61 protein-coding genes (2 of these 61 running past the window's edge) are annotated in these 54,226 nt (G+C 62.0%); 39 read left to right on the top strand and 22 right to left on the bottom strand.

Going from position 1 to position 54,226, the window contains the following annotated elements:
* Positions 1–206, top strand: the 3' portion of a protein-coding gene (locus tag AC2A1F_RS16870; RefSeq protein WP_484209937.1) for an META domain-containing protein. It extends 199 nt beyond the left edge of the window; only the last 206 of its 405 coding nucleotides appear in the window; the start codon falls outside the window, past its left edge; it ends in the stop codon at positions 204–206.
* Positions 207–220: 14 nt separating this feature from the next.
* On the opposite strand, the gene AC2A1F_RS16865 is transcribed toward AC2A1F_RS16870, so the two are convergent.
* The 4 genes from AC2A1F_RS16865 to recR all read right to left on the bottom strand — a co-directional run bounded on the left by AC2A1F_RS16865 (position 221) and on the right by recR (position 3,975).
* Entirely contained in the window at positions 221–970 is a 750-nt protein-coding gene (locus AC2A1F_RS16865) for a hypothetical protein (RefSeq protein ID WP_484209936.1), read from the bottom strand.
* Positions 971–1,011: 41 nt separating this feature from the next.
* Positions 1,012–2,532 (bottom strand): DNA recombination protein RmuC, encoded by a 1,521-nt coding sequence (locus AC2A1F_RS16860; protein ID WP_484209935.1) that lies wholly within the window; start codon positions 2,530–2,532, stop codon positions 1,012–1,014.
* Positions 2,533–2,608: 76 nt separating this feature from the next.
* The gene (locus AC2A1F_RS16855; RefSeq protein WP_484209934.1) at positions 2,609–3,175 is read right to left on the bottom strand and encodes a peptide deformylase; all 567 of its coding nucleotides are present in this window, start codon (positions 3,173–3,175) and stop codon (positions 2,609–2,611) included.
* A gap of 206 nt (positions 3,176–3,381) precedes the next feature.
* Positions 3,382–3,975 (bottom strand): recombination mediator RecR, encoded by a 594-nt coding sequence (gene recR, locus AC2A1F_RS16850; protein WP_484209933.1) that lies wholly within the window; start codon positions 3,973–3,975, stop codon positions 3,382–3,384.
* A gap of 52 nt (positions 3,976–4,027) precedes the next feature.
* Here recR and fmt point away from each other — a divergent pair, with 52 nt between their 5' ends.
* The 3 genes from fmt to AC2A1F_RS16835 are packed head-to-tail and all read left to right on the top strand — an operon-like array spanning position 4,028 to position 6,858.
* Positions 4,028–4,990, top strand: coding sequence for a methionyl-tRNA formyltransferase (gene fmt, locus AC2A1F_RS16845; RefSeq protein WP_484209932.1), 963 nt, complete (start codon positions 4,028–4,030; stop codon positions 4,988–4,990).
* Positions 4,987–5,739, top strand: a complete 753-nt coding sequence (gene truA, locus AC2A1F_RS16840; protein WP_484209989.1) for a tRNA pseudouridine(38-40) synthase TruA — start codon at positions 4,987–4,989, stop codon at positions 5,737–5,739. Before fmt ends, truA begins: the two co-directional genes overlap by 4 nt.
* Before the next feature lie 3 nt (positions 5,740–5,742).
* Complete coding sequence (locus tag AC2A1F_RS16835) at positions 5,743–6,858, top strand: zinc-binding dehydrogenase (RefSeq protein WP_484209931.1); 1,116 nt, start codon at positions 5,743–5,745, stop codon at positions 6,856–6,858.
* A gap of 60 nt (positions 6,859–6,918) precedes the next feature.
* Here AC2A1F_RS16835 and cobS read toward each other — a convergent pair whose 3' ends face one another.
* Complete coding sequence (gene cobS / locus AC2A1F_RS16830; protein WP_484209930.1) at positions 6,919–7,899, bottom strand: cobaltochelatase subunit CobS; 981 nt, start codon at positions 7,897–7,899, stop codon at positions 6,919–6,921.
* 79 nt (positions 7,900–7,978) lie between these two features.
* On the opposite strand from cobS, the gene AC2A1F_RS16825 reads away from it, so the two are divergent.
* The 3 genes from AC2A1F_RS16825 (at position 7,979) to AC2A1F_RS16815 (ending at position 9,313) form a co-directional block, all read left to right on the top strand.
* Positions 7,979–8,626, top strand: a complete 648-nt coding sequence (locus AC2A1F_RS16825; protein WP_484209929.1) for a glutathione S-transferase family protein — start codon at positions 7,979–7,981, stop codon at positions 8,624–8,626.
* A 108-nt stretch (positions 8,627–8,734) separates the two neighbouring features.
* Positions 8,735–9,094: a hypothetical protein gene (locus tag AC2A1F_RS16820; protein ID WP_484209928.1), complete on the top strand. Its 360-nt coding sequence runs from the start codon at positions 8,735–8,737 to the stop codon at positions 9,092–9,094.
* A gap of 9 nt (positions 9,095–9,103) precedes the next feature.
* Positions 9,104–9,313 carry a hypothetical protein gene (locus AC2A1F_RS16815; RefSeq protein WP_484209927.1) on the top strand — a complete coding sequence of 70 codons (210 nt, stop codon included), beginning with the start codon at positions 9,104–9,106 and terminating at the stop codon, positions 9,311–9,313.
* A gap of 30 nt (positions 9,314–9,343) precedes the next feature.
* Here AC2A1F_RS16815 and AC2A1F_RS16810 read toward each other — a convergent pair whose 3' ends face one another.
* On the bottom strand, positions 9,344–9,796 hold the full coding sequence (locus tag AC2A1F_RS16810; protein ID WP_484209926.1) for a nuclear transport factor 2 family protein: 453 nt from the start codon (positions 9,794–9,796) through the stop codon (positions 9,344–9,346).
* Between the two features lie 88 nt (positions 9,797–9,884).
* Between AC2A1F_RS16810 and AC2A1F_RS16805 the strand changes: the two genes are divergently transcribed.
* From AC2A1F_RS16805 to AC2A1F_RS16730, 16 genes are all read left to right on the top strand, one after another.
* Positions 9,885–10,742 (top strand): DUF8021 domain-containing protein, encoded by an 858-nt coding sequence (locus tag AC2A1F_RS16805; RefSeq protein WP_484209925.1) that lies wholly within the window; start codon positions 9,885–9,887, stop codon positions 10,740–10,742.
* Between the two features lie 107 nt (positions 10,743–10,849).
* The gene (locus AC2A1F_RS16800) at positions 10,850–13,009 is read left to right on the top strand and encodes a PQQ-dependent dehydrogenase, methanol/ethanol family (RefSeq protein WP_484209924.1); all 2,160 of its coding nucleotides are present in this window, start codon (positions 10,850–10,852) and stop codon (positions 13,007–13,009) included.
* 126 nt (positions 13,010–13,135) lie between these two features.
* Complete coding sequence (locus AC2A1F_RS16795; RefSeq protein WP_484209923.1) at positions 13,136–13,633, top strand: DUF3237 domain-containing protein; 498 nt, start codon at positions 13,136–13,138, stop codon at positions 13,631–13,633.
* 73 nt (positions 13,634–13,706) lie between these two features.
* A complete protein-coding gene (locus AC2A1F_RS16790) occupies positions 13,707–15,293 on the top strand; it encodes an FAD-binding oxidoreductase (protein WP_484209922.1) in 1,587 nt (528 codons plus the stop codon).
* Between the two features lies 1 nt (position 15,294).
* The gene (locus AC2A1F_RS16785; protein WP_484209921.1) at positions 15,295–15,699 is read left to right on the top strand and encodes a c-type cytochrome; all 405 of its coding nucleotides are present in this window, start codon (positions 15,295–15,297) and stop codon (positions 15,697–15,699) included.
* Positions 15,699–16,067: a twin-arginine translocation signal domain-containing protein gene (locus AC2A1F_RS16780; protein ID WP_484209920.1), complete on the top strand. Its 369-nt coding sequence runs from the start codon at positions 15,699–15,701 to the stop codon at positions 16,065–16,067. The genes AC2A1F_RS16785 and AC2A1F_RS16780 overlap by 1 nt, the downstream gene beginning before the upstream one ends.
* Positions 16,068–16,316: 249 nt before the next feature.
* The gene (locus AC2A1F_RS16775; protein WP_484209919.1) at positions 16,317–17,099 is read left to right on the top strand and encodes a glutathione S-transferase family protein; all 783 of its coding nucleotides are present in this window, start codon (positions 16,317–16,319) and stop codon (positions 17,097–17,099) included.
* Positions 17,096–17,881 (top strand): glutathione S-transferase family protein, encoded by a 786-nt coding sequence (locus AC2A1F_RS16770; protein ID WP_484209918.1) that lies wholly within the window; start codon positions 17,096–17,098, stop codon positions 17,879–17,881. The genes AC2A1F_RS16775 and AC2A1F_RS16770 overlap by 4 nt, the downstream gene beginning before the upstream one ends.
* Before the next feature lie 3 nt (positions 17,882–17,884).
* Positions 17,885–19,450, top strand: a complete 1,566-nt coding sequence (locus AC2A1F_RS16765; protein ID WP_484209917.1) for a class I adenylate-forming enzyme family protein — start codon at positions 17,885–17,887, stop codon at positions 19,448–19,450.
* Positions 19,451–19,521: 71 nt separating this feature from the next.
* Positions 19,522–21,642 (top strand): PQQ-dependent dehydrogenase, methanol/ethanol family, encoded by a 2,121-nt coding sequence (locus tag AC2A1F_RS16760; protein ID WP_484209916.1) that lies wholly within the window; start codon positions 19,522–19,524, stop codon positions 21,640–21,642.
* Between the two features lie 45 nt (positions 21,643–21,687).
* Positions 21,688–23,112 carry an aldehyde dehydrogenase family protein gene (locus tag AC2A1F_RS16755; protein WP_484209915.1) on the top strand — a complete coding sequence of 475 codons (1,425 nt, stop codon included), beginning with the start codon at positions 21,688–21,690 and terminating at the stop codon, positions 23,110–23,112.
* A gap of 69 nt (positions 23,113–23,181) precedes the next feature.
* Positions 23,182–24,054, top strand: a complete 873-nt coding sequence (locus AC2A1F_RS16750) for an amidohydrolase family protein (protein ID WP_484209914.1) — start codon at positions 23,182–23,184, stop codon at positions 24,052–24,054.
* Positions 24,051–24,539, top strand: a complete 489-nt coding sequence (locus AC2A1F_RS16745; protein ID WP_484209913.1) for a protein tyrosine phosphatase family protein — start codon at positions 24,051–24,053, stop codon at positions 24,537–24,539. Before AC2A1F_RS16750 ends, AC2A1F_RS16745 begins: the two co-directional genes overlap by 4 nt.
* Positions 24,536–25,285, top strand: coding sequence for an SDR family NAD(P)-dependent oxidoreductase (locus tag AC2A1F_RS16740; RefSeq protein WP_484209912.1), 750 nt, complete (start codon positions 24,536–24,538; stop codon positions 25,283–25,285). Before AC2A1F_RS16745 ends, AC2A1F_RS16740 begins: the two co-directional genes overlap by 4 nt.
* 4 nt (positions 25,286–25,289) lie before the next feature.
* A complete protein-coding gene (locus AC2A1F_RS16735; protein ID WP_484209911.1) occupies positions 25,290–26,066 on the top strand; it encodes a glutathione S-transferase family protein in 777 nt (258 codons plus the stop codon).
* Complete coding sequence (locus tag AC2A1F_RS16730; protein WP_484209910.1) at positions 26,066–26,803, top strand: alpha/beta fold hydrolase; 738 nt, start codon at positions 26,066–26,068, stop codon at positions 26,801–26,803. The genes AC2A1F_RS16735 and AC2A1F_RS16730 overlap by 1 nt, the downstream gene beginning before the upstream one ends.
* A gap of 138 nt (positions 26,804–26,941) precedes the next feature.
* Here the strand turns inward: AC2A1F_RS16730 and AC2A1F_RS16725 are convergent, their stop codons facing one another.
* Both AC2A1F_RS16725 and purU read right to left on the bottom strand, forming a co-directional pair.
* Positions 26,942–27,343 carry a VOC family protein gene (locus tag AC2A1F_RS16725; RefSeq protein ID WP_484209909.1) on the bottom strand — a complete coding sequence of 134 codons (402 nt, stop codon included), beginning with the start codon at positions 27,341–27,343 and terminating at the stop codon, positions 26,942–26,944.
* A gap of 79 nt (positions 27,344–27,422) precedes the next feature.
* On the bottom strand, positions 27,423–28,277 hold the full coding sequence (purU, locus tag AC2A1F_RS16720) for a formyltetrahydrofolate deformylase (RefSeq protein WP_484209908.1): 855 nt from the start codon (positions 28,275–28,277) through the stop codon (positions 27,423–27,425).
* Positions 28,278–28,430: 153 nt separating this feature from the next.
* Here purU and ligM point away from each other — a divergent pair, with 153 nt between their 5' ends.
* The 3 genes from ligM to AC2A1F_RS16705 all read left to right on the top strand — a co-directional run bounded on the left by ligM (position 28,431) and on the right by AC2A1F_RS16705 (position 31,454).
* Positions 28,431–29,828, top strand: a complete 1,398-nt coding sequence (gene ligM / locus AC2A1F_RS16715) for a vanillate/3-O-methylgallate O-demethylase (RefSeq protein WP_484209907.1) — start codon at positions 28,431–28,433, stop codon at positions 29,826–29,828.
* 79 nt (positions 29,829–29,907) lie between these two features.
* Complete coding sequence (locus AC2A1F_RS16710; RefSeq protein ID WP_484209906.1) at positions 29,908–30,789, top strand: methylenetetrahydrofolate reductase; 882 nt, start codon at positions 29,908–29,910, stop codon at positions 30,787–30,789.
* Positions 30,786–31,454: an alpha/beta fold hydrolase gene (locus AC2A1F_RS16705; protein ID WP_484209905.1), complete on the top strand. Its 669-nt coding sequence runs from the start codon at positions 30,786–30,788 to the stop codon at positions 31,452–31,454. Before AC2A1F_RS16710 ends, AC2A1F_RS16705 begins: the two co-directional genes overlap by 4 nt.
* A gap of 76 nt (positions 31,455–31,530) precedes the next feature.
* On the opposite strand, the gene AC2A1F_RS16700 is transcribed toward AC2A1F_RS16705, so the two are convergent.
* Genes AC2A1F_RS16700 through AC2A1F_RS16675 form a run of 6 tightly spaced genes read right to left on the bottom strand, consistent with a single transcriptional unit; the run spans position 31,531 to position 35,516 of the window.
* On the bottom strand, positions 31,531–32,154 hold the full coding sequence (locus AC2A1F_RS16700; RefSeq protein ID WP_484209904.1) for a riboflavin synthase: 624 nt from the start codon (positions 32,152–32,154) through the stop codon (positions 31,531–31,533).
* A gap of 11 nt (positions 32,155–32,165) precedes the next feature.
* Positions 32,166–33,137, bottom strand: a complete 972-nt coding sequence (gene ribD, locus AC2A1F_RS16695; RefSeq protein ID WP_484209903.1) for a bifunctional diaminohydroxyphosphoribosylaminopyrimidine deaminase/5-amino-6-(5-phosphoribosylamino)uracil reductase RibD — start codon at positions 33,135–33,137, stop codon at positions 32,166–32,168.
* Positions 33,134–33,637, bottom strand: a complete 504-nt coding sequence (locus tag AC2A1F_RS16690) for a hypothetical protein (protein ID WP_484209902.1) — start codon at positions 33,635–33,637, stop codon at positions 33,134–33,136. The genes ribD and AC2A1F_RS16690 overlap by 4 nt, the downstream gene beginning before the upstream one ends.
* A 40-nt stretch (positions 33,638–33,677) precedes the next feature.
* Entirely contained in the window at positions 33,678–34,451 is a 774-nt protein-coding gene (locus tag AC2A1F_RS16685) for a M48 family metallopeptidase (RefSeq protein WP_484209988.1), read from the bottom strand.
* A gap of 10 nt (positions 34,452–34,461) precedes the next feature.
* Entirely contained in the window at positions 34,462–34,905 is a 444-nt protein-coding gene (locus AC2A1F_RS16680; RefSeq protein ID WP_484209901.1) for a YcgN family cysteine cluster protein, read from the bottom strand.
* Positions 34,902–35,516: an SCO family protein gene (locus AC2A1F_RS16675; protein WP_484209900.1), complete on the bottom strand. Its 615-nt coding sequence runs from the start codon at positions 35,514–35,516 to the stop codon at positions 34,902–34,904. The genes AC2A1F_RS16680 and AC2A1F_RS16675 overlap by 4 nt, the downstream gene beginning before the upstream one ends.
* 105 nt (positions 35,517–35,621) lie before the next feature.
* Here AC2A1F_RS16675 and AC2A1F_RS16670 point away from each other — a divergent pair, with 105 nt between their 5' ends.
* The 5 genes from AC2A1F_RS16670 (at position 35,622) to ssb (ending at position 39,963) form a co-directional block, all read left to right on the top strand.
* Positions 35,622–36,248 carry an ankyrin repeat domain-containing protein gene (locus AC2A1F_RS16670; protein WP_484209899.1) on the top strand — a complete coding sequence of 209 codons (627 nt, stop codon included), beginning with the start codon at positions 35,622–35,624 and terminating at the stop codon, positions 36,246–36,248.
* 18 nt (positions 36,249–36,266) lie between these two features.
* Entirely contained in the window at positions 36,267–36,935 is a 669-nt protein-coding gene (locus AC2A1F_RS16665) for a COQ9 family protein (protein WP_484209898.1), read from the top strand.
* A 300-nt stretch (positions 36,936–37,235) separates the two neighbouring features.
* On the top strand, positions 37,236–37,478 hold the full coding sequence (locus AC2A1F_RS16660) for a FeoA family protein (RefSeq protein ID WP_463160433.1): 243 nt from the start codon (positions 37,236–37,238) through the stop codon (positions 37,476–37,478).
* On the top strand, positions 37,475–39,331 hold the full coding sequence (gene feoB, locus AC2A1F_RS16655) for a ferrous iron transporter B (RefSeq protein ID WP_484209897.1): 1,857 nt from the start codon (positions 37,475–37,477) through the stop codon (positions 39,329–39,331). Before AC2A1F_RS16660 ends, feoB begins: the two co-directional genes overlap by 4 nt.
* A 98-nt stretch (positions 39,332–39,429) precedes the next feature.
* Positions 39,430–39,963 (top strand): single-stranded DNA-binding protein, encoded by a 534-nt coding sequence (gene ssb, locus AC2A1F_RS16650; RefSeq protein ID WP_484209896.1) that lies wholly within the window; start codon positions 39,430–39,432, stop codon positions 39,961–39,963.
* Between the two features lie 165 nt (positions 39,964–40,128).
* On the opposite strand, the gene AC2A1F_RS16645 is transcribed toward ssb, so the two are convergent.
* Together AC2A1F_RS16645 and AC2A1F_RS16640 are read right to left on the bottom strand one after the other, a co-directional pair.
* The gene (locus AC2A1F_RS16645; RefSeq protein WP_484209895.1) at positions 40,129–40,872 is read right to left on the bottom strand and encodes a 7-carboxy-7-deazaguanine synthase QueE; all 744 of its coding nucleotides are present in this window, start codon (positions 40,870–40,872) and stop codon (positions 40,129–40,131) included.
* Positions 40,873–40,990: 118 nt separating this feature from the next.
* Positions 40,991–43,840, bottom strand: coding sequence for a valine--tRNA ligase (locus AC2A1F_RS16640; protein ID WP_484209894.1), 2,850 nt, complete (start codon positions 43,838–43,840; stop codon positions 40,991–40,993).
* A 142-nt stretch (positions 43,841–43,982) separates the two neighbouring features.
* On the opposite strand from AC2A1F_RS16640, the gene AC2A1F_RS16635 reads away from it, so the two are divergent.
* From AC2A1F_RS16635 to AC2A1F_RS16620, 4 genes are read left to right on the top strand one after another with little or no spacing between them, the layout of a single operon-like run.
* Positions 43,983–45,101 carry an ABC transporter permease gene (locus AC2A1F_RS16635; RefSeq protein WP_484209987.1) on the top strand — a complete coding sequence of 373 codons (1,119 nt, stop codon included), beginning with the start codon at positions 43,983–43,985 and terminating at the stop codon, positions 45,099–45,101.
* Complete coding sequence (locus tag AC2A1F_RS16630) at positions 45,101–45,943, top strand: ABC transporter ATP-binding protein (protein ID WP_484209893.1); 843 nt, start codon at positions 45,101–45,103, stop codon at positions 45,941–45,943. Before AC2A1F_RS16635 ends, AC2A1F_RS16630 begins: the two co-directional genes overlap by 1 nt.
* Positions 45,944–45,952: 9 nt before the next feature.
* Positions 45,953–46,912: an MlaD family protein gene (locus tag AC2A1F_RS16625; RefSeq protein ID WP_484209892.1), complete on the top strand. Its 960-nt coding sequence runs from the start codon at positions 45,953–45,955 to the stop codon at positions 46,910–46,912.
* Between the two features lie 13 nt (positions 46,913–46,925).
* Positions 46,926–47,498, top strand: a complete 573-nt coding sequence (locus tag AC2A1F_RS16620; protein WP_484209891.1) for an ABC-type transport auxiliary lipoprotein family protein — start codon at positions 46,926–46,928, stop codon at positions 47,496–47,498.
* Between the two features lie 116 nt (positions 47,499–47,614).
* Here the strand turns inward: AC2A1F_RS16620 and AC2A1F_RS16615 are convergent, their stop codons facing one another.
* From AC2A1F_RS16615 to crcB, 6 genes are read right to left on the bottom strand one after another with little or no spacing between them, the layout of a single operon-like run.
* Positions 47,615–48,310: an ATP12 family chaperone protein gene (locus AC2A1F_RS16615; RefSeq protein ID WP_484209890.1), complete on the bottom strand. Its 696-nt coding sequence runs from the start codon at positions 48,308–48,310 to the stop codon at positions 47,615–47,617.
* Positions 48,307–48,531, bottom strand: coding sequence for a hypothetical protein (locus tag AC2A1F_RS16610; RefSeq protein ID WP_484209889.1), 225 nt, complete (start codon positions 48,529–48,531; stop codon positions 48,307–48,309). Before AC2A1F_RS16610 ends, AC2A1F_RS16615 begins: the two co-directional genes overlap by 4 nt.
* Positions 48,528–49,184 (bottom strand): HAD-IA family hydrolase, encoded by a 657-nt coding sequence (locus AC2A1F_RS16605; RefSeq protein WP_484209888.1) that lies wholly within the window; start codon positions 49,182–49,184, stop codon positions 48,528–48,530. The genes AC2A1F_RS16610 and AC2A1F_RS16605 overlap by 4 nt, the downstream gene beginning before the upstream one ends.
* A 10-nt stretch (positions 49,185–49,194) precedes the next feature.
* Complete coding sequence (locus tag AC2A1F_RS16600) at positions 49,195–49,797, bottom strand: FMN-binding negative transcriptional regulator (RefSeq protein WP_484209887.1); 603 nt, start codon at positions 49,795–49,797, stop codon at positions 49,195–49,197.
* Positions 49,797–51,221 carry an RluA family pseudouridine synthase gene (locus tag AC2A1F_RS16595; RefSeq protein ID WP_484209886.1) on the bottom strand — a complete coding sequence of 475 codons (1,425 nt, stop codon included), beginning with the start codon at positions 51,219–51,221 and terminating at the stop codon, positions 49,797–49,799. The genes AC2A1F_RS16600 and AC2A1F_RS16595 overlap by 1 nt, the downstream gene beginning before the upstream one ends.
* Complete coding sequence (gene crcB / locus AC2A1F_RS16590; protein WP_484209885.1) at positions 51,218–51,616, bottom strand: fluoride efflux transporter CrcB; 399 nt, start codon at positions 51,614–51,616, stop codon at positions 51,218–51,220. The genes AC2A1F_RS16595 and crcB overlap by 4 nt, the downstream gene beginning before the upstream one ends.
* Positions 51,617–51,802: 186 nt before the next feature.
* On the opposite strand from crcB, the gene rpsU reads away from it, so the two are divergent.
* The 4 genes from rpsU to gatA all read left to right on the top strand — a co-directional run.
* Positions 51,803–52,009 carry a 30S ribosomal protein S21 gene (rpsU, locus tag AC2A1F_RS16585; RefSeq protein WP_292622754.1) on the top strand — a complete coding sequence of 69 codons (207 nt, stop codon included), beginning with the start codon at positions 51,803–51,805 and terminating at the stop codon, positions 52,007–52,009.
* A gap of 176 nt (positions 52,010–52,185) precedes the next feature.
* The gene (locus tag AC2A1F_RS16580; protein ID WP_484209884.1) at positions 52,186–52,788 is read left to right on the top strand and encodes an FKBP-type peptidyl-prolyl cis-trans isomerase; all 603 of its coding nucleotides are present in this window, start codon (positions 52,186–52,188) and stop codon (positions 52,786–52,788) included.
* Positions 52,789–52,886: 98 nt separating this feature from the next.
* Complete coding sequence (gatC, locus tag AC2A1F_RS16575; RefSeq protein ID WP_484209883.1) at positions 52,887–53,189, top strand: Asp-tRNA(Asn)/Glu-tRNA(Gln) amidotransferase subunit GatC; 303 nt, start codon at positions 52,887–52,889, stop codon at positions 53,187–53,189.
* A gap of 115 nt (positions 53,190–53,304) precedes the next feature.
* Positions 53,305–54,226 carry the 5' portion of an Asp-tRNA(Asn)/Glu-tRNA(Gln) amidotransferase subunit GatA gene (gene gatA, locus AC2A1F_RS16570; protein ID WP_484209882.1) on the top strand. 563 nt of this gene lie beyond the right edge of the window, so 922 of the gene's 1,485 nt are visible here — the first part of the coding sequence; the start codon lies at positions 53,305–53,307; its stop codon lies off the right edge, out of view.

Below are 54,226 nucleotides of genomic sequence, written 5' to 3'. Positions count from 1 at the left end.
TTGGTGGCGAGTATCGCGTGGATGGTGGGCGGCTGGTGGCCGGGCCACTGATGGCCACGCGGATGTTCTGTGAAGGCCCGGTGTGGCAGCAGGAAGAGGCGGTCAACGCGTTGCTATCGGCCGCACCGGAAATTCAGCGGAGCGGGTCTACCATGCGGCTCGTCTCGGGCGGACATGCGCTTGATCTGGAATTGGTTGGCGGCTGATCGGGCGCCCACGGTTAATCCCCGGCGATGAATGCGGTGATCCGCCACGTGCCGTCCCGCGGCTCTGCGATCAGGCGATAATCCAGCAGGCTGCGCAGCTTGGCCGTTTCGATCCAGCCTTTCTGGCCGCCGTCGAGTGTGACCCGCGTTTCGCCTTTTTCAGGATCAAATTGCATCGGATCGATGCCGACGATGAACCAGCCGACCGGGCTGATGACCTTGCCGCCGGGCTTGTCACGCAAAGGGGTGTCATCGCCCAGCACCAGCATGGCGTTGTAGCTGTCTACTTCTTCGGGCACGTTCCAGAACACCCATGGCATAGCCGCAATCCCGCCCTCAACCGCGCAGCCCAGCGGCAGAATGGCGGCCAGTTCCTGCCACAGGCCTGTTTCCGGATCGGCGAGGCGCTTCTTCAGTTCCGCCGTGCCACTGCCGCCGCCGTAATCGAGCGCGATATCGGGCGCTGAAAGCGCGACGAGCGCATCGGCATTGCGCGCGCGGATGGCGCTGTTCAGGTTCTTGCGAAAAGCGGGCCAGCCCGGCTTGGCCGAGCAGTCGTCTCTGGGAGCATAGCTGATACCCGCGAGGGCAACTGGCTCTTCGGGTGCAACGCTAGCCAATGCGCTGGCAGAGGCATCGGGATCAGGTTCTGGCAGCGGCACCAGACTGGGAGCGGGCACAGGTGCGGCGGATACTTCAGCGGTAGGGGACGGGCGCGGTTGTGGCTCACTGTCACACCCCACCAGCGCCAACCCAAGTGCCAATTGGGCGGCAAGGGAGGCAAGACAAGGCCGCTGCCATCGCTTCATTCCGCCGCCACGTCTCCTTCATCATTGGCAACCGCTGCCAGTGCCGCCGGTTCGGCATCGGCATAGCGCGGTGCGGCTTCGACCAGCGGGACTTCTTCGATTTCGCGCTTGCCGATCTCGATGTGCTTGTCTTTCAGGCGGCGTCCGGCGGACAACACGTTGCGTTCAAAGCTGCCGACGAACTTGTTGTAGTTGCTGACCGCGCTGTCCAGCCCATTGCCCACGCGCTTCAGGTGTTCAGCGGCGACGGCGAGACGGTCATACAATTCACCGCCCATGCGCCCGATCTCGCGCGCTTCGCGCGCCAGCCCATCCTGCCGCCAGACTTGCGCTACGGTACGCGCAATGGCGACGAGGTTGGTCGGGCTGGCCAGCAGCACGCGGCGTTCGAACGCAAAATCCCACAGGCCCGGATCACGCTCCAGCGCGGCGGCGATGAAGTGTTCGCCGGGCACGAACATCAAGACGTAATCGGGCGCTTCTTCAAACTGGCTCTGGTAGGATTTTGCCCCTAGCGTCTGGATATGGTTGCGCATTGACTGTACGTGCGCATTCAGCGCGATCTTGCGGGCATCATCGTCTGTCGCCTCGAACGCATCCTGATAGGCGTTGAGCGAGACTTTGGCGTCGATCACCAGCAGCTTGTTGCCCGGCACGCGCACGATAGCATCGGGGCGCAACCGGCCCTCTTCGGTATCAACCGAATGTTCGGTGACGAAATCGGTGTGTTCGGCAAGGCCGCACTGTTCGAGCACATTGCGCAGCTGCAATTCGCCCCAGCGGCCGCGCGTTTTGGGGCCGTTCCGCAGACTGTTGCCCAATTGCGCGGCGGCGGCGCGTACGGCTTCCTGCCCATCGCGCATCGACTGGATCAGGCCGGTCAGGTTGCCGAACGCATCGACGCGCTCCTTCTCCAGCTTGCCGACTTGTTCCTCGTAGCTGCGCAGACGCTGATCGACCGGGGCTAGCAGCGACTTCAGCCGCTCTCCGCTCGACTTCTCGCTTTCTTCAAACCGTGCCTGCGCGCGGGCGAGGAAGGTTTCCTGTGCCTTTTCCAGCACCTTGTTGCCCGCGTTCTCGAACTCCTTGCGCAGCGCCTCCTGCGCCGCAATCAGAAGACGTTTCTGTTCGGCAAAGTTTTCGGCATCGGCCTTCATGCGTTCGACAGCCGTGCGGAAACCGTCGCGCTCATCACGCACGCGAACGAGTTCGGCGCGAACCACTTCGGCATCGGCGGCGCTTTGGCGCGCGGCGGCAAGGGCGGGGGCCAGCTCATCACGTTGGCGGCGCACGTCCTGCAATTCAGCAAGGCTGGCTTCGAGCGACTTCGTCCGCTCGCTCATGGCCGCAAGGTCAACCGTCATCGCCTTGACCGTGCCTTCGTGTGCCTTGGCCTCGGCATCGCGGCTGTCCGCCCGCGCGCGCCATTCGGCCACCGGACGCGAGCCGAGAAACCAGCCGACCCCAAGGCCGACCAAGAGGGCAAGGATCACGAAGAGAATCAGAACGGGGTCCACGCTTGCTCCAGCAAAGAACGAAGCATGAACTTAACTTAGGTCATCACCTATGGCAACCGGCCTGCGCAACCTTTCCTCAGGCGTATTTGCGCAGCTTTTCCAGCTTCTTGAGCGCAATGCCGCGCTTCAGGCGCGAGAGGTGATCGATGAACAGGATGCCTTCGAGGTGGTCCATCTCATGCTGGAGGCACGTGGCCATCAGGTCGTCCATCTCTTCTTCGTGGACATTGCCATCAAGGTCCTGCCAGCGCGCGCGTATGCGTGCCGGACGTTCGACCTCGGCATAGATCTCGGGGACCGACAGGCAGCCTTCTTGATAGAGGCGCAAATCGTCCGACGGATCAAGGATTTCGGGGTTGATGAAAACGCGCGGTTCGCGCTTGGTGGGCGTGTGGTGATGGTGGTGACCATCGTGATCGCAGGCCACCGGTTCTGCGTCCGGGTCTTCGGGTTGCAGATCGATCACCAGCACGCGCAGCGGCACGCCCACCTGAATGGCGGCAAGGCCAATGCCGGGGGCATCGTACATTGTTTCGAACATGTCAGACACAAGCGTGCGCAGTTCGTCGTCAAACTTTTCGACGGGGACGGAGACCTGCTTCAGGCGCGGGTCGGGGACTTCGATGATTTCGCGGATGGCCATGGGGGGCAGATAGGGAATGTGCGGGGGAGTCGCAAGGCTGTCACGTAATGGCTTAGCTCCCCCGCGCAGGCGGGGGCCTCAGGCGGTTGAAGGAAGGGTGGTGTAAAAGGCCTTGTGTTGCGCAAGGGGTGTGTGCGCGGCCTGAGGCCCCCGCCTGCGCGGGGGCGCGGTGTAATTTGTGGAAGCGTGGTGATGTAAGGGCTGTTTCAGACCGGCCTTCTTGCCCGGAGCGCCTGCGCCAGCGTGCCCTCGTCTAGGTAGTCCAACTCGCCGCCCACCGGCAACCCATGCGCCAACTGCGTGACGCGCACGGCGGCGTCTTCCAACCGTTCGGCGATGTAGTGCGCGGTGGTCTGGCCTTCCAGCGTGGCGTTCATAGCGAGGACCACTTCGTCGATCCCGCCCTGCGCCACCCGATCAAGCAATTGGCCAATGCTCAGGTCTTCGGGCCGCACCCCTTCCAGCGCGGAAAGCCTGCCGCCGAGTACGTGGTATTTGCCGGTGAACAGGTGTGCGCGGTCAAGCGCCCAGAGGTCTGCCACTTCCTCCACCACGCAGATCGCACGGGCATCGCGGCGGGGATCAGTGCAGATACTGCAGGGGTTGGTGGTGTCCACGTTGCCGCAGGTGTCGCATTCGACCAGCAAGTCCTGCACCTGGGTGAGCGCGGCCAGCAATTGCGGCAGCGCCGTTTCGCGCCGCTTGATCAGCCACAGCACCGCGCGCCTTGCCGACCTTGGCCCCAGCCCAGGAAGCCGCGCCAATGCGCCGGAAAGCGCCTCGATCTCTTGCGATGCCATGACAGCACAGATAGGGCCGGGGGCGACAAACGGAAGGCCTTGTTTACAGCTTATGCGCATCATCTTCATGGGAACGCCCCAATTTGCGGTGCCGACGTTGGAAGCGCTGGTGGCGGTGGGGCACGATGTAGTTGTGGTTTACAGCCAACCACCGCGTCCGGCGGGGCGGGGGAAAAAATTGCAACCATCGCCGGTGCATCTGGCGGCGCAGGCGCACGGCATTGAAGTGCGCACCCCGGTTTCGTTGAAAGGCGCGGACGAGCAAGCGGCGTTTGCGGCGTTGGAGGCCGACATTGCGGTGGTGGCAGCTTATGGCTTGATCCTGCCGCAGGCGGTGCTGGACGCGCCAAAGCTGGGTTGCCTGAACGTCCATGGCTCACTGCTGCCACGTTGGCGTGGGGCCGCGCCGGTGCAGCGCGCGATCCGCGCTGGCGATGCGCTGACGGGTGTGACGATCATGCAGATGGAGCGCGGGCTGGATACCGGGCCGATGCTGGCCAAGGTAGAGACGCCGGTCGATGGCAAGACGGCGGGAGACCTGACCACTGAACTGGCGGAGAAGGGCGCAGCGCTGATGGTTTCGGTTTTGGCCGACCTTGGCGCGCATCCGCCGGTGGTGCAGCCGGAGGAGGGCGTCACATACGCCCACAAAATCGACAAGGCCGAGAGTCGGCTGGATTTCACGCAAGATGCGGTAGACGTGGAGCGTCAGGTCCGCGCCTTTGCGCCTGCGCCGGGGGCGTTCTTCGAACTTGAGGGCGAGCGCTACCGCGTCTTGGCGGCCACAGTCCTGCGTCCCCGCGAAGGCGGGGACCTCGGTGAACCTGATGATGCGATTGATGGAAGTCCCCGCCTTCGCGGGCATGCAGGAATGGTTTTGGATGATGCGCTTACTATCGCCTGTGGAGCGGGTGCGATTCGGCCCACGCTGGTCCAGCGTGCGGGGCGTCCGGCGATGGATGCGGCGGCGCTGTTGCGTGGGCGGGCGATTGCGGCGGGGACCAGTATCAACTGATGCGTTTTGCCATCACTCTCGAATGGAATGGCGGGGCCTATATGGGCTACCAGCGCCAGTCGCACGGCCCCAGCGTGCAGCAGGCGCTGGAAGATGCGGTTCATTCGGTCACGGGGGAAACGGTTGCGGTCCATGCGGCTGGGCGCACCGATACCGGCGTTCACGCGCTGGGCATGCGGGCGCATTTCGATCTTGCGCGCAGTTTCGATCCGTTCCGTATGCTGGAGGCGCTGAATGCGCATTTGCGCAAAGCGAAGCACGCGGTGGCGGTGTTGGATTGCATTGAAGTGGCCAATGACTGGCACGCGCGGTTTTCTTGCACTGGCCGCGCCTATGAATACCGCATCATCAACCGCCGTGCGCCGTTGACGCTCGACCTTGGTCAGGCGTGGCGCATCGCCAAACCGCTGGACGAGCGCGTGATGCACGAGGCTGCGCAATTGCTGGTCGGGCTGCACGATTTTACCACGTTCCGCTCGGTCCATTGTCAGTCAGCCAGCCCGGTAAAAACGCTCGACCGGCTGGATGTGCGGCGTGAGGGTGATCGCGTGATTATCGAGGCAGCGGCGCGCAGCTTTCTGCATCATCAGGTGCGCTCAATGGTCGGCTGTCTGGCACTGGTTGGGCAGGGGCAATGGCGGGTGGAGCAGGTGGCCGAGGCGCTGGCGGCAAAAGACCGTAGCAAATTAGGACTTAACGCGCCGCCGGAAGGTCTATACTTCGTGGATGCCATATATCCCGGAGAGTAGAAAATGACCGACCTGAACGGCCAGCGCATTGTTTCCAAACTTGATTCTGACGGCACACTGACCGTTGCTGTTGAGGACTTCACGGTTCCGGCACCAACGGGCAGCCAGGTGGTGGTCCGGGTAGAGGCGACGCCCATCAATCCATCGGACCTTGGCCTGTTGTTCGGCCCGGCAGATCTGGAAAATGCCGTGTTTTCCCCCGGCAAGATCGTGGCGCAGATGCCTGAACCGGCGGCGCGCGCCATGGCGGGGCGGAACGGAGAGGCCATGCCGGTAGGCAACGAGGGTGCAGGCACGGTCGTGGCGGCGGGAGAGGCGCCCGAAGCACAAGCTCTGCTGGGCAAGTGCGTTACCAGTCTGGCAGGCAGCATGTATGCAACGCTGGCGGCTGCTGACGCCAGAATGTGCATAGAACTGGACGCGGGGATCAAGGCGGAACAGGGCGCTTCGGCCTTCGTCAACCCGTTGACAGCGTTGAGCTTTACCGAAACGATGCGGCACCTTGGCCACAGCGCGCTGGTACATACCGCGGCTGCATCGAATCTGGGGCAGATGCTGGTAAAGATCTGTCAGGCCGATGGTATTCCGCTGGTAAACGTGGTGCGCAATGATGCGCAAATGGCGATCCTGAAAGGGATCGGCGCAGAGCATGTGGTGGACAGTTCAAAAGAGACTTTCCTCGAAGATCTCACCGCTGCAGTTACGGCAACCAAGGCGACTATGGCGTTCGATGCGATCGGCGGCGGCAAGCTGGTCAGCCAGATCCTGACCGTGATCGAGCAGGTAGCCAATACAGGCGCTGCCTATAGCCGCTATGGCTCAAACAGCCCCAAGCATGCTTTCATTTACGGCATGCTGGATACGTCTCCGACGGTGCTGTCGCGCAACTTCGGCTTTTCATGGGACGTATCGGGATGGCTGCTGACGCCGTGGATGGCCAAGCTGGGCGCCGAAGTGGTCGACAAGATGCGCCGCCGCGTGATGGCAGAACTGAACACGACATTCGCCAGCCACTACAAGGCGCACGTCACGCTGGAACAGGCTCTGACTCGCGAAGCTGCGCTTGAATACAACGCGCGGCGTACCGGCGAGAAATACCTGATCGTGCCGAACGGGTGATCCCATGAAAAAAGGCCCTCGCAATCGCGGGGGCCTTTTCAATTTCAACACTGGAAGCAATCACCCCCGGTGCGCGATGCTTTCGGGCAGATCCTTGCCGAATACGCGCTGATAATATTCCGCCACCAGCACGCGTTCGGTCTCGTCGCACTTGTTGAGGAACGAGAGGCGGAACGCAAAGCCGACGTCGTTGAAGATGCCGCAGTTCTGCGCCCAAGAAATGACCGTGCGCGGGCTCATTACGGTGGATATGTCGCCGTTGATGAAGCCCTGCCGCGAAAGATTGGCCACGCGCACCATGTCCGCCACGGTCTGCGGGTTCAGATCGCGCACCTTTTTGCTCACGATCTCGACCTCGGTCTCCTGCGCCAGATAGTTGAGCGCGACGACGAGGTTCCAGCGGTCCATCTGACCTTGGTTGATCGCCTGCGTGCCATGGTACAGCCCGCTCGTATCGCCCAGACCCACCGTATTGGCCGTGGCGAACAGGCGGAAGTAGGGGTTGGGGCGGATCACGCGGTTCTGGTCGAGCAGCGTGAGCTTGCCTTCGGTTTCCAGCACGCGCTGGATCACGAACATCACGTCGGGCCGGCCCGCATCGTATTCGTCAAACACCAGCGCGGTCGGCGTCTGCAGTGCCCAGGGCAGCAGGCCTTCGCGGAATTCAGTGACCTGCAGGCCATCGCGCAGCACGATAGCATCGCGGCCGACCAGATCGATGCGGCTGATATGCGCATCAAGGTTGATGCGGATGCACGGCCAGTTCAATCGCGCGGCGACTTGTTCGATATGCGTCGATTTGCCCGTGCCGTGATAGCCCTGCACCATCACGCGGCGGTTGTAGGCAAAGCCTGCAAGGATCGCCAATGTGGTGTCCGGGTCGAACACGTAAGTCGCGTCAGCATCAGGCACGCGCTCGTCTGCGCGGCTGAATGCCGGGACCTTCATGTCGATGTCGATGCCGAAAGTCTCACGGACATCGATCTGGATATCGGGTGCGGCGAGCACGGTCGTCGCGTGGCTGTTCGGAAGTTCGCTCATCACCATGTCGCCTATACGCGCGGGCGCTGCGCTGCAATAAGGTTTCACAGGACCTGTCCGTTAGAATGGGAGAATTTCAATGAAGCTCTATGGCGCGCTGCTTTCCCCCTTTGTGCGAAAGGTGGCGGTTATCGCTACGGAAAAGGGCATTTCGTGGGATCTGGCACGCGGTGGGCCGGGCAGCACGGACCCCGAATTTCTGGCAGCCAGCCCTTTGGGCAAGATTCCGGCGATTGATGACGATGGCTTCACGCTCGCCGATTCGTCGGCCATCGCCTTCTATCTGGATGCCAAATATCCCGAACCCAAGCTTCTGCCAGAAGATGCGCAACTGCGCGGCAAGGCGGTTTTCTGGGACGAATTTGCCGATACCGTGCTGGGCGCTTCGGGCCTGAAGATCCTGTTCAACCGTCTCGTCGGGCCGAAGCTGCTCAAAGCCGGCGGTGATGAGGCAATTGCGCTGCAGGGCGAGGCTGAACTGCCACGCTGGATCGAGTGGCTGGAAAGCGAAGTGCCGGCCGAAGGTTGGTTGCTGGGGGATACCTTCAGCCTTGCCGATATCGCCGTTGCATCAACCTTCCGTACGTTAGCCTATGTCGGTCATGGCGTGAATGCCGAACTGCGGCCCAATACGGCTGCGTGGTATGTGCGCGTTACAGAACGGCCTGCGTGGGCCGCAGTGGCGACGCGCGAAGAGCCGATTGCGGCGCGCATCATGGCGATGTGAAGCGATTTTTGCGCGATCGGCCCAGTCTGGTCCCATTAGCGCCTATGGCGTTGGACCAGCCCGCCGCGCCTGCTACCTTAAGCACTCAATTCGTTTGGGGGACCCGTTATGAGCCTGTTTGATTCGATCCTTGGTCAAGTGACCCAGAATATCGATGTGAAGAACCTTGCCGCAAAGGTCGGCATTGATCCTGCGATGGCCGAAAACGCGATTGCCGCGCTTGCCGCCGGGCACCAGTCGCCGAATGACACGATCACCACCGCAGCGGCTAGCTCTGGCTTGGATGCTTCAAAGCTGCAGGAAATTGTCGGCCACATCGGTGGTGAAGGCTCGCTCGCCAGCTTTGCTTCGATGCTGGGCCAAAACCCCGATGCGCTGAACAAGGTCGCAGGCTTCCTCGACAAGGATGGCGATGGCAATCCGCTCAATGATCTGGCCGGTATGGCCAAGGGCCTGTTCGGCAGCTAACGCGGCCTGATGCTCGATACTGCGCTTTCCCTGCTGATGCTTGCCGCGATTGCCCTGCTTGCAGGCGCGGTGTTTCTGTTGCGGCGGGGGGAGCGCAAGCGGCCCGTCCTGATGCTCACGCTGGCAGGCGTTATGGTCATGAACCTGATCATCTGGACTCTGCCCGACAAGAGCGGGGGCACGCTGGCCGAAGCCGCCAAGCAGGGTGCGACGCAATAGCGCTGCACCCTGCGGCAAAGCATTGGCCGTTCAGAACATCGTGTTGGTGTTGGCAGCGGCTTCGGGCACCGGTGACAGCACGTCCCAGTGCTCCATCACTTTGCAGCCCTGAACGCGGAAGATATCGACAACCGCAAACCCGCGTTTTGCCGCAGCATCGCCACCTTCATTCCAGCCGTGGCTGTGAACAGCCACCAGATCGCCATCGGCAATGATCCGATGGATTTTTGTGCGCTGGCCCGGATTTTCCTGAACGAACTTTTCGAGGAAAGTGATCGCCGCATCGCGCCCGGTCGCGGCATAGGGGTTGTGCTGGATATAGCCCGGATCGACCCAGCGCTCGAAAGATGAGCGCACCTTCTTCTGCATGTAGAATTCATCCATGAACCGGCTGACCACCTCCTTTGGTGTCAGCTTGCAGTCCTGCGCCTGCACGGTTCCTGATGTCAGCGCAAAGGCGATTGCGGCAATGATCCAACGCATGACCTCTCCTCTTTATTTATAACATTTGGTAGAGTATGCCGTGTCATGAGAAGGCCGTCAAAGCCTCAATGCATCTTTGGGAGAAGTGATGACTCGCGCTGAGCTTTACGCCGTTCTTGACCGCTTTCTGGCCGCGCTGAATGCCCGCGATCCCCATTCGCTTGATTGGGCAACGGGCGCGAATCACAGCGAGAACAACGTCATGCTGGAAATCGGCGATGGCGTGTGGGGCACGATTGACCGGCTGGGCGAATACCAGTTGCGCTTTGCCGATGTGAAGACGCGGCAGGTTGGCTATTTCGGCACGGTTATCGAACCTATCGAAGATTCCGCCTTCACGCTGCGCCTTGGCCTGAACGAAGCAGGGCAGATTGCCGAGTGCGAAATGCTGATCGTCCGCCAGTCTGACAGCGGGATCAAGTTCGAGAACTGCCGCTATTGGGACAAGCCGATCCTGCACCGCGAGGCAGAAGCGCCGGTGAGTCGCGAACAGATGGTGCGCCTGTCCAACGGCTATTTCGATACGCTCCAGCGCAACGACGGCACGATCCACACGAAGTTTCATCCCGATTGCAACCGCGTGGAAAACGGCGTGCAGACCACGCGCAACCCCGATTTTGCCAAGATCGTGCCGGTATCGGCGCTGGGCTGCGAAGAGCAGTTCCGCATGGGCAACTACCGCTATGACGACGATCTGCGCGCCCGCCGCTTTCCGCTGGTGGACGAAGAGCGCGGTCTGGTGCTGGCCTTCGGCTTCATCGACCATTCGGGCCGCTTGCGCGAATTTCAGCTGACCGATGGGCGCATGGTGAAAAGCCCGGTTCTGCGGCCGCATAGCTTCTACATTTCCGAACTGTTCAAGATCGATCATGGCATGATTGAGCAGATTGAGGCGAACTTCATTACCGTGCCTTATCGCATGCCAAGCCCTTGGGATTCCCTGTGATGCGCGCCGCCAAAACTCCGCTCATGCTGAGCTTATCGAAGCATGTGGGCGCTGTGGTGCGGGCATCCTTCGGCAGGCTCAGGATGAGCGGGAAGGGGATGTTGGGGGTGGGTTTGCTGGTTCTTGCCGCGTGCACCATTGCCGCTACGCCGCCACAAGTCGGCGCAGGGACGAACTGGACCAGCCCCGGCGGTGACATGGGCAAGACGCACCATTCACGGCTGACCGCGATCAACGCCGAAAACGTCAGCCAGCTTGGCCTTGCGTGGGAGGCCGATCTTGGCACCCTGCGCGGGCAGGAGGCGACGCCGGTGGTGATGGATGGCGTGCTCTACACATCGGGCACCACGGGCCGTGCCTATGCCTTTGATGCTGCGACGGGCAAGGAACTGTGGCGGTTCGAGCCTGAGGTCGACATGCAGGTCAACCGTACGGTCTGCTGCGATATGGTCAATCGCGGGGTTGCCGTGGCGCGGGGCAAGGTCTTCGTCGCCGCGCTTGATGGCTGGATGTACGCGCTGGATGCCAAGACCGGCGCGGTGGTGTGGAAGACCGATTTCATCGAAAACCGCAAGCGCGGCGACAACTCCACCGGCGCGCCCGAAATTGCCGGCGACGTTGTGGTCGTGGGCATGAGCGGCGCGGAATACGATGTGCGTGGCTATGTCACTGCGCTCGATCTGGAAACAGGCAAGCTGCGCTGGCGCTGGCACGTGGTGCCGCACGATCCCAAGCTGGGGCCGCAGGAAATGCCCGAACTCGAAGCCGCGCTGAAAACGTGGGACCCGAACAGCCGCTGGGATATCGGCGGCGGCGGTAGCCCGTGGGATGCGATTGCCTTCGATCCCGAAACCGGGCTGGTGATCGTCGGTACCGGCAATGGCGGGCCTTATGCCACGTCCAAACGCTCGCCCGCAGGTGGGGACAATCTCTATCTCGCCAGCCTCGTCGCGCTCGATCCGAAGACGGGGCGGATGAAGTGGCACTATCAGGAAACCCCCGGCGACAACTGGGATTTCACCGCCACGCAGCCGATGATCTTCACGCACATGAAGATCGATGGTGAGGACCGCCCGGTGGTGCTGCATGCGCCCAAGAACGGGTTCCTTTACATTCTCGACCGGCGCGACGGAAAGCTGTTGCGGGCCAATCCCATCGTGCGGACCAACTGGACCAAGGGCATCGACCCAGTGACGGGCCGCCCGATCCTCGATCCCGAGGTGGCGGATTACACCACTGGTCCCAAGATCGTGTTTCCCGCCACCACTGGCGCGCGCAACTGGCACCCGGCCAGTTATGATCCAGCCACTGGCTTGTACATCGGCGCGGTGCTCGACATGGGGAACCTGATCTTCATGACCGAGGGTCAGAAGCCCTTCAAGGCAAAGGCGCTGAACAACGATGCGGCGCTGATCTTCACCCCCGATGTCGAAGCTGCGCTGGCTGGCTTTCCGCCAGCATTCGGCGATGCGGTGCGCAAGACGCCTGCCTATGCCGAGGCGCTGAAGAACCCGGCCAGCGCGCAGATCCGCGCCATCGATCCGCTGACCGGGAAGACCGTTTGGGCCGCTGATACCGCAGGCTGGCAGGACCGGGGCGGGGTGCTGACCACCGCCAGCGGCCTCACGATCTACGGCGGCGTGACCGGGAAGCTGTTCGTGCGCGAGACGAAGACCGGCAAGCTGCTGAAGGAGATCGACACCGGCACCGCAATCATGGCCGCGCCGATGACCTACGAGGTGGGCGGCGTTCAGTACATCGCAGTCATGGCCGGGTGGGGCGGGGGTGGCTATCCGTTCGTGCCGCGCTATTCAGCAGCGTATAATCGCAGCAACATGAACCGATTGCTAGTGTTCAAGATCGGCGGTGGCGCAGTGCCAAAGCCTGATATGCGGCCTGCGCTGGAAGTGGCACCCGCACCGCCTGCGCAAGCGCCGGGTGTGACGGCGGCGACCATTGCGCGCGGGCAGGGGCTGTTCTTCGGCAATTGCGCCATCTGCCACGCCAATCAGCCCCGCTCGATCACGCCGGACCTGCGCCGGATGCAGCCTGCCACGCATGAGGTGTTCCGCGAGATCGTGATGGAGGGGCTACTGGTGCCGAACGGCATGCCGCGCTGGGATGATTTGCTTAAGCCGGACGAAGCAGAAGCGATCCACGCCTACCTGATCGACCTGCAGAGTCAGACCCGCAAGGATGAGCTGGAAAAGCAGAGGGCCGGAAAGCCGCTCGACGGGCCGAGTCTGACCATTCTTTCGAACTATTGACCAGCAATTGCCACGCCCCAACCCCCGTTCGTGTCGAGCGAAGTCAAGACACAAGTCGCTGCATAACGTGTCTCGACTTCGCTCGACACGAACGGCGTGGAGTGGGGCAATTTACGAAGGACGCTTATGGACTTCTCCACGCTCGACAATCCCCGCCTCGAATTCGCCTTCGCCTGCCGCCTGCGTTTCACCCGGGTGCAGATGGTGCCTGACCTGCCATCAGGCGGGATGCGCAGCGCCGTCTATGTGGACGAGGGCGAGTTCGAAGGCCCGCGCCTGAAAGGCAAGGCCGTGCCCAATTCGGGCGGGGATTATGCCTTTTTCCGGCCCGATGACACGGCGATGTTCGATGCACGCTATGTGCTGGAAGTGGATGACGGCACACTGATCTATATGCAGAATAAAGGCTTCCTGTGGGGGCGCGAGCCGGGCACGATGGACCGCCTGCGCGCGTGGGCCTTTGCCGGGGGCGAGCCGGTACCCCACGCAGAATACTATCTGCGCGCGCAACCGACGTTCGAGACCAGCACGGGCAAGCACGACTGGCTCACCCGCCACGTCTTCATCGGCGTGGGCGAGCGCAAGCCCGATGGCAATTACGTGAAGTATTATGCGCTGACGTGACGGCTTGACCAAGCGGGCGCAAATCCGCATAACAATAACAAATGTTAGAAAAACATATGGGAGAATCCGTCCGGTGAAGCTTCACCTTCCCCCCCGCGTCAGCCCGAAGCAGTTCCAGTCTGCGATGACCGCCTTTGCCGGTGTCGTCGGCAAGGATTGGCTGATGGACAGCGACGCTGACCGCGATGCTTATGCCGATACATACGCGCCGGGCAGCACCGAAGAGTGGCCTGCATCGGCCGCCGTCGCGCCTGCCAGCGTGGATGAAGTGCGCGCGATCGTGCGGCTGGCGAATGAACATAAGGTGCCGCTCTGGCCCGTCGCGCGCGGCAAGAATCTGGGATACGGCACCGCCGCGCCGCGCATGGAGGGCACCGTGGTGATGGACCTTGGGCGCATGAACAAGGTGCTCGAACTCGATTCCACGCTGGCCTATTGCGTGGTCGAGCCGGGCGTCGGGTTCTATGATCTGTACGACAAGATCCAGCGCGAGAAGGCCCCGCTTTGGCTTTCGGTCCCCGGCAATGCCTGGGGTTCGGTGCTGGGCAATGCACTGGAACATGGCATCGGCTACACCTCCTATGGCCTCCATGCGCGCAACTTGTGCGGGATCGAGGCGGTGCTGCCCGATGGCGATCTGTTGCGCACCGGGATGGGTGCGATGAACAACAACCCTGCGTTCCATCTCTTCCCGATGAGCTATGGCCCGACATGGGATCTGGCGTTTTCGCAGTCCAATCTTGGCATCGTGACCAAGGCTGGCGTGTGGTTGCAGCCCGCGCCGGAAACCTCGCTCGAAATCGTGTGGGATATTCCCAAGGTGGAGGACATCGGCTGGGTGATCGATACGATCACGCCGCTCAAGATTTCCGGCTTGATCGACCAGAACGTGTTCATCCCGTCGTGGCTGGGCAAGATGGTGTTGAAAGGCCAGCGCAAGGACTTCTGGGACAAGCCATCGGCCATCCCCGACTGGCGCGTGGATGAACTGCTGAAAGAGCACAAGCTGGGCTATTGGCAGGTCGCGCTGCGGCTTTATGGCGAGGAACCCGTGGTCAAGGCGCGGGCCGAAGTGGTCAAGGCCGCGATGAAGCGCAACCTTGCCGCCCCCCCTCAGGAAAACTGGTGGCGGCAGGGCGATCCTATCGGGCAATATGACACCACGATGGGCGTGCCATCGGCTGTACCGTTGCAGATGTCAGACTGGATCGGCGGGCGCGGCGCACACATGGGCTTTTCGCCGGTGGTCCCAGCCACGGGCAAGCACGTGCTGGATCAGATGGCGCGCAGCCGCAAGATAATCGCCGATTTTGACGTCGATTTCTATGCCAGCTTCACCATCGGCGGGCGCTTTGCCAACAACGTCAACATGCTGATGTATGACCGCGACAACGCCGAAGAAGTCGTAAAAATGCGCAAGCTGTTTGATGCGCTGATCATTGAGACGGCCAAGGCGGGCTATGCCGAATACCGCACCCATCTGGGCTGGATGGACCCGGTGATGGAAACCTTCGATTTCAACAACCACGCGCTGCGCCGCTTTGACGAAAAGGTGAAGTCCGCGCTCGACCCCAACGGGATCATTGCGCCGGGCAAGCAGGGCGTGTGGCCTGCGGTCTACGCCGACAAGCGCGGGTCAGCCTACAAGGGAGGGCAGTGAGATGAAGCGTATCGTGATTGCCGCCGCCCTCGTGGCGATGGGGGCGGCTGCCTATGCCGCGCCGCCCGCCGGAGGCCCACCGCCGATGCCGCCCTACATGCTGCGCCCAATTGCGCCCGAGGGTGACCGGTTGAAGCCCGGCCGCGATGGCAAAACCGTGTTCGAGGCGCAGTGTGGATACTGTCACCTCGTTGGTGGCATGGGCACAAATCTTCTGACCAAGCAGCAGATGATGGCAGGCAATCCGCCGGAGCAGGGTGTGCTTGCCAACCGACAGGATCTAACGCGCGATTATGTGAAGGCCGTTGTCCGCATGGGCAAGGGCGCGATGCCGCAGCAGACCAAGGTTGATATCACCGACGCGGAGCTGGATGCCGTGGCGGCTTATCTCGGAAAGGCGGGCTGATGCGTCTGTCTCGCCGCTCGATGCTAAAAGGCAGCGCGCTGGCTGGCTCTGCCATGGCCGCGCCCGCCTTGGCTGCGATTTCACCCGAAACACCGCTGGTGGTGTTCGACAGCCGCATTCCTGAATCTCTGGCCTTTGCAGCTACCCATGGCAGCGCGGCGCGGCTTGATCTGGCACAAGGCGTTGAAAAAGCATGGCGCGCTCTGAATTTTCCGCGTGCGGTGACGGGCCTCACACGCTGGAGTGATTGGACCGCGCTACGTGGGGCACTCGAGGAGCAGGGCTTGCGACTCGGGGAAGAAATGCGTGTTGCATCGCCGCTCTCAGGCCGCACACATCTCTTCCGTTGGACAATGACGGCGCGCTAATCCCTCGTGCTGGAGGTCCGCAAATGAAAGGGGCGCGTTCTTTGCAGAGCGTGCCCCTTTTGCCATCCAGCAACGTTGCACTGCGTGAAATGCTCCGAATCGACGGGATGCACATCATGCGCCAAGGGGCATAGCCGGAACACGAAATTTAAAAGCATGCGGGCTTGACCCGCGCTCCCGCTGATTTAGTATGTGTTACTAACAATATTCCGACATGAAGCGGAATCGGGAGAGAGGCAAAGCGAGGCGATGGACGAGGTCACCCTCTACCACTGGGAACCGAACGCCAATTCAGGCAAGCCCATGCTTGCGCTGATGGAAAAGGGCGTGCCTTTTTCCAGCCATTACATCGATATGCTGCAGTTCGATCAGCACAAGCCGGAATACCTTGCCATCAACCCGCAAGGCACGATTCCGGCGATGGTTCATAACGCCAATGGCCAAAGGCGCGTGCTGACCGAAAGCACCGCAATCATGGAATATGTCAACGATCGCTTCGCCGGGCCGGACCTCATGCCAGCCGATGCGCAGGAAAGCTGGCGCGTGCGCTGGTGGATGAAGTTCATGGACCAGTGGCTTGGCCCCAGCTTCTCAATGATCGGCTGGAGCGTCTTCGTCGGACCGATGGTGCGCCAGCGCGATCCGGCGGAACTCGATGCTGCGATTGAGCGCATCCCGCTGCCCGAACGCCGCGTGGCTTGGCGCAAGGCGATCAGCGGCAATTTCTCGGACAGCGAAATGGCCGAAAGCCGCCGCCGCGTGGGGCTGGGCATTGCCAAGCTGGAAGAGGAACTGGGCAAGCGGCCTTATGTCGGGTCCAACCAGTACACGCTGGCCGATATCAACATCTTCAACAGCACTTATTCGCTGCCGCTGTCGCAGCCCGATTTGGCGGGCAAGGACAAGACGCCGAACATCATGCGCTGGCTCAAGCGCGTCTATACCCGCGATGCAGTGAAAAAGACCTGGGCGATGGGCAAGACCGATCTTGCGCACCGCTATGGCCTGATCATGGCGGAGATTGAGGAATGAGCGCCATTCTCTATCATGGCGAGCCGAACGGGGCTTCGCTGACGGTGCTTGCGGCACTGGCCGAAGCTGGGCTGGACATTGAATGCCGCCACATCGATCTGCTGGCGGGTGCGCGTCATGCGCTCGCAGGCATCACTGATCCTGTCGCGCTCAATCTTTGCATCGAAGGCGAAGGGCCGGTGCTGGTCATCGATGGTGAAGCGATGACCGAGTCCGTGTTTCTTGCGCAGTATTTCGATGAAGCTGCGGGCGGAGCCGGATTGCAGCCCGCCGATGCCTATGCCCGCTGGGAAATGATGATGTGGTGCCGCCAGATGACCGAGCGGCTGTCTCCTGCGGCAGCGCTGCTGGGCAATATGGCGAGCGCGGGCGATGCCATTGCGGCTATTCCGGCTGACGCCTTTGCAGTGCTGACGACCAGCATCGTCTCGGACGATCTGCGTGAACGCTGGCAGGCCTTGCACGACGGCGCAATCGATGCGGCCCAGATTGCTGACAGCGAGGTAAAGATCGCTGCCGCCGTCCTGCGCTGCGAAAAGCAGCTCGGCGATGGCCGCGAATGGCTGATGGGCACCTTTTCCATTGCCGATCTCGTCACCTATTCATGGCTGGCAGGCATGCAGCCGCTTCAGCCAGCGGCCTTTGCCGCCGCACCGCTTGCGCAGGCTTGGCTTGCCCGTGTGGCGGCGCGTCCGTCCGTGCAGGCCGCTTTGGCCAAAGCCACCGTTCAAGACCCGCTCCGCGCATGGGCGCCGGGGCCAGAAATCAACCGTTGGGGATAATCCGTGCGCGCTATCGACTATTTTGACCGTGGCCATGACCGCAACCCGCAGCGTCTTGCGATTGTCGATACCGACACCGGCCTCAAACTGACCTTTGCCGAAACGAAGGCGCTTTCGTTGCGGATTGCTGCCGCGCTGCAAAAGGGCGGCTTCAAGAATCAGGACTTGCTCGGCCTTTATGGCCCGAATGATGGCATGTTGCTGGTCGCCCTGCTCGCCATGTGGCGCGCCAATGGTAAGTGGATTCCGGTCAACACCCGTAACGCCATCGATGCTAACGCGGCCTACATCAACTATGTGCGCCTTGAATGGATGGTATACCATTCATCAAAGGCGGATGAGGTCGAACAGCTCAAGGCGCTGTGCCCCACGCTTCAGCACTTCGTCTGCCTCGACCAGCGACTGGGCGATGATCCCAGCTTGGATGAATTCATCGCAGGCGTTTCCGAAGCCGATTTTGTGGAACCGGAAATCGATGCTTTCGGCAACCTGATGGACTTTGTCGGCATCTTCCCCACCGGCGGCACCACTGGCCCATCAAAGGGCGCGAATGTGACCAACCTTGGCTGGGGCACGATGATCGAAACCGCCGCCGATGGCATGGGCGGACGCACCGATGACCCGGTGGCGCTGGTCTCTGCACCGATCACACACGCGGCTGGCCCGATTTCGCTTTCGACGATGAGCCTTGGCGCAACGCAGGTGATCCTGCCCGGTTTCGATGCTGAAGCCGTGCTCAAGACCATTGAGGACTACAAGGTCACGCACATGTATCTGCCGCCCACGGCGATGTACCAGTTGCTGGCCTCGCCCGAGATTGGCAATCACAATTATTCGTCGCTGAAGATCTTCATTCTGGTCGGATCGCCCTGCAGCCCGGAAAAGCTGCGGCAGGCGGTTTCGATCTTTGGCCCGGCGATGTGCCAGGCCTATGGTCAGGTCGAATGCCCGATGATCGTGGCGTGGTTCCCGCCTGAAGATGTGGCGAAGTATGCCGCCACTGCGCCTGAAAAGCTGGCCTCCTGTGGCAAACCCACCCGATCAATCAAGGTGGCGCTGCTCGATGATGATGGACAGCCGGTGCCTTTGGGTGAAGCCGGCGAAATCTGCGTGCGCGGCGCGCTGGTCACGCACTCGTACTTTGAAAAGCCCGAAGAAACCGCCGAAATCCGCAAGTTCGGCTGGCACCATACTGGCGATGTGGGGAAGTTCGATGAGGACGGCTACCTCTATATCGTGGACCGCAAGAAGGACATGGTGGTCTCGGGCGGGTTCAACGTGTTCACCGCCGAAGTCGAAGCCGCCGTGACTGAAATTGCGGCCGTAAGGGAAGCTTGCGTGTTCGGCATCCCGCACGAAAAGTGGGGAGAGCAGGTCCATGCGGTGGTCGTGGCTGACGGGGTGACTGAGGCCGAAATCATCGCCTATACAAAGGGCCGGCTTGGCGGCGTGAAAGCGCCAAAATCTGTCACGTTTATCGACTCGATTCCCCGCACCGCTGCGGGCAAGATGGATAAGAAAGCGCTGCGCGCACCCTACTGGGGCAACAGCGATCGCATGGTAAACTGATCCGGCACCAAGCCGGACACATTGAAATTTGATCCGGCATTAGCCGGACTGGGTTGGAGAGGCTCAAGAAAATGCGTTTGAACCGCAAAATGCACGTGATGCTTGCCGGGACACTGGCGTTGGCGCTTCCGCTGGCGGCCTGCACAATGGCAGCCAATGCTGAACCAGGGGTAGGTGCGCAGCAGATCATCGCTGCAGATGGCTCAAACTGGCTGTCCTATGGCCGCACCTATGATGAACAGCGCCACAGCCCGCTGACCCAGATCACGGCGGAAAACGTCAGCCAGCTTGGCCTTGCGTGGTCTGCCGACATGGACACCGCGCGCGGGCAGGAAGCCACGCCGCTGGTGATTGACGGCAAGATCTACCTGACCACCGCATGGTCCAAGGCCAAGGCCTATGATGCGGTTTCGGGCAAGCTCTTGTGGGAATTCGATCCCAAGGTGCCGGGTGAAACCGCGGTCAAGGCCTGCTGCGATGTGGTAAACCGCGGGATGGCCGCTTGGGGTGACAAGCTCTACTTCGGCACGCTGGATGGCCGCCTGATCGCGCTGGATCGCAACACCGGCAAGCAGGTATGGTCCACTGTCACCGTCGATCAATCCAAGCCTTATACCATCACCGGCGCACCGCGTGCGATGAATGGTCTGATCGTGATCGGCAATGGCGGCGCGGAAATGGGCGTGCGCGGCTATGTCACCGCTTATGACGCGGAAACCGGCAAGCAGGTCTGGCGGTTCTACACCGTGCCCGACATGCCGGGCAAGAACGACGAGGAATACCTGAAGAAGGCCGAAGCCACCTGGAAGGGCGAATGGTGGAAGCTGGGCGGTGGCGGCACCGTGTGGGATGCCATGGCCTATGATCCTGAGCTTGACCTGCTCTACATCGGCGTCGGCAATGGCAGCCCGTGGAATCAGGCCTATCGCTCACCCGGCGGCGGCGATAACCTCTATCTGTCGTCTATCGTGGCGATCAAGGCCAAGACCGGCGAATACGCATGGCACTTCCAGCAGACACCGGGCGAAACGTGGGACTTCACCGCCACGCAGCATATCATTCTGGCCGACATGGAAATCGCTGGAAAGCCGCGCAAGGTGCTGATGCAAGCGCCCAAGAACGGCTTCTTCTATGTGATTGACCGGACCAACGGGAAGTTCATTTCCGGCAACGCCTACGCGCCTGTCAATTGGGCCACGGGACTCGATGCCAATGGTCGCCCAATCGAAAATCCCGAAGCGCGATACGACCTTACCGGCAAGCCTTTCATCAGCATGCCGGGGGCAGCGGGCGCGCATTCGTGGCATCCGATGGCCTATGATCCGGCGCAGCGTCTTGTTTATATTCCGGCGCAATTTGCAGCTTACCCGTATTTCCCGGAAAAGGACTGGAAGCCGCAGGCCGTGGGCTTCAACACCGGGGTGGACAGCGCCGCAAGCGCCATGCCCGCCATCAAGGAAGCGCGCGATGCGGCAAGGGCCGCCACTACCGGCGCGGTCGTTGCGTGGGATCCGGTTGCGCAGAAAGAACGCTGGCGCATTCCGTTCAAGGGACCATGGAACGGCGGTATGCTGGCAACCGCGGGTGGTCTGTTGTTCCAAGGCAATGCCACTGGCAGCTTTGCCGCCTATTCATCGAAAGATGGTAAGCAACTGTGGTCGTTCCCGGCACAGACCGGCGTTGTCGCAGCGCCGATCACCTTCAAGGTCGGCAATGACCAATACGTTGCAGTGCTGGCCGGTTGGGGCGGTGTGTGGCCGCTGGCCACCGGAATCCTCTCCGACATATCCGGCCCCACGCGCAACATCAGCCGCCTGTTGGTCTTCAAGCTGGGCGGCAAGGCCAAACTCCCCGATGCGCCCCCGTTCGAAGAGCGCCCGCTTAATCCCCCACCGCTCGTCGGCACGCCCGCCACGATTGCGCAGGGTGCCAACCTCTATGGCAAATACTGCACGGTCTGCCACGGCGATGCAGCCATCGGTGGCTTGCTCCCCGATTTGCGCCACAGTGCGATGAACACCGATTACACCGCGTGGCAAACCGTGGTGCATGACGGTGCGCTGGTGGACAACGGCATGATCGGCTGGGCCAAGTATATGACCAAGGAGCAGATCGAATCGATCCGCCATTATGTCATCAAACGCGCCCACGAAGATAAGGCCCTTGAAGACAAGGCGCTGGCCACGCGCTGACAAGATTGCTATGTGACATAGCAACTATAAACCTTGGAGAGAGTCATGACGCATCTTTATCCCAATCTCATCAATGGTGAACTCGTCACGACCGCAGATTCGCTTGAGGTCGTGAACCCCGCAAACGAACAGGTCATCGGCCGCGTCCCAGCCTGCGGAGCCGAAGAACTGGACCGCGCCGTTGCCGCAGCCCGCGCTGCGTTCAAGACTTGGTCGAAGACCCCGGTCGATGATCGTCGCGCCGTGATCCGCGCCATGGCGTCTGCCATTGAGGCGAACTTCGATGAACTCTACCGCCTTTTGACAGCAGAGCAGGGCAAGCCGCACCATCAGGCGCAGCACGAAATCGGCGCCTGCGCGGGCATGATGAATGCCCAGTCGACCCTCACGCTTGAAGAGACGATCAACGAAGACAGCGCTGAACGCCTTAGCCGCACCCGCCGCGTGCCGGTGGGCGTGGTGGCCGGGATCGTGCCGTGGAACTTCCCGCTGCTGATGGCGGTGCAAAAGATCGCACCTGCCATCCTCTCGGGCTGCACCATCGTGCTCAAGCCCTCGCCGTTCACGCCGCTGACCACGCTGAAGTTTGCCGAACTGATCAAGGACGTGGTGCCCGCAGGTGTGGTCAACATCATCACCGGCGAAGACGCGCTTGGCCCGATGATGACCTCGCACCCTGATATCGACAAGATCACCTTCACCGGTTCGACCGCCACCGGCAAGCGCATCATGGAAGGCGCATCAAAGGATCTGAAGCGCATCACACTGGAACTGGGCGGTAACGATGCCTCCATCGTCCTGCCCGATGCCGATGTTGCCAAGGTTGCAGAACAGCTGTTCTGGTCAAGCTTCACCAACGCCGGGCAAATCTGCGTCGCGGCCAAGCGCGTCTATATCCACGAAGATATCTATGACGAAATGAGCGCCGCAATCGCCGAATATGCCAAGACCGTTACCGTCGGCGATGGCGCCAACCAGGGCACTGGCGTCGGCCCGATCCAGAACAAGAAGCAGTTTGATCGTGTGTGTGAACTGATCGAGGATGCCAAAGCCAATGGCTACAAATTCCTCGTCGGCGGCAATGTCGATCCTTCTGGTTCAGGCTACTATGTGCCGATCACCATTCTCGACAACCCGCCCGAAGACGCGCGCATCGTGGCTGAGGAACAGTTCGGCCCGGTCATGCCGCTTATGAAGTTCTCGTCTGACGATGAAGTCATCGCGCGCGCCAATAACTCGGAGTATGGTCTTGCAGGCGCTGTGTGGACCAAGGACACCGACCGCGGCGTGGCCATTGCCGAGCAGCTGGAAACCGGCACGGTATGGATCAACGAATTCCTCCACCTCTCGCCCTTCGCACCTTTCGGCGGCCACAAGCAGTCGGGCTTTGGCGCTGAATACGGCATCGAAGGCCTGAAGGAGTTCACCTACAGCCAGGTGATCACCGTCAAGAAAGACGCGCTGGTCTGAGCCATGCGTGAGTAATCGGTAGTCCCGGCGATCTTCGGGTCGTCGGGGCTTCTTTCAAGGAAATGCCCAGTGCCCATCGACCTTTCGAAGATCAAGGCTATCGACGTCCATGTACACGCCGAAGTCTCGTGCCACGATCCCGAAGATCCGGTGATGGGCAAGTTCTTCGACGCGGCCAGCGCCTATTTCAAGGCCCCGCGCGAACGGCCCAAGATGCCCGAAATCGTCGAGATCTACCGCGAAGAGCAGATCGCGTTCTGCATGTTCACGGTCGATGCCGAATGTGGCATGGGCGCAAAGCGCGTGTCGAACTACGAAGTGGCCGAAATGGCGCTGAAGAACGATGACATCTGCATCGCCTTTGCCTCGATCGATCCGCACAAGGGCAAATTCGGTGCCCGCGAAGCGCGCGATCTGATCGAGAACTACGGCGTAAAGGGCTTCAAGTTCCACGGCATCGTGCAGGATTGCCACCCGGCAGACCGCGTGGCCTATCCTATCTATGAAGTGATCGCCGAATACGGCCTGCCCGCCATCTTCCACACCGGCCACTCCGGCATGGGCACCGGCATGCGCGGCGGCGGCGGGATGCGACTCAAGTATGGCCAGCCCATGCTGGTCGATGATGTCGCGGTCGATTTCCCCGACATGAAGATCATCCTCGCACACCCTTCGTGGCCGTGGGTGGATGAAAGCCTGTCGATGGCGCTGCACAAGGACAACGTGTTCATCGATCTGTCGGGATGGAGCCCCAAATACTTTGCCCCGCAGATTATCCAGTATGCCAACACGCAGCTGAAGAAGAAGATGCTGTTCGGTTCGGACTTCCCGCTGATCCACCCGCATAAGTGGATCGACGCCGCGCTCAAGGTCGGCTTCAAGGATGAAGTCATGCCCGGCATCATGAAGGACAACGCCGCGCGCCTGCTCGGCCTGTCTTGAGCACTGGGCCTGAACGTAGAGCGGTGGCAGACCCTGACGATATCCGCGCGTGGCAACGGCTCGATGCGGCAACCACCACATCGGGCCGGATCGAGGATCGCGATGTGGTACGCCTTGCCGATCTCGGCGTGCGCCACGTCGTAAACCTCGCTCTGGAAACCCATCCAGAGGCGCTGGCCGGTGAAGGCGACAAGCTTGCCGCGCAAGGCATCGCCTATACCCACATCCCCGTGCCGTTCGATGCACCCGGCGATGATCATTTCGCTGCTTTCGTTGCCGCGCTGGAACAGGGGCCAACCCCGGTCCACGTCCACTGCATCATGAACTGGCGCGTCTCGGCCTTCTTCTACCGCTACAACCGCGATCATCGCGGCTTGCCTGAGGCAGAAGCCCGCGCCCTGATGGAGCGGCAATGGTCGCCCGATGGCCATGAAAGCAAGGAGGCCCGCATCTGGGCCGAATTCATCGCACCGAGGCCTGCGTGACCGATCTTGCGGGCAAGCACATCGTGATCACCGGCGCATCCACCGGCATCGGCCGCGCCACGGCCACCGCCTGCGCCAAGGCCGGAGCCAGCCTCACCCTGATCGCCCGCCGCGCCGATCTGCTGCAACAGGCCGCGCAAGAGCTTGGCGGCGCAACAACCTTCGCCGCCGCCGATGTGGCCGACAAGGCTGCGCTCACCGCCGCACTCGATCATGCCATCGCCACCCATGGCGCAATTGATGGCCTGTTTCTGAATGCCGGGATCGGCGGCATGTTCGCCCCGGTGGAGGACTACACCGACGACGCTTTCGACGCAGTCATGGCGGTCAATCTCAAGTCGGTGTTCTGGGCCATCCAGCACGTCCTGCCCGCGATGAAGGAGCGCCGCACCGGCGCGATCCTCGTCACCGGCAGCCTCGCCAGCGAGCGGGGCTTGCCGATGAATGCGGGATATGTCGCCAGCAAGCACGCGGTCCTCGGCCTCTCGCGCGCCGTCGCCAATGAAGCGGCGGAGTTCAGCGTGCGCTGCAATTGCATCCTGCCCGGCCTGATCGAAACGCCGATGCTAGATGGCCTGCCGCCCGAAGCTGCCTCGCAAATGGCCAAGGCTGTACCGCAGGGCCGCACCGGCTCTGCCGACGAAGTGGCGCAGGTAGCCGCCTTCCTCCTGTCCGACGCCGCCAGCCACGTCACAGCTCAAAGCTGGGCCGTGGACGGAGGCATGCTCGGCACCATGCGAGTGTGAACTTATGGCTTTGAAGTATTACCACGCCGAACCGCTGGCGAACTCGCTCAAATCGATGGTCCCGCTCAAGGAAAAGGGCCTCGCCTACGAGAGCATCTACGTCGATCTGCACAAGTTCGAACAGCACCAGCCGTGGTTCACCGCTATCAACCCCGAAGGCCAGGTGCCGGTGCTCGATCATGATGGCGCGATCATCACGCACACCACGGTGATCAACGAATACCTCGAAGATGCCTTCCCCGATGCCCAGCCCGCCGACGCCCCGCTCCGCCCGCGCGATCCGGTGGGTGCCGCGCGGATGCGGTATTGGAACAAGTTCATTGACGAGCACGTGATGAACTACGTCTCGATGCACGGCTGGCACCGCATGGTCGGCGTGATAGCCCGCAACATCGAAAGCGGCGATTTTGAAAAGCTGCTGGAAAGCATTCCCCTGCCAGACCAGCGCAAGAAATGGGCCACCGCGCGCTCCGGTTTTTCGGAAAGCGACCTCGCCAACGCCACGGCCAAGATCGAATACGCGCTCGACAAGATTGAAAGGCAACTGGGCGAAACAAAGTGGTTGGCAGGCGACACCTATACCCTTGCCGACATCAACTTTTATTCGCATTGCGGCGCGATGGTCGAACGCATGTTCCCGGAGATGGAGGTCGCCAAACGCGCACCACGCCTGTGTGAATGGCGCGATCGTGTGGCTGCGCGCCCGGCCGTGGCCGAAGCGCTGAAAAGTGAAGACAGGACCGCACCGGGCTTGCGCGTCTGGTCAGGAGAAGTGCGTTAGTGGCTGGTTTCGTTCTGATTCATGGGTCTTGGCACGGTGGTTGGTGCTTCGATCCAGTGGCTGACATTTTGCGTGCGCGGGGGCACACCGTCATCACGCCGACGCTCCCCGGCATGGGCAGCACGGCAGAGGAAATGGCGGCCGTTACGCTGGCTGGTTGGGGTGAATTTGCTGCGCAGCATTGCTGCGACCTCAAGGCGCAAGGCGTTGGCCCCGTGGTGCTGGGTGGGCACTCGCGCGGGGGCCTTGTCGTGTCCACTGCGGCTGAGCGCGATCCATCGGCAATGGACGCCCTCGTCTATATCTGCGCGATGATGCTGCCCAATGGCATGAGCCGGGCCGAGTTCAAGGAAACCGAAGGCCTGAACCCCGCTTTCGACGCGATCATCTCGAAGGTCCACGGCGGCGTTGCCACGGTCATCGATGCGGAAAATGCTGCACCTGTCTTCGCTCAAGTCTCACCCCCCGATCTGGTCGAAGCGGCCATGGCGCGGCTTATGGCTGAACCCCATGCGCCACGTTCCGAGAAGATCACCGTTACACCCGAGCGCTGGGGCAGCCTCCCGCGCACTTATGTCGAATGCACGCTCGACCGCACCATCCCTATCGACAGTCAGCGCCGCATGATTTCGATGTCACCGGGGGCAAATGTGGTCACGCTTGAGGCAGATCACAGCCCCTACCTGTCAAAGCCGCAGGAAGTGGCCGATGCGCTGGAAGCTGCGATTCCGGGCTGACCATTGCATCAACAATGCGGAAAACAAACCCGCTCATGCTGAGCTTGTCGAAGCATGCCAACGCGAGGGTCGTCCGGGCACCCTTCGACAAGCTCAGGGTGAGCGGGTTTAGTTTGAGCTTCTGTCTGGAAGCCAGCCTCAATCCCCAAAGAAATTCAACTCCAGCAGCACATTGTTCGGATCAGCCGTAAAGATTTGCCGCAAACCGATGGCGGCGACGAAGTTGGTCTGGCAATCCAGCCCCATCGCACCGATCTGCCCCAGCACATCATCATAACCTGAACAGTTCAGCGCCACATGATGGATCGCCCCGGTCAGCGATCCCGGCTCGACAGCACGATCATAAGTGCGAGGACAGTCCACCGCATTGATGTGAATGATAGCCTTGCCGCCCGCATCATACATCCATTGCGCGTTCTGCGGAGTAAGCGGAGGCGGCCCATCGCGCCGTTCCAGCCCAAGCAGCGCCTGGTAAAACTCTGCCGTCTCGTCCAGCCTGTCTGTAATGATATTGACGTGATCCAGCGCGTTGACGTGCATATCTGTTCTCTCCCGCAAACAAAAACGGCGGCAGGAGCATTGTGCTCTCGCCGCCGCCAGAATTCAACGAATCAAAGCGTCAGCTTTTGAACACCACCGTCTTGGTGCCATTCAGCAGCGCGCGATCTTCCAGATGCAGCCGCACGGCCTCGGCCAACACGCGGCGTTCCACATCGCGGCCCTTGCGTACCAGATCGTCTGGGCTGTCAGCATGAGTCACGCTTTCCACGTCCTGATGGATGATCGGGCCTTCATCAAGGTCGGTTGTCACGTAATGCCCGGTCGCGCCGATCATCTTCACCCCGCGCGCGTGCGCCTGGTGATAGGGTTTGGCGCCCTTGAAGCTGGGCAGGAACGAATGGTGGATGTTGATGCAGCGACCATTGAGGAACGATGCCAGATCGTCAGACAGGATTTGCATGTAGCGCGCCAGCACCACCAGTTCCGCGCCCGTCTCGGTAACGATGCGCTTCACCTCGGCCTCCTGCTGCGGCTTGGTGTCCTTGGTGATCGGCAGGTGGTGATAAGGGATGTCGCCGATCAGCGAGATGTTGAGCGCTTCCTTGGGGTGGTTGCCAAGGATGCCGACCACTTCCATCGGCAGTTCGCCAATGCGGGTGCGGTACAGCAGATCGCCAAGGCAGTGGTCGAACTTGCTGACCATCAGGATCGCTTTGCGCTTCACTGTGGTGTCGCGAAGATTCCACTGCATCGCATATTGCTGCGCCACGGGCGCAAATGCTGCGCGGAATTCATCGACCGAGCGCTCACCCGGATCGAAGACCACGCGCATGAAAAAATTGCCGCTCAAGGCATCGTCGAATTGCTGCGCCTCGCTGATATTGCCCCCTGCTTCAAACAGGTTGCCAGTCACGCGGGCCACGATGCCCGGCTTGTCCTCGCAAGACAGCGTCAGAATTAGCGATGCACTCATCAAAATCTCTCCCGTCGATCCTTCGCACTTGGGATGCGCTCATAGGGCGCAACATTTCCCATTGCGAATCTCTGGTGAGATTGTATGTGTTGCATACAAGTTTTTCAACTCGTGTTTTCAAACTTGGCCATTTCACAAGTCGGGAGAGTTATCATGGCAAAGAACCTCGAAGAGGTAATCCAGCAAAACGGCAATGTGGTCGAAATGCTGCGCAACTCGCAGCTGGGTGCCTATGTGTACCCTGTGGTTGCGCCGGAATTTTCAAACTGGCGTTCTGAACAGTGGGCATGGCAGCACAGCGCCGTCCTGTTCGACCAGTCGCACCACATGGTCAACCTGTACATCCGTGGCAAGGACGCGGCCAAGCTGCTGTCCGACACCATGATCAACAGCTCAAAGGGCTGGACGGTCAACAAGGCCAAGCAGTACGTGCCCACCACGCCTTACGGCCACGTGATCGGCGATGGCATCATCTTCTGGGAAGAAGAGCAGAGCTTCACCTACGTTGGCCGCGCACCTGCGTCCAACTGGCTGCGCTATCACGCAGCAACCGGCGGCTACGATGTTGAAATCGAGCTGGACGACCGCTCGCCGATGCGCCCGATGGGCAAGCCCGTCACCCGCAAGGAATGGCGCTTCCAGATCCAGGGTCCGAACGCTTGGGCCGTGATCGAAAAGCTGCACGGCGGTCCGCTGGAACAGCTCAAGTTCTTCAACATGTCCACGATGAACATTGCCGGCAAGACCGTAAAGACGCTGCGCCACGGCATGTCGGGCGCACCGGGCCTCGAAATCTGGGGCCCCTATGCCGAGCAGGAAGAAATCCGTGCTGCCATTCTGGAAGCGGGCAAGGAATTCGGCCTGATCGCTTGCGGCAGCCGCGCCTATCCTTCGAACACGCTGGAATCTGGCTGGATCCCCTCGCCACTGCCCGCCATCTACACCGGCGAAAAGCTCAAGGGCTTCCGTGAATGGCTGGCGGCTGACAGCTATGAAGCCACTGGCTCCATCGGCGGCTCGTTCGTTTCCGAAAACATCGAAGATTACTACCTCAACCCGTGGGAACTGGGTTACGGCAACTTCGTGAAGTTCGACCATGATTTCCATGGCCGTGAAGCACTGGAAGCCCTGAACCCGGCAGAACAGCGCAAGAAGGTGACGCTGGCGTGGCATCCTGAAGACATGGCCAAGATCATGGCTTCGATGTTCAACCCCGATGGCGAAGCTTACAAGTTCTTCGACGTGCCACTCGCGAACTATGCTTCGTCGAACTACGACCGCGTGGTCGATGCCGATGGCAAGACCGTGGGCCTCTCGATGTTCACCGGCTTCTCCTACAACGAAAAGCAGGCGCTCTCGCTGGCGACCATCGACCCTGAAATCCCGTTCGGCACCGAGCTGCACGTGGTGTGGGGCGAAGAAAACGGCGGCACCCGCAAGACCACGGTCGAACCGCACAAGCAGCTGAACGTCCGCGTGATCGTCTCGCCGGTCCCGTACAGCCGCGTTGCGCGCGAAACCTATGCAGACGGCTGGCGCACCGCTCGCTGAGTCAAACCGAAACTGGCACCGCCCGGATTGCTGCAAAGGCAACCGGGCGGCTTGCCACCAACCCCAAGAGGATCCCGCAATGGCAACACCCCTGATTCATCCCAACTGGGACAAGGCGCCCGCCGGGATCACCGATGGCTTCAGCCTTGAGATGACCGCGAAGGACGAAGCGTCGCTGCGCGATGCCGCCCCGCTCATCCCGGCTGAAACCCCCGTCGCCATTACATTTCTTCCCGGCGAAGACGTTGCCGCCCGCGTTGCCGCCACGGTCGCCGTGCGCGAACTCGGCTTTGAACCGATGCCCCATTTCTCTACCCGCCGGATCACGTCCGAGGACGATTTCGAAGGCTACTTGCGCGCGGTGGTCGAAAAGGCTGGCGTTTCCAGATGCTTCATCGTCGCAGGCGATCCGCCCGAGCCGGTCGGCCCATACTTCGACACATCGGCCCTGATCGCCACGGGAGCATTCGAACGCAGTGGAATCAAGGCGATAGGCATCGGCGGGCACCCGGAAGGTCACCCCAACATGACCGAGGCCGAATGCTGGGCCGTCCTCGAAAAGAAAGTGGCAGAGATCACCGCGCGGGGCATGGCCCCGCTGATCGTCACCCAGTTCGGCTTTGATCCCGATGCTTTCCTCGCGTGGCTCAAGGAACTGCGCGCACGCGGCATCGATGCGCCGGTGCGCATTGGTGTGCCCGGCCCTGCCGGGATCAAGCGCCTGCTCGCCTTTGCGGCGCGTTGCGGCGTGGGGGCCTCCACCTCGGTGCTGAAAAAGTACGGCATTTCAGTCACGAACTTGCTCGGCACCGCCGGGCCGGACAAGTTGGTCGATGCCTTCGCCAAAGGCCTGACTGATGAACACGGAAAAGTCCGCCTGCATTTCTACCCCTTCGGCGGCCTCACCAAGACGCTCGAATGGCTGCAGGGGTACAACAAGAAGCACGGCATCAACCAGTGACCGACTTCGTCCTCGTCCACGGCGCATGGGGCGGCAGCTTTGCGTGGGATCGTCTGAAGGCCGATCTCACCGCCGCTGGTCACCGCGTTCTTGCTTGTGATCTCAAAGGGTTAGGTAAGCGTAAAGCCGAGTTCCATCCCGGCATCACGCTGACAGACCACATCGACGATGTCTGCGCCCAGATTGGCGAGGCGGGCTTCGACCGCTTCGTGCTGGTCGGCCATTCCTGGGGCGGCATGGTCATCACCGGCGTCGCCACACGGCTGGGTGCGCGCATCGAAGCCATTGTTTATGTTGATGCATTCCTGCCGCAGGATGGCCAGTCGCTGTGGGACCTGACCGGCGATTGGGAGCATGGCCACTACATCGGCAGCCAGAAGCACAAGCCCGGCGCGGTTTCCCCGCTGCCCGGTTTGGAAAGTCCGGTGCTGTCCGATCATCCGCTCCTGACTTTGGTGGAGGCGGTGCGCTTTACCGGCGAGGAGGCGAAGATCCCGCGCCGGGTCTATGTGTTTGCTACGGATTGGCAGCCGACACCATTTGCAAAGTTTGCAAGTGCGGTGAAGGGCGATCCGGCTTGGGAATATCACGAGGCGCAGGCCAGCCATAACGTGATGGGTGACCAGCCGGAACAGTTGCTGCAAATCGTGCTGGATTGCGCCTGATTTCAGGGGGTTCAGGCGGGCTTATGGGCACCTAGGTGCTGCTAGGTGCATCTAGGTGCACTTCAGAAAACCGGTCTCACCCCTGCGCTGCGAGGCTCTGCATCCGTTTCAGATAGCGCGCCAGAACGTCGATCTCGAGGTTGGCCTTGTGGCCTGCCGCAAGCCTGCCGAGCGTGGTCACCTGCCAGGTGTGCGGGATGATGTTGAGCATGAAGTGGCACGCACCATCGGCCTGATCGGCCACTTCATTGACTGTCAACGACACGCCATCGACAGTGATCGAACCCTTGGCCGCGATATAGGGGGCAAGCTCCTTTGGCGCGGCGACGATGTACTGCCACGAACCGCCCACTTGGGTGACGCTGACCACTTCGCCCACGGCATCGACATGGCCGGTCACGATGTGCCCGCCCAATTCATCGCCCAGCTTCAGCGCGGGTTCCAGATTGAGCGGTGCACCTGCCTGCCATTGGGCGGGCGCGGTGCGCTTGATGGTTTCGCCCGAAACGTCGACTGCGAACCAGCCTTCGCCGGCTACGCCGCCTTTGTCCACCACGGTCAGGCACACGCCCGAACAGGCGATGGAGGCGCCGATGGCGATTTTGGCCGGGTCCATCGCGCAGGAGATGGTGATGTGATGGTCACCCTTGTCCTCGATCGAGAGGATATTTCCGACTTCGGTGACGATTCCGGTGAACATGCAAATCTCCTTCAGCGGACCCGCTCGTAAACGTCCAGCGCATCGCTGCCAAGCGTCCGGCGGTCCACATTGCGCCAGCGCCCGTGCGCTTCGACGAGCGAGCCAAGGCCAATGTCGCCGATGCAAGGAAAGCCCGCACCCACGATGATCGGCGCACGATAGAGCAGCAGTCGGTCCACCATGTCTGCCGCCAGGAAAGCCGCCGCTGCCTGCGCGCCGCCCTCAACGAACAGGTACTGTGCATCGCCGAACGCGCCCGGTGCGGCAATGTCTGCGACGGCTGTCCAGCCATCAGGCACCGAACCGCGCGTCAGCACCATGCGCTGCGGGCTGCGCGCTTCAAGGCCGGGCAGGCGTACATCGAGCCGGGGCGCGTCGGCCCGGAATGTGCCGCCGCCCACCAGAATGGCGTCGGCCTGTGCGCGCTCCACATGACAGTGCGCGCGCGATTCGGGTCCGGTGATCCACTGGCTGGAGCCATCGGCCAGCGCGATGCGTCCATCGAGCGAGGTTGCGAGTTTGAGCGTCAAATGAGGGCGGCCCAGCGCGGTTCGCGTCAGATAGCCCTCAAGCGATTGGCGCGCGGCGGGGGAGGGCACCAATTCCGCCGCAATCCCTGCCGCGCGCATTGCGGCTATGCCGCTGCCCGCTGTGCGCGGGTCCGGGTCTTCCACGCCGATCACTACGCGCGCAAGGTCGCTTTTCAGCACCAGCGAGGTGCACGAAGGCCCGCGCGCGCTGGCGTGGGCGCAAGGTTCCAGTGTGACGTAAAGTGTTGCGCCCTGTGCCGCCGCGCCTGCCATCGCCAGAGCGCCAGCTTCGGCATGGGGACGCCCTCCCGCTTGCGTCCACCCGCGCCCGACGACTTTGCCATCGCGCACGATTACCGCGCCGACCGCAGGGTTGGGCCTGCTGAAAGGACGGCCGCGCCCTGCCAGCGTAGCGGCTGCGTTCAGCCAGCGCTGGTCTTCAGTCGCGCTCATTCTGCGGGATTTTCAGGCTTTTCCTGCAGCTTCTTCTGTTCGGCTTCGAACACCGGGTTGCGCACCAGATTGCGGTCGAGAATTGCCTTGCGCTCGGCTGCAATCTTCGCCTTGATCGCTTCACGTTCCTTATTGCCGTCGGCGTAGGCCTTATCAGCATCGACTCCGGTGGCGTTTCCCACGGCGCGATACATCTGGCGCACGCGTTCGGCGCTGGCTTCTTCCTCGGCCTCTGCGGCGCGGGCCTTGGCCGTTGCCTCCCGGTTTTCGGCCAGAATCTGGGCGTCGGTGCGGCCTTCGAGGAAGCTGGGAAAATAGACGATCTTGGGCGGATGTGGCAGATCGCGGCCACCCTGCTGGTTCATCACATAGAATATCCCGCCGGTCACTGCAGCTGCCATCACCAGCCCGACGAAGCGGTATTCGCTGGGGGCACCAAGCACTTCCCACAGATCGACTGCGGCACGGCGAGGGGAGACATTGCGGAGAAAGGACTTCATGCCCGCATAGATAGGGCCTTCGCCGGGATTGCGCTAGGTCTTACCCGAAAGGCGCATACAGCGTGCGCCCATACCGCTTCAGCCAGCGGTTGGCAGCATTGATTTCCCCTTCGAACAGGCGATCCAGATGGGCGTGGAAAGCCGGGCTATGATCGAAATGCCGCATGTGCGCCACTTCATGGGCAACGACGGAACGGCGCACGAAATCCGGGGCCATGATCAGCCGCCAGTTGATGCGGATTGCGCCGTCGCTGGCGCAACTGCCCCAGCGCCGTTGCGCGCGCGACAGTGAGAGGCGAGGCACAGGTTCTTTTGCCAGCGCGCAATAATGCGCCAGATCATCTGCGCACAGAGCCAACGCCTCAGCCTCAAGCCAGCGCTGCAGCCGCGTGGCAAGGCCCTCTGCCGGACCACCGACCACCACGCAGCCATCGACGATTGCCGGTTTGCGGCGCGCACTTGCTTGCCAATCGATCCGCAGAGTTTCCCCGCGCAGCATAAGCGTGGCATCTGGCGCAATCGCTGCGGCTTCGGGCAGGCGCGCAAGTTGTCCGGCCAGCCAGTCCGCCCGATCACGCGCAAAGGCTTCGGCATCGCCCACGCGGCCCCATGCCGGAATAGAAACGCGTGCTTCGCTGCCATCGGGGGCGAGCCGCAGCGTCATCCGCCGGGCATGGCCCAGCTTGCGGATCACCAGCGGCAGTTCGCGGTCAGCTACCACGATTGTGCGGCGTGAAATCGTACGGGGCGAGGCGGCACGTGGCACCAGCGCCTCTTTTGCTTTCGGGTCGGCCCGGCGCAACCAGTCGAGCATTCCGCGCCCTTCACCCATCGAAATAGTCCGATGGCACGATATGCTCTTCCAAAGGCCCCGCGACTGTCTCGCTGATGGCCTTGCCGATCATCGATTGCCCGGCCTTGTGCACCGCATCGCGGTCCCCTGAAATCAGATAGTGCCAATCGGGCAGGGGATCGCCATCGGCGCGCAGGCGATAGGCGCATGTATCGGGCAGCCACGGCAGATCGCGCGCCAACTTTGGCGTCAACCGCAGGCAATCGGGCACATAGGCGCGGCGGTGCTTGTAATCGCTGCAGCGCCCGGTCTTCAGGTCCAGCAGCTTGCACGCGACATTGGTGTGATAGACATCGCCGGTGGCATCATCTTCCAGCTTGTGCAGGCAGCATTTGCCGCAGCCGTCGCACAGCGCTTCCCACTGTTCGCGGGTGAGCGCCTCCACCGGCTTTTCCCAGAAGCGGTCGGAACTCAATGCACCCACTTTGCCAGTTCAGCGGCCACGGCCTGACCGCTCTTTTCCGCCGGCAGTAGGGCGATGGGTTCACCCTTGGGTCCCATCAGAAACACGCCGCGGCTGTGATCCATGAGATAGTCGGTGGGGCTGGAACCATCGCGCCGTGAATGGAACACGGCCCACTTCTTGGCCACGGCATCGATCTGCGCCTGCGTGCCGGTGAGGCCCACCACCGAAGGGCCGAAATTAGCCGCAAAAGCCCCCACCACCGCCGGGGTATCGCGCTGCGGATCGATGGTGATGAACAAAGGCACGACCTTGGCCGCGAGCGCTGCGTTTTCCTTGGCGAAAAGTCGCACGCCCTGGCCGATGTTCTGCATATCTACCGGGCACACATCCGGGCAGAAGGTGTAGCCAAAATAGACGATCCGGTACTTGCCGTCAAAATCGCTCCACCGCACCGTCTTGCCGTCTTTGCCGGTCAGCGTGAAGTCGCCGCCGATGGTTGCGCCCTCCAAGGGAGGGCTTTCGCGCGCTGGGCCACCGCAGGCGGCAAGCGTGAAGGTGGAGACTGCGGCAAGCGCGATGGCAAGGGTTCTGATCATGCGGGTCATGGCGCGGCGGTTCATGCTCTGCTAACTGTGCCCTTGCAAGAGCGGAGTCCGCAGCAACATATAGGCTGCTGATTAAATGGTCCGCACATATGCGGCTGGGGCACGCAACAGGAGGAATCGATGTTTTCGAAGTCGCTGGCCATATTCCACAGGCCTATTGCCGCTTTGGCGATACTGTTGGCCGCCACCACCGCGATCCCTGCGCAGGCCCAGTTTTCTGACAGCTACAAGTTCCTCGAAGCCGTACGCAAGAAAGAAGGCGACAAGGTGACCGAGGCTCTGAATGATCCGGGCACCCAGATTATCAACACCAAGGATTTCAATTCCGGCCAGACCGCGCTGCACATTGTAGTGGCTCGGCGGGATTTGACCTGGGTGCAGTTCCTGCTGGCCAAGGGTGCCAATGTGAACGCTCGCGACAATCGCGGGGTGACGCCGCTGGTGCTGGCATCGGAAATGGGCTTTTTGGAAGGCGTAGATGAGCTGATCAAATCTGGCGCGCGGATTGATGAGGCCAACAATACCGGCGAAACCCCGCTGATCAGTGCGGTACACCGCAAGGACCTGGCGCTGGTGCGCATGCTGATCAAGGCCGGGGCCAATGCTGACCGGCCTGACAATTCCGGCCGTTCAGCCCGTGATTATGCCGCGCTCGACAAGGGCAGCGCTGTGCTGAGCGAAATCGAACGGTCAACCACCGAGGCCAAGGGCACTGCGCCCAAGAAGACCTATGGACCTTCTTTCTGATACGGGCATTGTACAGCCATGACTGAAGACACCTCGCTTGACGCTATGCGCCTTCGCCTTGCCCCGGCCATTGCCGAAGCAGCCGCTTTTGATGGCTGGAAGCCTGCCGCTGTTGCAGCTGCGGCCGAGATGGAGGGGGTTGACCCGGCGCTGGCCGCTTTCGCGTTTCAGGACGGAGCCCAGAGCGCGGCCATGCAGATGATTGCTGCGTGGGTCGCGCGGATCGATGCCGATATGGCAGACGCTCTGCCGCCCGAACACCTTGCCACGCTGCCGATCCGCGAACGCATTCGCACGCTGGTGCAGTTCCGGCTGGATGCGTTGACCGGCAAGGAGGAGGCGCTGCGCCGCGCGCTGGCTATCATGGCGATGCCGCAGAATGTGGCGGCCTCTGCACGCATGGGCTGGTCGAGCGCGGACGCCATGTGGCGGCTGGCGGGCGATACGGCCACCGATTACAACCACTATACCAAGCGTATCACGCTGGGTTCGATCTATGCGGCAACGCTGGCCTATTTTGCGCAAGACACCAGCGACGGGCATGACGATACGCGCGCGTTCCTTGATCGACGGATCGAGAATGTGATGCAGTTTGAGAAGGTGAAAGCCAAGGTGATGAAGCCGCGTGCGGACGAAGGCTTTTCGCTGATGCGGATGCTGGGGCGGCTGCGGTATCCGGCGGTTTAGTAAAGGGTTTAAAGGGTTTAAAGGGTTTCACGCAGAGACGCGGAGAAGAAAAGGGAGACGCGGAGACGGTGTGACATGCGGCGGAGCCGCTCTTCACCTCTGCCGCAGCGTAAACCGATCCGTTTCGTGATTTGAGTGGCTTTGCAGCCGGGGCTGCTTTCTCTGCGTCTCTCCTTCTTCTCCGCGTCTCTGCGTGAACTCTTTTCAGCGCAACCTTCCCAAACGCCCCTTCTTTTTGATCCAGCGCAATTCTATTGCGAATGACTTGCAATCGCCGCCGCGCTATGGCAGCGGGAAGGGGTGACGCTCGATCAACTCCCTTTGAACACGCCTGCGCGAATCGCCGCAGTTGATTGGTCCGCGCTGGTTGCCGAAGAGGCGCAGCGCTTGCAGGCGCTGGGGCTGGATGAAGGTGCGCGGGTCAGCCTTGCCTATCGCGGGGTATTTGCCGGGCGTGATCCGCTGGCGGTGGAGATTGGCCGCATGACTATCGCCTTGCGCCGCGTCCATGCCCGCGCGATGACGGTTGAAGCGATAGCATGAGCAGGATGCCCACCGTCGCCGCACTGGTCGGCAATCCCAACGCGGGAAAGAGCGCGCTGTTCAATGCACTGACCGGCGCGCGCCAGAAGATTGCCAACTATCCGGGCGTGACGGTGGAGCGCAAGGCTGGCCGCCTGCTTCTGCCATCGGGTGAGCCGGTGGAGCTGGTCGATTTGCCCGGCTCCTACAGCCTTGATGCCACCAGCCCGGACGAGGAAGTGACCCGCAAGGTCATCATGGGTGAGCAGGTAGGGCAGGCAAAGCCCGACGTGATCGTGCTGGTGCTCGACAGTTCCAACCTCGAACAGCACCTTGTTTTTGCGCAAGAAGTGATAGATCTGGGCCGGCCCACCGTGGTGGCGCTGAACATGGTTGATCTGGCTGAGCGTGATGGCTTGACGCTTGATCCCGCCGCGTTGCAGAGCGCACTGGGCGTGCCGGTGATCCCCACCGTGGCAGTGCGGCGGCGGGGTCTGACTGAACTGGCTGCGGCGATTGCTGAGGCGCGCGACCGATCGCAGGTCAGCGAGGCAGTGCCGAGTCCGCATGTGACCTTGCCTGAACGGCGGATGCTTGCGCACCAGATTGCCAGCGCGGCTATTGTTTCGGAGACGGCTAAACACCGCATCCATGCGCGGCTGGACAAGGTGCTGCTGCATCCGTGGGCGGGGCCGCCGATCCTGTTTGCGCTGCTGTTCGTGGTTTTTCAGGCGGTGTTTTCGTGGGCCACGCCCTTTGCCGATGGCCTTGAGGCGGTGGTGGGCATGCTGGGCGATCTGGCCAAGCAGGTCCTGCCCGAAAGCCTGTTGCGTGACCTACTGACCGAAGGCGTGATTGCAGGCGTTGGCTCGGTCGTCGTGTTCCTGCCGCAGATCGTGATCCTGTTCTTCTTCATCCTGTTGATGGAGGCGACCGGCTATATGGCGCGCGCGGCATTCCTGATGGACCGGCTGATGGCGGGCGTTGGCCTTTCGGGCCGCAGTTTCATTCCGCTGTTGTCGAGCTTTGCCTGTGCCATTCCCGGCATCATGGCCACGCGCAGCATCACCGATCCTAAGGACCGGCTGACCACGATCCTGATTGCCCCAATGATGACCTGCTCTGCGCGCCTGCCGGTCTATGCGGTGATCATCGCGGCGTTCATTCCGAACACGGCTCTCGGACCGGGCATCGGCCTGCAGGGTCTGGTGCTCTTCTGCCTTTATGTGGCGGGGATTGTCGGCGCGATGCTGGTGGCACTGGTGTTGCGCCGGTCGGTGACCAAGGGCGCGGCTTCGGGCTTCATCATGGAACTGCCCAAGTACCAGTTGCCAACGGTGAAGGATCTGGCGCTGGGCCTGTGGCAGCGGGCGTGGATATTCCTGCGCCGGGCGGGCACGATGATCTTCACTGTCACCATCGCGTTGTGGATCCTGCTCAACTTTCCGCGTGCTGAACCGGGGCAGGACCAGATCAATGCCTCGGTGGCGGGCACGCTGGCCAATGGCCTTGCGGTCGTGCTGGAGCCTATAGGCTTCAACCGCGATATGAGCCTGGCGATCATCCCCGCCATGGCGGCACGCGAAGTTGCCGTCAGCTCGCTCGCCACGACGTATGCCGTGGGAGCAGAGGATGAGGAGCAGGCTGCGCTGGCGCTTGGCGATCAGTTGAAGTCGCGCTGGACCTTGCCGATGGCGCTTTCGTTCCTTGCGTGGTTCGTGTTTGCGCCGCAGTGCCTTTCGACCATCGCGGTGGCGCGGCGCGAGACCAATGGCTGGAAATGGCCAGCGTTCATGCTCGCCTACCTGTTCGCGCTGGCCTATGCGGCGGCGGGTATTACCTTCTGGACCGCGACTGCCGCCGGACTGGGCTAAACAGGTGCGTTGGTCTGTGGAAACGGTGGCGCGGTGACTCGCCCCCGCGTGGTGTCATGCGCTAGGCACTCCGCCAGATCAAAAGGGAACACGATTCGATGGCAGGCAGCGTCAACAAGGTCATCCTCATCGGTAATCTGGGGGCAGACCCCGAGGTGAAGAGCTTTCAGAACGGCGGGCGCATTGCCAATCTGCGCATCGCCACTTCTGAAAACTGGAAGGACAAGGCGACCGGCGAGAAAAAAGAGCGCACCGAATGGCACACGGTCGTCCTCAACAATGATGGCCTTGTCGGCGTGGCCGAACGCTACCTGAAAAAGGGCAGCAAAGTGTATATCGAAGGCCAGCTGCGCACCCGCAAATGGCAGGACCAATCGGGCAATGACCGCTACACCACCGAAGTTTCGGTGGGCGGCATGGGCGGCGTGCTGACCATGCTTGACGGCGCACCCGGTGCTGGCGGCGGCATGGGTGGAGGCGGCGGCGGTGGTCGCTCGTCCGGCGGTGGCTGGAATGAGGGCGGCTCGTCCGGCGGTGGTTCGCGTGGGGGCTCGTCGAGTGGCGGCGGCTGGAATCAGGGCGGCGGTGGCGGCGGCTTCAACGACGATCTGGACGACGATATTCCGTTCTGATCGAAGCCACGCAAACCAACATAACGCGCATTCCCCAAAATTGTGCGCGCCCCCGCGAAGGCGGGGGCCTCGTGCAGTTTACGGAACCTCGGGGTAAAACGCCTGAGGCCCCCGCCTTCGCGGGGGAGCGGGCTCCTTTTTACTGTGCTTACGCTTCTGGTGGGATCACGTCCCCCGCGTGTCCCCATACAAGTGGATATGCAGCCGGTCGGTAAAGCGCCAGCCGCGTTCCAGCGCCTCTTCTGCCAGCCAGCGTGAGCGCTCGCGCAAGGTGGCGCTGGCGGTGCCCTCGGGCATCACGAACAGGTGATCGGGCGCGATCCCATAGCGTTCCTGCAGCGCTGAAATCTCGGCCAGATCGGCAGGCGTGGCCACCACGAACTTGAACCACGCGCGCGATTCCTGCGCCCATGCGGTGAGCCGGTCAGGCACCAGCGCCAGCGCGGCATCGTTGCCGGAATGCGCGAGTTTGGGGCTGACGTTGAACTGGTCCACCAGTGGATCGAGCGCCGGATGCACGGCCACGGTCCCGTTGGTTTCGATTTCCACGTGCAGGGCGGGGCGGGCCGCTTTCATCAGCGCCACCATCCGCGCAAGTGCGGCTCCTTGCAGCAGCGGCTCTCCGCCGGTGATGACCAGTCTGTCTTCGGGGTGCGTCAGGATCAGCGCGGCGGCGTCTTCCTCGCTCATGGTTAGTTGGTTGTCGGTCCGCTCGAACGCCACTTCATCGCGGTGCGGGCGATTGTCGCCGGTGAAGCGCCAGGTATATGCGGTGTCGCACCAGCGGCAGGCCAGATTGCAGCGGCTCAGGCGCACGAACACCGAAGGGCGGCCCATGCTAGGGCCTTCGCCCTGGAGCGAGGAGAAAACCTCCGGTTCGCCGGGGTTTACGGTGGCGAGAGTTAGCATCGGCGGGTCAGCACGGCGGGGATCAGCGTAGCATGCTTCGACAAGCTCAGCATGAGCGGGTGTGGGTTTAAGAACAAACCCCGCTCAGCCTGAGCTTGTCGAAGGCTGCAGACTGTCATCACCCCAACCGCGCCAGCGCCGCCGCCAGCCGCTCGGCCTCTGCCGCGTGCATGGCGTGATCGGCGCGGGCTTTTTCGACCGCTTCGGGTTTGGCTTTCTCGACGAATGAAGGATTGCCCAAGCGCCCTTCGAGCGACTTGGCTTCCTTTTGCGAAGTAGCCAGCGCCTTTTCCAGACGGGCCTTTTCGGCGGCGATGTCGATCACGCCATCCAGCGGCACCACGATGTTGGCATCGCCTGCACCCACCTGCATCGCCGCGCCTGCGGGCGCTACTTCGAAACGGATGCCGTTGAGGCGGGCAAGGCGTTCGATCACGGCTGGGTTGGCCTCGATGATCGCGCGGGTTTGGGCCGAAGGATCGGGCAGGTAGGCGTCCAGCTTCGCGCCGGGTGCTATGCCGAGTTCGTTCTTGGCAGTGCGCAAGTTCGATACCAGCGCGATCAGCCATTCGACTTCGCGCTTGGCCGCCAGATCGACGGCAGCCTGCGGATCGGGCCATGCGGCGACGATCAGTTCTGCATCGCGCTGCCCGAGCGCGTGCCACAGTTCTTCGGTCACGAAGGGCATGAACGGGTGGAGCATCACCAGAATCTGGTCGAGCACCCAGCCTGCCACGGCGCGCGTTTCGGCGTCGAAATTGCCCTTGATCAGTTCGATGTACCAATCGCAGAACTGGTCCCACACGAAGTGATAGACGGTGTTGGCCGCCGCATCGAAGCGCAGGTCGGTCATCGCCTGATCGAGCGCGGCGACGGTTTCCACGACTTCGCCGATGATCCACTTGTTGACCGCCGAGGTGGCGGCAGGCGCGGCGACTGAGGTGCTGCCGGTGATCCCGTTGCTCTGGCAGAAGCGCGCGGCGTTCCACAGCTTCGTGGCGAAGTTGCGATAGCCTTCGACGCGGCGCTCATCCATCTTCACGTCGCGGCCCTGGCTCTCCATCGCGCACATGAAGAAGCGCAGCGCATCGGCGCCGTATTTGTCGATCAGCAACAGCGGATCGACCACGTTGCCCTTGGACTTGCTCATCTTCGCGCCATCGGCCGCGCGGACGAGGCCGTGGAGATAAAGCTTCTTCCACGGCACTTCTTTCATGAAGTGCAGGCCCTGCATCGCCATGCGCGCATCCCAGAAGAACAGGATGTCGAAGCCGGAAATCAGCAGGTCGTTGGGGTAGTGTTTGGCGAGGAGGGAGCGATCCTCCCCGGAACGGGGAGGTGCCCCGGAGGGGAGGAGGGGCCGGGAGATATCGGAGACGGTAGTGCTATCTGGTGAGGTCTCGACCCCTCCGTCAGCACTACGTGCTGCCACCTCCCCGTTCCGGGGAGGATTTTCGTCTTCCGGCCAGCCGAGCGTGGCGAAGGGCCACAGCGCGGAGGAGAACCATGTGTCGAGGACGTCGTTGTCGCGCTCCAGAGTGACGCCTGCGCCAGCCTTGGCCTGCGCTTCTTCCTCGGTCTCGGCAACGTAGCACTGGCCATTGGAGCCATACCAAGCCGGAATCCGGTGCCCCCACCAAAGCTGCCGCGAAACGCACCACGGCTGGATGTTTTCCATCCAGTTAAAGAACGTCTTCTCCCACGTCTTCGGCACAATCTCGATGGCACCGGAGCGCACGGCTTCCATTGGTGCTTTCGCCAGTTCAGCAGCATCGACATACCACTGGTCGGTCAACCAAGGCTCAATCACCACGCCGCCACGATCACCAAACGGCGTCTGGATCGTGCGGGGTTCGAAGTCGGCGGAGACTTCGTTGCCTTCCTTGTCCTTCGTAACGTGCGGGATCAGGAAGCCTGCTTCCTTCATCCGCTCCACCACCAACTTGCGTGCATCGAAGCGGTCCATGCCGATAAACTCTGCGGGCACCAGTCCGTCCGCCGTCTGTACGACTTTCGCCTCGGCGTCGAACATGTTGAGCATGTCGGCGGCCTTGATTCCGGCGCGCTTGCCCACTTCGAAGTCGTTGAAATCGTGCCCCGGCGTGATCTTCACCGCGCCGCTGCCCAGTTCCGGGTCGGCGTGTTCATCGGCCACAATCTTGAACCGGCGACCGGTCAGCGGTTGCAGGATGTCCTTGCCGATCACGCTGGCATAACGCGCATCTTCAGGATGCACCGCCACGCACATATCGGCCAGCATCGTTTCGGGGCGCGTGGTGGCGACCTCGATGTAGTCCAGCCCGTCGTCGCGGGTCACGCTGTCAGCCAGTGGATACTTGAAGTGCCAGAACCCGCCCTGCGTCTCGCGTGTTTCCACTTCGAGGTCGGAGATCGCGGTTTTCAGCTTGGGGTCCCAGTTCACCAGCCGCTTGTCGCGGTAGATCAGGCCCTGATTGTAAAGGTCTACAAAGACCTTCACGACCGCCTTGGTGAAGTGCGGGTCCATCGTGAACTGCTCTCTGGACCAGTCCATCGAACAGCCAAGGCGGCGCAACTGGCCGGTGATCGTGCCGCCGGACTCGGCCTTCCACTCCCACACTTTGTCGATGAACTGTTCGCGCGTGTAGTTGCTGCGCTTGTCCTGTTTCGCCTCCATCTGGCGCTCGACCACCATCTGCGTGGCGATCCCGGCGTGGTCCATGCCCACCACCCACAGCGCATCCTTGCCGCGCAGGCGTTCATAGCGGATCATCACGTCCTGCAGCGTATTGTCCAGCGCGTGGCCGATGTGGAGGCTGCCGGTTACGTTCGGCGGCGGATTTACGATGGTATAGGGCGCAGCATCAGGCCGTTCGGGGCGGAACAGGCCGTTCTGCTCCCAATGGGCATACCATTTGGCTTCGATCCCGGAGGGTTCGAAAGTCTTCGCAAGCTCGGCTGAATTCTGATCGGGCGTTTGTTCGGTCATGGGCCAGCGCCTTGCCATCCCCAACGCCCGCCTGCAAGCACCCGCCTGCTGGCATTTTCGGGAACCGTGACGCCCGTTCCTTCGTTACGGCTCACGTGTTGCACTTGTCGCCTTGTCAGAATTACCCCATGAAGCGGGCAAGATGCGGGAACTGACCGAATTTCAACTTATGCCCGCCGATCAGCAGGGTGCCGCGACGCTCGCGTTCAGCGGGCCGATGACGGTCGCCTCATTGGGTGCTGCGGACACGCGGCTGCGCGGATTGAGCGAATCTTTCTCGCAGATCGACATTTCTGCCGTGACCCGGATCGACACGGTCGGCGCGTGGACGGTCTGGCGGCTTTCGCGCGATAACGACGCGAAAATCATCGGTTGCAGCGATGAGGCGCAAAAGCTGGTCGATGCGATCAGCAAGGCCGATTCCAATGCCGAAAACGTGCGCGCACACCGCCTGCCATTGTTCACGCGCGTGCCCGCCCATGTTGGCGAAGTGATGATCGGGCTGGGCCGCGGCATGCTGCAGGTCACCGGGTTCCTCGGCCAGATCATGCTGAGCGCTGGCACGCTGATCCGCCATCCGGGCCGCTTCCGCATGAAGGCGCTGGTGCACCAGATGGAACTGGTCGGCGTCAATTCGCTGGCCATCATCGGGTTGATGAGCTTCCTTGTCGGCATCGTGATTGCGCAACAAGGCGCGGTGCAGCTGCGGCAATTCGGGGCGGAGATCTATACCGTCAACCTTGTTGGCCGCCTGACGCTGCGCGAGCTGGGTGTGTTGATGACTGCGATCATGGTGGCGGGCCGCTCCGGCTCGGCCTTTGCCGCGCAGATCGGCACGATGAAGCTGACCGAAGAGGTCGATGCGATGCGCACGATTGGCGTTTCGCCGATGGAATCGCTGGTCATGCCGCGCATTCTGGCCACGATGATCATGATGCCGCTGCTGGGTTTCTATTCAGCTATCGTGGGCATCATCGGCGGCGCGTTCCTGTCGAGCCTGACGCTGGGCATTCCGTTCTTCACGTTCCTGGCGCGCATTCAGGAAGTGGTGCCGCTGCACGATGTGTGGGTGGGGATTACCAAAGCTCCGGTGTTCGGCCTGATCGTTGCACTCGCGGGTTGCTATCAGGGCATGCAGGTGAAGAACAACGCCGAAGAAGTGGGCGCGCGGACGACGGCGGCGGTGGTCATGGCGATCTTTACCGTGATCGTGCTCGATGCGTTCTTTGCCGTGTTCTTCACCAATATCGGGTGGGGCTGATGGCTGAAGACACATTCCCCATCCGCGTGCGCGGTATTCGCAACGTGTTTGGTGAGCATGTCATCCACGATGGCCTCGATCTTGACGTTCGTCAGGGGGAGATCATTGGCGTGGTGGGCGGATCGGGCACCGGAAAATCGGTGCTGATGCGCACGATTATCGGGCTGCAAGTCCCCGATGCGGGCGAGGTCGAAGTTTTGGGCGATACCATCACCGATGCGCGCGACGATGCCGATATCGATATCCGCAGCCGCTGGGGCGTGCTGTTTCAGGGCGGCGCGCTGTTTTCCACGCTGACGGTGGCGGAAAACGTCGAAGTGCCATTGCGCGAATTCTACCCGGAAATCACCGACGAGCTGCGCCATGAAATCGCGCGCTACAAGGTGTTGCTTTCAGGCCTTCCAGCGCAGGCGACAGCCAAGTATCCGTCAGAGCTTTCGGGCGGCATGAAAAAGCGTGCAGGCCTTGCCCGTGCGCTGGCGCTTGATCCCGAGCTGCTGTTTCTGGATGAACCGACCGCCGGGCTCGATCCCATCGGTGCCGCCGCGTTCGATCAGTTGATCCTGAAATTGCAGCAGACGCTGGGCCTGACCGTGTTCCTGATTACCCACGATCTCGATACGCTGTACGAGATTTGTGATCGGGTGGCGGTGATTGCGGACCGGAAAGTGATTGCCGTGGGCACGATTCCCGAACTGCTGGCGCTCGATCATCCGTGGATTCAGGAATACTTCAACGGCCCGCGCGGTCGCGCAGCGCAAGATGCGCAAGTGCGACACGACGCGAAACAGGCACAGATTTCCCATGAAGCGCCTTCGCGCGCTGAACAGGGTGAGGCATAAGGACAAGGCATGGAAACGCGCGCAAACCATATCTGGGTCGGCCTTGTCACGCTGCTGCTGCTGCTTGGCGCGGCACTGCTCACCATGTGGATCGCCGGGATCAGCCGCAGCGCATCCTCGGAATACGATATCTTCTTCAAGCAATCGGTCGATGGTCTGGCCAAGGGGTCCGAAGTCTCGTTCTCGGGCGTGCCATCGGGGCAGGTGAAGGATATCGAACTGTGGGAACGTGATCCCGAATTCGTGCGCGTGCGCATCACGGTCGACAAGAAAGTGCCGATCCTTGAAGGCACCACAGCAAGCGTGCAGGGCAGCTTCACCGGCGTGTCCACGATTCAGTTGACCGGTGCGCACAAGGGTGCGCCGCCGATCGTGTGCCCGAAGGAAAACAAGCGCGCCACGTGTCCCGAAGGCGTGCCGGTGATCCCGACGCGGCGTTCGGGCCTTGGTGAAATCCTGTCGAACGCGCCGCTTTTGCTGGAACGGCTGGCCACGCTGACCGAGCGGTTGACGATGGTGCTTTCGGACAAGAACCAGAAGTCGTTCGAAAACATTCTGGCTAATACTGATCGCCTCAGCGGCAGTCTTGCCGATGCCGCACCCGACGTGAAGCGCACGATGGCCGAATTGCAGGCCACGCTGCGGCAGGCGAACTACACGTTGGCCAGTTTTGAAAAGCTGACCAATTCGGCTGACACGATGCTGAATGACGAAGGCAACGGCCTTGCCAAGCAATTGCGGCAGACTTTGAAATCGGCGCAAGGGGCGGCGGATGAACTGCAGGGCACGCTTAGCGAAGCCCGCCCCGCGGCACGCCAGCTGAACGAGCGCACTTTGCCCGCTGCCGAGGCTGCGATCCGTGATCTGCAAGCCACGACGCGGAGCTTGCGCGAAGTGACCGACAAGCTGAATGACAAGGGCATCGGCGGCTTCGTTGGCGGTCCCAAGCTGCCCGATTACAAGGATTGAGAAGGCGATGAAGATGATCCGCAACACTCTGCTCGCCGCCGCTTGTCTCGCCACCCTGTCCGGTTGCGTAAGCCTTGGCCCTAAGGCACCTGAAACGCTGCTCGCATTCACCCCCACCGCCACGGTAGCGGTGGGCAGCGGCACCAGCGGCACTCTTGGCAATGCGCTGGTGGTGATTGAACCAGAAGCCGATGCCCGCGTTGCCGTCACACGCGTACCGGTGCAGATCGATGATGCCAATGTCGCCTATCTCAAAAAGGCGCTCTGGGTCGAACGCCCCTCACGCTTGTTCCAGCACTTGCTGGCCGAAACCATCCGTGCGCGTGGAACCCGGCTCGTGATCGAGGGTGAGCCAGGTGCCACCAACCAGCACCTTTCGGGCCGCCTGATCGACATGGGCTATGATGCGCGCAGCCGCATGGCAGTGGTGCGCTTTGATGCGATAAAGGAAGCAGGCGGCAAGTTTGAGACGAAACGCTTTGAAAGCACCGTGCCGGTGGCCGATGCGGAAGCACAGTATGTTGGTCCGGCGCTGAACGAAGCGGCCAATGCTGTGGCCAAGCAGGTGGCGGACTGGGTGGGGTGAAGCTCTCGCCTGCCATCAAAACTTAAGGCGCCGCCGCGAAAGCGGGGGCCTCAGGCGGTTTACGCTGGTGTTCCGTAGCAACACCGAGGTCCCCGCCTTCGCGGGGACGCCGCGGGTTACGCTTTTGCCAGCCCGGCAAACCGTGCCGCCGCTGCAAAAGCTGCTGCGCGACGTTCGCGCCGTTCCAGCGCCTCTTCGTCCTTGCCCCAAAGCTCGGCCTGCCAGTCCTCTTCCAGATTGGCGGCGTCCCACATCGCGTCGAGGTCTGCGTTGGCTTGCAGCGCCGTAAGGCCGATTACCAGTGAGGCGGCAAGGCTGGCGGTGTTGCGCAGCGCGGCAAGTTCGAACGGGTTCAGCCGGTCCAGTTCAACCTGCAACCGCGCCAATGTTTCGGGCGGTTGCGGCTTGTGGATGATGCCCGAAACCCGCACGAACTTTACGCCCAGCCGCGTTTCCGCAGCGGCCAGCAGCGGCTCCCACATCAGCCGCTGGCGCACGGCAAAGGCTTCGTCCGGCTCGGCGCGATAACACAGCGTGTCGGTTTCGGCATAAGGCAGGATTTCGGCGGCAACGCTGGTTGGATCACCTGCGACCACATCGAGCGCATAGTCGGTCATGTCGCGATAGACAAAGCGCGCGGGATTTATCTCTTCGCCTTGCCCGGCCCATTCTGCTGCCAGTGCCTCGGCGAGTGCGCGGGTTGGCACCACTTGCGGCCTGCCGCCCACGGTCTTGATCGCCCGCCCATCGAGCCGCACCCCGAAGCCGCTGTCAGCCGCTTCGACCGTAACTTCCTTGTAAAATCGCTTCATTGTCTGTCCGTTGTCTTCCACTTGCGGGCGAGCAGGCGCGGCACGAAGAAGAATTCGACCATGCCCACGGCCGCCAGCGCATAGCCTGCTTCCAGCGGCAGGCCAGCCAGAAACGAAGGCGCGCGTCCGGTGCCGATCATCAGGCCCAACAGCAGCATCACAGCGCCGGAAAGCCGCACCGCCTGCAGCGCGAAGAATTTGCCCATCGCCGGATCGCTCATGCCATGGCGTCCAGCAGGTCCCGCAGTTCGGCAATGCTGGTGGCCACAGCTTCGGCCCCGGCTTCGATCAGCTCATCCGTTTCGTGGTAGCCCCAATCCACGCCGAAGGCCTTTACACCTGCATTTACGGCCATGTGGATGTCATAGACCGTATCGCCGATCATTGCGGTGCGAAGCCGGTCCGCCCCGGCATCGGCGATGCATTGCTCGATCATCGAAGGATCGGGTTTGGAGGGGTGGCGGTCGGCGGTTTGCAAGGACACGAAATGTCCGGTCAGGCCATGGGCGGCAAGGCAATGGGCCAGGCCCTTGTCCGATTTGCCGGTGGCCACGGCCAGTTGCCAGCCTTCGCCCGCAAGTTCAGCGATCAGTCCGGCAATGCCATCATAGAGCGGCTCTGCCACCGCGCCTGCTGCGCGGCGGGCGCGAAAGGCGTCCTTGTAGAGTTCGGTCAGGCTGGCGTGATCCTGATGTTCGCCCTCTGGGTGCAGTTGGCGCATCGCTTCGTGCAAGGACAGGCCCACCACGCGGCGCGTGGCGTGGCGTTCGGGGGGGATCAGCCCAGCAGCTGTGAATGCCGCGTCCATGGCCGCGCAAATATCAGCCTGGCTGTCCACCAATGTGCCGTCGCAATCGAATATAGCCAGTTTCATGATATTGGCTTCACGGCACCAGCCTCCGCATCAGTTCGGCCATTGCCAAAGAGCCTTGCGCCTCCAGCCCTGCAGCCACGCGAGCGCGTTCATCAGCGCTCTTGTTCTGCGATAGCTTGAAGGTGGGCCGCCACGCCAGCACTTCCATCTCGAACCCGACGATTGCGCCCATCATCGCGCGCAGCTTGTCTTGCGGCATCTTGTCCATCGTCCACGGCGTGCCTTCGGAAACCTTGGCTTCGTGGGCGTTTGAGACTGTCTCAAGCAGTCCATGCAGCCCATCCTGATCCATCCGCCGCACCCGGCCTTCCAGTTCGAGCGCCACATAGTTCCACGTCGGCACTTGCGCCGGATCGGCATACCAGCGGGGCGAGACATAGCCGTCCGGCCCGTTCACCACTGCCAGCGCGGTCATCCCGTGCAGATGCTTGGTCAGCGCATTGCCGCGCGCCAGGTGGAACTGCACCGCGCCATCGCCGGTGGAATGGAGCGGCACATGCGCCACGCGCGGGCCATCGGGCACGGTAGCAAAAATCATTCCGAACCCGATCTCGGCAATCAGCGCCTCAAACAGGTCGCGGTCGTCAAGACGGAAGGCGGAATTGGGATGCATCAGCGCGGCTTGCCTTTCGGCGGACCGCCAGCAGGCTTGCGCGAAGATGGCCGCGCGCCGGTGGCCTTGGCATCGGCAGCGCGGGCCACAGAGGCCCGTGCTGCGCCGAACTTCACCCCGGCAGGCTTGGCCGCAGGCCGCGCTGCGGCTTTGGCATCACCCCGGCCTGCGGATTTGGCCCCGGCAACCTTCGGTCCTGCGGGCTTCGGGCCTGCTGTTTTTGGCCCAGCCTTCGCTGCTGGCTTGACCCCGGCGCGTTTGCCGGTGGGAGTCCGGCCTGCGCTGCCTGCGCCCTTTTCGCCATCGGCGCGCTTGCGGCGCTCGCCCCGGCGTTCTTTGCGGTATTCCTTGGCGTGAGCCTTTGCTGCCCGCTTTTGCATGGTCTTTTCGGGGATCGGCTTGATCGGATCAATCGCCAGATCGCCGTCTTCCTCGTGAAAGCCCAGCTGCGCCATGCTGGCTTCAAAGTGCGAGGGTAGAGGCGCGGTTACGTCAAGCAGGTCACCCTCAGGATGCTCTATGCGCAGTCTGCGAGCGTGCAGGTGCATCTTGCGGCTGATCGTGCCGGTCAGGAATGCGGTCTGCCCACCATACTTGCCGTCACCCACGATGGGGTGGCCGATGGCGGCCATGTGGACGCGCAACTGGTGCGTGCGGCCGGTCAGCGGCTGCAGTTCCACCCACGCCGCCGCATTGCCGGCGCGGCTGATCACGCGATAGCGGCTGCGCGCGGTCTGGCCCTGTCCGCTTTCGTCCACCATCATCTTTTCACCGCCGGTGCCCGGCTGCTTGGCGATGGGCAGTTCGATCAACCCGTCCTTCACATCGGGCACACCCACAACCAGCGCCCAATAGATCTTGCGCGCAGTGCGACCCGAAAAACGCTTGGAAAAGAACGCTGCGCTGCCCGGCGTACGCGCAATCAGCAGAACGCCCGACGTGTCCTTGTCCAACCGGTGGACCAGACGCGGGCGGGGTGCGCCTTCTGCGGCATAGGCATCGAGCAGTCCGTCGACATGTTCATAAGTCCCGCTGCCGCCCTGCGTGGCAAGGCCCGGTGGCTTGTTCAGCACAATCGCGGCGCGGTCCTTTTCCAGCACCATCGATTCGGCCAGTGCGATCTGTTCTTCGGTCAAAGGTGCGCGCGGACGCTCACCCTTGCCGGGGGTGCCGACGGGGGTAGCGTTGCCCGGCGGCACGCGCAGGATTTGCCCTGCTTCGATGCGCGTATCCACATCGGCGCGTTTGCCATCCAGCCGGATCTGCCCGGTGCGCGCCCAGCGCGATACGGTGGCAAAGCCGACTTGCGGGAGGTGCCGTTTGAACCAGCGGTCCAGCCGCGCGCCTTCATCATCCTTGCCGATGGTGAACTGGCGGACGTTGACGTCTGACAGTGCGCCCTGACCCTTGCGAGGCGCGTTCATGCTGCACCTCGCATCAGGGAAAGGCCGAGGAACAGGCCAGCCACGCCCGCCATGATAGAGCCAAGCGCATATGTGCCCGCCATGCCATAGAGCCCGCGCTGCATCAGCATCGCGGTTTCAAGGCTGAAAGCGGAAAAGGTGGTGAAGCCGCCCAGCACGCCCACGCCCAGCAGCAACCGTAGCGATTCGCTGCCGCCTTCGCGCGCCAGCCATCCAGCCAGTAAGCCCATCAGCAAACTGCCTGCGACATTTATAAGGAAGGTGCCCCAGGGGAACACCATGTTGGGGCCGACAACGGTGGTGACCGCGCGCCCGGCATGATAACGCAGCATGGCGCCAACTCCGCCGCCAAGGGCGACGATGGCAGTTGCTGTCAGGGTATTGGGTGAGTTCATCTGCCGCCCCTTAAACGCTTGGGCCGGGAAATGCACGACTTTGCTTGCCTTTGCTGCCCGATTTGGGTAGTGGCGCTCCCGTTCGGGCCGGCCCTGTGCGGATTCGGCACGTTTGGTATTTCCTGATTCAAGGTGATTCCCGCCGGTTTCGCGGGCTCTTGCCACAGTTTTGAGGTGTAGCGGTTTATGCAGATTCTCGTTCGCGACAACAACGTTGACCAAGCTCTTCGCGCTTTGAAGAAGAAGCTGCAGCGTGAAGGCGTGTATCGCGAAATGAAGCTGCGTCGTCACTTCGAAAAGCCATCGGAAAAGCGCGCCCGTGAAAAGGCTGCTGCTGTCCGTCGCGCTCGCAAGATGGAACGCAAGCGCATGGAGCGTGACGGCGGAAAGTAAGCTTTGACGGGGCGGTAAACGCTCCATCAGGCTCTTGCCGTTTCAGCCCGCTTGGGCCAAGAGGGCGCCGAACTTCGGCGCCCTTTTCCGTGTGCCGAAGGTAGCCATTTCAAACATCCGGCGCGATTCGCGATCTGAATCATGTTTCAGGCCGAATCGCTCCTCAGGGGAATAGCATGTCGGAAATCACCCGCGTTCCGCTCCAGCCCGTTGCCAAGGGCTCGCTGACAAAGATTTGGCTCGGCGTTGCCGCCGCCGTGGTGCTGGGGTCAGGCGTTGCCTATGCCACCCGCTATCAGGGGATCGAGATCGAGACGATCAAGGCCGGCACCGGTGCATCGCCCACGAAGAGCGATGTGGCGCTGATCAACTATGTTGGCCGGCTTGCCAGCGGCAAGGAATTTGACCGGGGTGAGCGCGCGGTATTGCCGCTGGATACCGTAATTCCTGGCTTCTCCGAAGGCCTTGGCAAGATGCAGAAGGGCGGCAAGTACGTCCTCGAAATCCCGGCGGACAAGGGTTACGGCGCGGAAGAAAAGCGCAATCCGCAGACCGGCGAAGTGGTGATCCCAGCCAATTCGGACCTTGTCTTCGAAGTCGAGTTGATCGATTACAAGAGCGCAGCTGAACTTGAACAGCAGCGCATGATGATGGAACAGATGCAGCGCATGCAGGGCGGGGCTGGTGCTGGTGGAGCGCCCAGCGGCATCCCGATGCCGCCGATGCCCGGTGGCGTTCCGATGCCTGGCGGCCCTGAAGGCGCGCCACAACCGAAATAGCAGCCGGGCAGGGCCTTTGCGGTCCTGCCTTGGCTTGAAGCACGCCGTGCGCTCTGGTAGCGCGCGGCGTTCCTGTTTTTTCGACAAGAGTATCCGCCATGTCCGTAGATACCGCCACGGTGGCCAAGATAGCCTCACTGGCCCGCATCAAGGTGACCGATGCCGAAATCGGCGCGATGGTGCCCGAACTGAACGGCATCCTTGCCTGGGTTGAACAACTGGGTGAAGTGGACGTGACCGGCATCGAGCCGATGACCGCGGTCATCCCCAACACGCAGCGCCTGCGCGACGATGTGGTGAACTCTGATCCGTTGACCGGCGGCGACATGCGCGATGCGGTGCTGGCCAATGCGCCTGCGCCGGAACATGGGTTCTTTGGCGTGCCAAAGGTGATCGAATGATTGTCCACCCCCTCCGCGCCCCCGCGAAGGCAGGGGCCTCAGGCCGCATGGCTGACCGTTTCGTATTACTGCCTAAGGTCCCCGCCTTCGCGGGGACGCCGCTGGAAGTTTTCAAATGACCGACCTTACCAATTTCGGCATTGCCGCCCTGCGCGATGGCGTGGCCAAGGGTGATTTCACCGCCACCGAGGTCGCCACCGCTTTCAACGCAGCGGTAGAGGCCGCGCAACCCGCGCTGAATGCCTTCATCGTCACCACGCCGGAAAAGGCGCTGGAAGCAGCGGCCAAGGTTGACGCTGATCGCGCCGCCGGAAAGCCGCTCGGCACGATGGCTGGCGTGCCTATCGGCATGAAGGACTTGTTTGCTACGAAGGGCACGCAGACCACCGCCGCATCGAAGATCCTCGAAGGCTTTACCCCGCAGTATGAATCCACCGTCAGCCAGAAGCTGTGGGATGCTGGCGCGGGGATGCTGGGCAAGCTGAACCTTGATCAGTTCGCGATGGGCTCCTCGAACGAAACCAGCGCCTTCGGCAATGTGATTTCGCCGTGGCGCAGGCCGGGTGACACCGCGCCGCTGGCTCCCGGCGGTTCGTCAGGCGGTTCGTCCTCTGCGGTGGCTGCCCGCATCGCGCCTGCCGCTACCGGCACTGACACTGGCGGTTCAATCCGCCAGCCTGCCGCCTTCACCGGCATTTCGGGCATCAAGCCGACCTACGGCCGCTGCTCGCGCTGGGGCGTGGTCGCTTTCGCCTCGTCGCTCGATCAGGCAGGCGCGATGGCGCATGACGTGACCGATTGCGCGATCATGCTGGAAGCGATGGCCGGGTTCGATCCGAAGGATTCGACCAGCCTCAACCTGCCGGTGCCCGCATGGACCGCAGGCCTGAATGCCGACATGCGTGGCAAGAAGGTCGGCATTCCGCGCGAATATCGGCTGGATGGCATGGACCCGGATGTTGCCAAGTCGTGGGAAGACGGAATTGCCTGGCTGAAGGATGCAGGCGCGGAGATCGTCGAGATTAGCCTGCCGCATA

Source organism: Novosphingobium sp. HNCC26BN242, from assembly GCF_057180525.1.
The sequence above is the reverse complement of the archived record's forward strand: the minus strand, read 5'-3'. Positions and strand labels throughout refer to the sequence as shown.

Excerpts from the sequence above, each read along its gene's own strand:
- AC2A1F_RS16855 (WP_484209934.1), bottom strand. The coding sequence starts at position 3,175 with ATGGCCATCCGCGAAATCATCGAAGTCCCCGACCCGCGCCTGAAGCAG.
- recR (WP_484209933.1), bottom strand. The coding sequence starts at position 3,975 with ATGGCATCGCAAGAGATCGAGGCGCTTTCCGGCGCATTGGCGCGGCTT.
- fmt (WP_484209932.1), top strand. The coding sequence starts at position 4,028 with ATGCGCATCATCTTCATGGGAACGCCCCAATTTGCGGTGCCGACGTTG.
- AC2A1F_RS16835 (WP_484209931.1), top strand. The coding sequence starts at position 5,743 with ATGACCGACCTGAACGGCCAGCGCATTGTTTCCAAACTTGATTCTGAC.
- cobS (WP_484209930.1), bottom strand. The coding sequence starts at position 7,899 with ATGAGCGAACTTCCGAACAGCCACGCGACGACCGTGCTCGCCGCACCC.
- AC2A1F_RS16825 (WP_484209929.1), top strand. The coding sequence starts at position 7,979 with ATGAAGCTCTATGGCGCGCTGCTTTCCCCCTTTGTGCGAAAGGTGGCG.
- AC2A1F_RS16820 (WP_484209928.1), top strand. The coding sequence starts at position 8,735 with ATGAGCCTGTTTGATTCGATCCTTGGTCAAGTGACCCAGAATATCGAT.
- AC2A1F_RS16815 (WP_484209927.1), top strand. The coding sequence starts at position 9,104 with ATGCTCGATACTGCGCTTTCCCTGCTGATGCTTGCCGCGATTGCCCTG.
- AC2A1F_RS16810 (WP_484209926.1), bottom strand. The coding sequence starts at position 9,796 with ATGCGTTGGATCATTGCCGCAATCGCCTTTGCGCTGACATCAGGAACC.
- AC2A1F_RS16805 (WP_484209925.1), top strand. The coding sequence starts at position 9,885 with ATGACTCGCGCTGAGCTTTACGCCGTTCTTGACCGCTTTCTGGCCGCG.
- AC2A1F_RS16795 (WP_484209923.1), top strand. The coding sequence starts at position 13,136 with ATGGACTTCTCCACGCTCGACAATCCCCGCCTCGAATTCGCCTTCGCC.
- AC2A1F_RS16785 (WP_484209921.1), top strand. The coding sequence starts at position 15,295 with ATGAAGCGTATCGTGATTGCCGCCGCCCTCGTGGCGATGGGGGCGGCT.
- AC2A1F_RS16780 (WP_484209920.1), top strand. The coding sequence starts at position 15,699 with ATGCGTCTGTCTCGCCGCTCGATGCTAAAAGGCAGCGCGCTGGCTGGC.
- AC2A1F_RS16775 (WP_484209919.1), top strand. The coding sequence starts at position 16,317 with ATGGACGAGGTCACCCTCTACCACTGGGAACCGAACGCCAATTCAGGC.
- AC2A1F_RS16770 (WP_484209918.1), top strand. The coding sequence starts at position 17,096 with ATGAGCGCCATTCTCTATCATGGCGAGCCGAACGGGGCTTCGCTGACG.
- AC2A1F_RS16760 (WP_484209916.1), top strand. The coding sequence starts at position 19,522 with ATGCGTTTGAACCGCAAAATGCACGTGATGCTTGCCGGGACACTGGCG.
- AC2A1F_RS16755 (WP_484209915.1), top strand. The coding sequence starts at position 21,688 with ATGACGCATCTTTATCCCAATCTCATCAATGGTGAACTCGTCACGACC.
- AC2A1F_RS16735 (WP_484209911.1), top strand. The coding sequence starts at position 25,290 with ATGGCTTTGAAGTATTACCACGCCGAACCGCTGGCGAACTCGCTCAAA.
- AC2A1F_RS16725 (WP_484209909.1), bottom strand. The coding sequence starts at position 27,343 with ATGCACGTCAACGCGCTGGATCACGTCAATATCATTACAGACAGGCTG.
- purU (WP_484209908.1), bottom strand. The coding sequence starts at position 28,277 with ATGAGTGCATCGCTAATTCTGACGCTGTCTTGCGAGGACAAGCCGGGC.
- ligM (WP_484209907.1), top strand. The coding sequence starts at position 28,431 with ATGGCAAAGAACCTCGAAGAGGTAATCCAGCAAAACGGCAATGTGGTC.
- AC2A1F_RS16710 (WP_484209906.1), top strand. The coding sequence starts at position 29,908 with ATGGCAACACCCCTGATTCATCCCAACTGGGACAAGGCGCCCGCCGGG.
- AC2A1F_RS16700 (WP_484209904.1), bottom strand. The coding sequence starts at position 32,154 with ATGTTCACCGGAATCGTCACCGAAGTCGGAAATATCCTCTCGATCGAG.
- ribD (WP_484209903.1), bottom strand. The coding sequence starts at position 33,137 with ATGAGCGCGACTGAAGACCAGCGCTGGCTGAACGCAGCCGCTACGCTG.
- AC2A1F_RS16690 (WP_484209902.1), bottom strand. The coding sequence starts at position 33,637 with ATGAAGTCCTTTCTCCGCAATGTCTCCCCTCGCCGTGCCGCAGTCGAT.
- AC2A1F_RS16685 (WP_484209988.1), bottom strand. The coding sequence starts at position 34,451 with ATGCTCGACTGGTTGCGCCGGGCCGACCCGAAAGCAAAAGAGGCGCTG.
- AC2A1F_RS16675 (WP_484209900.1), bottom strand. The coding sequence starts at position 35,516 with ATGAACCGCCGCGCCATGACCCGCATGATCAGAACCCTTGCCATCGCG.
- AC2A1F_RS16670 (WP_484209899.1), top strand. The coding sequence starts at position 35,622 with ATGTTTTCGAAGTCGCTGGCCATATTCCACAGGCCTATTGCCGCTTTG.
- AC2A1F_RS16665 (WP_484209898.1), top strand. The coding sequence starts at position 36,267 with ATGACTGAAGACACCTCGCTTGACGCTATGCGCCTTCGCCTTGCCCCG.
- feoB (WP_484209897.1), top strand. The coding sequence starts at position 37,475 with ATGAGCAGGATGCCCACCGTCGCCGCACTGGTCGGCAATCCCAACGCG.
- ssb (WP_484209896.1), top strand. The coding sequence starts at position 39,430 with ATGGCAGGCAGCGTCAACAAGGTCATCCTCATCGGTAATCTGGGGGCA.
- AC2A1F_RS16645 (WP_484209895.1), bottom strand. The coding sequence starts at position 40,872 with ATGCTAACTCTCGCCACCGTAAACCCCGGCGAACCGGAGGTTTTCTCC.
- AC2A1F_RS16640 (WP_484209894.1), bottom strand. The coding sequence starts at position 43,840 with ATGACCGAACAAACGCCCGATCAGAATTCAGCCGAGCTTGCGAAGACT.
- AC2A1F_RS16635 (WP_484209987.1), top strand. The coding sequence starts at position 43,983 with ATGCGGGAACTGACCGAATTTCAACTTATGCCCGCCGATCAGCAGGGT.
- AC2A1F_RS16630 (WP_484209893.1), top strand. The coding sequence starts at position 45,101 with ATGGCTGAAGACACATTCCCCATCCGCGTGCGCGGTATTCGCAACGTG.
- AC2A1F_RS16625 (WP_484209892.1), top strand. The coding sequence starts at position 45,953 with ATGGAAACGCGCGCAAACCATATCTGGGTCGGCCTTGTCACGCTGCTG.
- AC2A1F_RS16620 (WP_484209891.1), top strand. The coding sequence starts at position 46,926 with ATGATCCGCAACACTCTGCTCGCCGCCGCTTGTCTCGCCACCCTGTCC.
- AC2A1F_RS16615 (WP_484209890.1), bottom strand. The coding sequence starts at position 48,310 with ATGAAGCGATTTTACAAGGAAGTTACGGTCGAAGCGGCTGACAGCGGC.
- AC2A1F_RS16610 (WP_484209889.1), bottom strand. The coding sequence starts at position 48,531 with ATGAGCGATCCGGCGATGGGCAAATTCTTCGCGCTGCAGGCGGTGCGG.
- AC2A1F_RS16605 (WP_484209888.1), bottom strand. The coding sequence starts at position 49,184 with ATGAAACTGGCTATATTCGATTGCGACGGCACATTGGTGGACAGCCAG.
- AC2A1F_RS16600 (WP_484209887.1), bottom strand. The coding sequence starts at position 49,797 with ATGCATCCCAATTCCGCCTTCCGTCTTGACGACCGCGACCTGTTTGAG.
- AC2A1F_RS16595 (WP_484209886.1), bottom strand. The coding sequence starts at position 51,221 with ATGAACGCGCCTCGCAAGGGTCAGGGCGCACTGTCAGACGTCAACGTC.
- crcB (WP_484209885.1), bottom strand. The coding sequence starts at position 51,616 with ATGAACTCACCCAATACCCTGACAGCAACTGCCATCGTCGCCCTTGGC.
- rpsU (WP_292622754.1), top strand. The coding sequence starts at position 51,803 with ATGCAGATTCTCGTTCGCGACAACAACGTTGACCAAGCTCTTCGCGCT.
- AC2A1F_RS16580 (WP_484209884.1), top strand. The coding sequence starts at position 52,186 with ATGTCGGAAATCACCCGCGTTCCGCTCCAGCCCGTTGCCAAGGGCTCG.
- gatC (WP_484209883.1), top strand. The coding sequence starts at position 52,887 with ATGTCCGTAGATACCGCCACGGTGGCCAAGATAGCCTCACTGGCCCGC.